This is a genomic window from Dyella kyungheensis (assembly GCF_016905005.1).
Classification (GTDB): Bacteria; Pseudomonadota; Gammaproteobacteria; order Xanthomonadales; family Rhodanobacteraceae; genus Dyella; species Dyella kyungheensis.
Genome location: NZ_JADIKC010000003.1, coordinates 916,262 through 972,579 on the forward strand (window position 1 = coordinate 916,262; position 56,318 = coordinate 972,579).

51 protein-coding genes and 8 tRNA genes (1 of these 59 cut by a window edge) are annotated in these 56,318 nt (G+C 64.7%); 44 read left to right on the forward strand and 15 right to left on the reverse strand.

Annotated features, from left to right (window positions below; genetic code table 11):
- The first annotated feature begins 532 nt into the window (after nt 1-532).
- Nucleotides 533-721, forward strand: a complete 189-nt coding sequence (locus ISP20_RS08830; RefSeq protein WP_204635665.1) for a hypothetical protein — start codon at nt 533-535, stop codon at nt 719-721.
- A 115-nt stretch (nt 722-836) separates the two neighbouring features.
- Here the strand turns inward: ISP20_RS08830 and ISP20_RS08835 are convergent.
- Nucleotides 837-912, reverse strand: a tRNA-Ala gene (locus tag ISP20_RS08835).
- A gap of 161 nt (nt 913-1,073) precedes the next feature.
- Complete coding sequence (rnd, locus tag ISP20_RS08840) at nt 1,074-2,192, reverse strand: ribonuclease D (protein WP_204635666.1); 1,119 nt, start codon at nt 2,190-2,192, stop codon at nt 1,074-1,076.
- A gap of 105 nt (nt 2,193-2,297) precedes the next feature.
- Between rnd and ISP20_RS08845 the strand changes: the two genes are divergently transcribed.
- From ISP20_RS08845 to ISP20_RS08890, 10 genes are all read left to right on the forward strand, one after another.
- Entirely contained in the window at nt 2,298-4,241 is a 1,944-nt protein-coding gene (locus ISP20_RS08845) for a formylglycine-generating enzyme family protein (protein ID WP_204635667.1), read from the forward strand.
- Nucleotides 4,242-4,472: 231 nt separating this feature from the next.
- A tRNA-Leu gene (locus tag ISP20_RS08850) sits at nt 4,473-4,557 on the forward strand.
- Between the two features lie 86 nt (nt 4,558-4,643).
- A complete protein-coding gene (gene tig, locus ISP20_RS08855) occupies nt 4,644-5,936 on the forward strand; it encodes a trigger factor (protein WP_204635668.1) in 1,293 nt (430 codons plus the stop codon).
- 37 nt (nt 5,937-5,973) lie between these two features.
- The gene (clpP, locus tag ISP20_RS08860; protein ID WP_204635669.1) at nt 5,974-6,603 is read left to right on the forward strand and encodes an ATP-dependent Clp endopeptidase proteolytic subunit ClpP; all 630 of its coding nucleotides are present in this window, start codon (nt 5,974-5,976) and stop codon (nt 6,601-6,603) included.
- Nucleotides 6,604-6,709: 106 nt separating this feature from the next.
- Nucleotides 6,710-8,005 (forward strand): ATP-dependent Clp protease ATP-binding subunit ClpX, encoded by a 1,296-nt coding sequence (gene clpX / locus ISP20_RS08865; RefSeq protein WP_204635670.1) that lies wholly within the window; start codon nt 6,710-6,712, stop codon nt 8,003-8,005.
- A 171-nt stretch (nt 8,006-8,176) separates the two neighbouring features.
- Entirely contained in the window at nt 8,177-10,693 is a 2,517-nt protein-coding gene (lon, locus tag ISP20_RS08870; RefSeq protein WP_204635671.1) for an endopeptidase La, read from the forward strand.
- A gap of 326 nt (nt 10,694-11,019) precedes the next feature.
- Entirely contained in the window at nt 11,020-11,292 is a 273-nt protein-coding gene (locus ISP20_RS08875) for an HU family DNA-binding protein (RefSeq protein ID WP_019465590.1), read from the forward strand.
- A gap of 20 nt (nt 11,293-11,312) precedes the next feature.
- Nucleotides 11,313-11,387 (forward strand) — tRNA-Val (locus ISP20_RS08880).
- A 9-nt stretch (nt 11,388-11,396) separates the two neighbouring features.
- A tRNA-Asp gene (locus tag ISP20_RS08885) sits at nt 11,397-11,473 on the forward strand.
- 89 nt (nt 11,474-11,562) lie between these two features.
- Entirely contained in the window at nt 11,563-13,467 is a 1,905-nt protein-coding gene (locus ISP20_RS08890; RefSeq protein ID WP_204635672.1) for a SurA N-terminal domain-containing protein, read from the forward strand.
- 81 nt (nt 13,468-13,548) lie between these two features.
- Here the strand turns inward: ISP20_RS08890 and ISP20_RS08895 are convergent, their stop codons facing one another.
- Nucleotides 13,549-14,802: a LysM peptidoglycan-binding domain-containing protein gene (locus tag ISP20_RS08895; RefSeq protein WP_338030981.1), complete on the reverse strand. Its 1,254-nt coding sequence runs from the start codon at nt 14,800-14,802 to the stop codon at nt 13,549-13,551.
- Entirely contained in the window at nt 14,799-15,563 is a 765-nt protein-coding gene (gloB, locus tag ISP20_RS08900) for a hydroxyacylglutathione hydrolase (protein WP_204635673.1), read from the reverse strand. The genes ISP20_RS08895 and gloB overlap by 4 nt, the downstream gene beginning before the upstream one ends.
- Before the next feature lie 222 nt (nt 15,564-15,785).
- Here gloB and ISP20_RS08905 point away from each other — a divergent pair, with 222 nt between their 5' ends.
- Genes ISP20_RS08905 through dnaQ form a run of 3 tightly spaced genes read left to right on the forward strand, consistent with a single transcriptional unit; the run spans nt 15,786 to nt 17,659 of the window.
- The gene (locus ISP20_RS08905) at nt 15,786-16,469 is read left to right on the forward strand and encodes a methyltransferase domain-containing protein (RefSeq protein WP_204635674.1); all 684 of its coding nucleotides are present in this window, start codon (nt 15,786-15,788) and stop codon (nt 16,467-16,469) included.
- A gap of 27 nt (nt 16,470-16,496) precedes the next feature.
- Nucleotides 16,497-16,940 carry a ribonuclease HI gene (gene rnhA, locus ISP20_RS08910; RefSeq protein ID WP_204635675.1) on the forward strand — a complete coding sequence of 148 codons (444 nt, stop codon included), beginning with the start codon at nt 16,497-16,499 and terminating at the stop codon, nt 16,938-16,940.
- Nucleotides 16,937-17,659 carry a DNA polymerase III subunit epsilon gene (gene dnaQ / locus ISP20_RS08915; RefSeq protein ID WP_204635676.1) on the forward strand — a complete coding sequence of 241 codons (723 nt, stop codon included), beginning with the start codon at nt 16,937-16,939 and terminating at the stop codon, nt 17,657-17,659. Before rnhA ends, dnaQ begins: the two co-directional genes overlap by 4 nt.
- 15 nt (nt 17,660-17,674) lie before the next feature.
- On the opposite strand, the gene ISP20_RS08920 is transcribed toward dnaQ, so the two are convergent.
- The 6 genes from ISP20_RS08920 to ppsA form a co-directional block, all read right to left on the reverse strand.
- A complete protein-coding gene (locus ISP20_RS08920) occupies nt 17,675-18,376 on the reverse strand; it encodes a PP2C family protein-serine/threonine phosphatase (RefSeq protein WP_204635677.1) in 702 nt (233 codons plus the stop codon).
- A 99-nt stretch (nt 18,377-18,475) separates the two neighbouring features.
- Nucleotides 18,476-18,769: an addiction module antidote protein gene (locus ISP20_RS08925; protein WP_204635678.1), complete on the reverse strand. Its 294-nt coding sequence runs from the start codon at nt 18,767-18,769 to the stop codon at nt 18,476-18,478.
- Between the two features lie 16 nt (nt 18,770-18,785).
- On the reverse strand, nt 18,786-19,076 hold the full coding sequence (locus ISP20_RS08930) for a type II toxin-antitoxin system RelE/ParE family toxin (protein WP_204635679.1): 291 nt from the start codon (nt 19,074-19,076) through the stop codon (nt 18,786-18,788).
- A gap of 334 nt (nt 19,077-19,410) precedes the next feature.
- Nucleotides 19,411-19,500, reverse strand: a tRNA-Ser gene (locus ISP20_RS08935).
- Between the two features lie 91 nt (nt 19,501-19,591).
- Nucleotides 19,592-20,266, reverse strand: coding sequence for a signal peptidase I (gene lepB / locus ISP20_RS08940; protein WP_204635680.1), 675 nt, complete (start codon nt 20,264-20,266; stop codon nt 19,592-19,594).
- Between the two features lie 118 nt (nt 20,267-20,384).
- Nucleotides 20,385-22,757: a phosphoenolpyruvate synthase gene (ppsA, locus tag ISP20_RS08945; RefSeq protein ID WP_204635681.1), complete on the reverse strand. Its 2,373-nt coding sequence runs from the start codon at nt 22,755-22,757 to the stop codon at nt 20,385-20,387.
- Nucleotides 22,758-22,991: 234 nt separating this feature from the next.
- Here ppsA and ppsR point away from each other — a divergent pair, with 234 nt between their 5' ends.
- Nucleotides 22,992-23,807 carry a posphoenolpyruvate synthetase regulatory kinase/phosphorylase PpsR gene (gene ppsR / locus ISP20_RS08950; RefSeq protein WP_204635682.1) on the forward strand — a complete coding sequence of 272 codons (816 nt, stop codon included), beginning with the start codon at nt 22,992-22,994 and terminating at the stop codon, nt 23,805-23,807.
- Between the two features lie 17 nt (nt 23,808-23,824).
- Complete coding sequence (locus ISP20_RS08955) at nt 23,825-24,304, forward strand: DUF1249 domain-containing protein (RefSeq protein ID WP_204635683.1); 480 nt, start codon at nt 23,825-23,827, stop codon at nt 24,302-24,304.
- Nucleotides 24,305-24,506: 202 nt separating this feature from the next.
- Here the strand turns inward: ISP20_RS08955 and ISP20_RS08960 are convergent.
- The 3 genes from ISP20_RS08960 to ISP20_RS08970 form a co-directional block, all read right to left on the reverse strand.
- Nucleotides 24,507-24,583 (reverse strand) — tRNA-Asp (locus ISP20_RS08960).
- A gap of 75 nt (nt 24,584-24,658) precedes the next feature.
- Nucleotides 24,659-24,734 (reverse strand) — tRNA-Glu (locus ISP20_RS08965).
- 11 nt (nt 24,735-24,745) lie between these two features.
- A tRNA-Ala gene (locus ISP20_RS08970) sits at nt 24,746-24,821 on the reverse strand.
- Between the two features lie 241 nt (nt 24,822-25,062).
- On the opposite strand from ISP20_RS08970, the gene ISP20_RS08975 reads away from it, so the two are divergent.
- The 5 genes from ISP20_RS08975 (at nt 25,063) to ISP20_RS08995 (ending at nt 30,178) form a co-directional block, all read left to right on the forward strand.
- Nucleotides 25,063-26,832, forward strand: a complete 1,770-nt coding sequence (locus ISP20_RS08975; RefSeq protein ID WP_204635684.1) for a cation:proton antiporter — start codon at nt 25,063-25,065, stop codon at nt 26,830-26,832.
- Nucleotides 26,833-27,031: 199 nt separating this feature from the next.
- Nucleotides 27,032-27,811 (forward strand): FKBP-type peptidyl-prolyl cis-trans isomerase N-terminal domain-containing protein, encoded by a 780-nt coding sequence (locus ISP20_RS08980; protein ID WP_204635685.1) that lies wholly within the window; start codon nt 27,032-27,034, stop codon nt 27,809-27,811.
- A gap of 163 nt (nt 27,812-27,974) precedes the next feature.
- Complete coding sequence (locus ISP20_RS08985) at nt 27,975-29,312, forward strand: UDP-glucose dehydrogenase family protein (protein WP_204635686.1); 1,338 nt, start codon at nt 27,975-27,977, stop codon at nt 29,310-29,312.
- Nucleotides 29,313-29,314: 2 nt separating this feature from the next.
- Nucleotides 29,315-29,533 carry a SlyX family protein gene (locus ISP20_RS08990; protein ID WP_204635687.1) on the forward strand — a complete coding sequence of 73 codons (219 nt, stop codon included), beginning with the start codon at nt 29,315-29,317 and terminating at the stop codon, nt 29,531-29,533.
- 48 nt (nt 29,534-29,581) lie between these two features.
- Nucleotides 29,582-30,178 (forward strand): DUF2058 domain-containing protein, encoded by a 597-nt coding sequence (locus ISP20_RS08995; protein ID WP_204635688.1) that lies wholly within the window; start codon nt 29,582-29,584, stop codon nt 30,176-30,178.
- A gap of 72 nt (nt 30,179-30,250) precedes the next feature.
- Here ISP20_RS08995 and ISP20_RS09000 read toward each other — a convergent pair whose 3' ends face one another.
- On the reverse strand, nt 30,251-32,350 hold the full coding sequence (locus ISP20_RS09000; protein WP_204635928.1) for a 3-hydroxyacyl-CoA dehydrogenase NAD-binding domain-containing protein: 2,100 nt from the start codon (nt 32,348-32,350) through the stop codon (nt 30,251-30,253).
- A gap of 203 nt (nt 32,351-32,553) precedes the next feature.
- On the opposite strand from ISP20_RS09000, the gene ISP20_RS09005 reads away from it, so the two are divergent.
- From ISP20_RS09005 to recO, 11 genes are all read left to right on the forward strand, one after another.
- Nucleotides 32,554-33,054: a hypothetical protein gene (locus tag ISP20_RS09005; protein ID WP_204635689.1), complete on the forward strand. Its 501-nt coding sequence runs from the start codon at nt 32,554-32,556 to the stop codon at nt 33,052-33,054.
- 1 nt (nt 33,055) lies between these two features.
- Nucleotides 33,056-35,614: a putative bifunctional diguanylate cyclase/phosphodiesterase gene (locus ISP20_RS09010; RefSeq protein WP_204635690.1), complete on the forward strand. Its 2,559-nt coding sequence runs from the start codon at nt 33,056-33,058 to the stop codon at nt 35,612-35,614.
- A 272-nt stretch (nt 35,615-35,886) separates the two neighbouring features.
- Nucleotides 35,887-36,483: an RNA polymerase sigma factor RpoE gene (gene rpoE, locus ISP20_RS09015; protein ID WP_204635691.1), complete on the forward strand. Its 597-nt coding sequence runs from the start codon at nt 35,887-35,889 to the stop codon at nt 36,481-36,483.
- Entirely contained in the window at nt 36,480-37,124 is a 645-nt protein-coding gene (locus ISP20_RS09020) for a sigma-E factor negative regulatory protein (protein ID WP_204635692.1), read from the forward strand. The genes rpoE and ISP20_RS09020 overlap by 4 nt, the downstream gene beginning before the upstream one ends.
- A 110-nt stretch (nt 37,125-37,234) precedes the next feature.
- On the forward strand, nt 37,235-38,725 hold the full coding sequence (locus tag ISP20_RS09025; RefSeq protein ID WP_204635693.1) for a DegQ family serine endoprotease: 1,491 nt from the start codon (nt 37,235-37,237) through the stop codon (nt 38,723-38,725).
- Between the two features lie 299 nt (nt 38,726-39,024).
- The gene (gene lepA, locus ISP20_RS09030; RefSeq protein WP_204635694.1) at nt 39,025-40,815 is read left to right on the forward strand and encodes a translation elongation factor 4; all 1,791 of its coding nucleotides are present in this window, start codon (nt 39,025-39,027) and stop codon (nt 40,813-40,815) included.
- Nucleotides 40,816-40,917: 102 nt separating this feature from the next.
- On the forward strand, nt 40,918-41,820 hold the full coding sequence (gene lepB, locus ISP20_RS09035) for a signal peptidase I (RefSeq protein ID WP_204635695.1): 903 nt from the start codon (nt 40,918-40,920) through the stop codon (nt 41,818-41,820).
- 145 nt (nt 41,821-41,965) lie between these two features.
- Nucleotides 41,966-42,343 (forward strand): DUF4845 domain-containing protein, encoded by a 378-nt coding sequence (locus ISP20_RS09040; protein ID WP_204635696.1) that lies wholly within the window; start codon nt 41,966-41,968, stop codon nt 42,341-42,343.
- A gap of 15 nt (nt 42,344-42,358) precedes the next feature.
- Complete coding sequence (rnc, locus tag ISP20_RS09045) at nt 42,359-43,015, forward strand: ribonuclease III (RefSeq protein ID WP_204635697.1); 657 nt, start codon at nt 42,359-42,361, stop codon at nt 43,013-43,015.
- Complete coding sequence (era, locus tag ISP20_RS09050; RefSeq protein WP_204635698.1) at nt 43,012-43,953, forward strand: GTPase Era; 942 nt, start codon at nt 43,012-43,014, stop codon at nt 43,951-43,953. The genes rnc and era overlap by 4 nt, the downstream gene beginning before the upstream one ends.
- A 58-nt stretch (nt 43,954-44,011) precedes the next feature.
- Nucleotides 44,012-44,722: a DNA repair protein RecO gene (gene recO / locus ISP20_RS09055; protein ID WP_204635699.1), complete on the forward strand. Its 711-nt coding sequence runs from the start codon at nt 44,012-44,014 to the stop codon at nt 44,720-44,722.
- Nucleotides 44,723-44,724: 2 nt separating this feature from the next.
- On the opposite strand, the gene ISP20_RS09060 is transcribed toward recO, so the two are convergent.
- Complete coding sequence (locus ISP20_RS09060; protein ID WP_204635700.1) at nt 44,725-45,480, reverse strand: response regulator; 756 nt, start codon at nt 45,478-45,480, stop codon at nt 44,725-44,727.
- 44 nt (nt 45,481-45,524) lie between these two features.
- Between ISP20_RS09060 and ISP20_RS09065 the strand changes: the two genes are divergently transcribed.
- The 12 genes from ISP20_RS09065 to ISP20_RS09120 all read left to right on the forward strand — a co-directional run.
- Nucleotides 45,525-47,546, forward strand: a complete 2,022-nt coding sequence (locus ISP20_RS09065; protein WP_204635701.1) for a hypothetical protein — start codon at nt 45,525-45,527, stop codon at nt 47,544-47,546.
- Between the two features lie 22 nt (nt 47,547-47,568).
- Entirely contained in the window at nt 47,569-48,174 is a 606-nt protein-coding gene (locus ISP20_RS09070; protein WP_204635702.1) for a YdbL family probable chaperone protein, read from the forward strand.
- Between the two features lie 76 nt (nt 48,175-48,250).
- Nucleotides 48,251-49,564, forward strand: a complete 1,314-nt coding sequence (rlmD, locus tag ISP20_RS09075; protein WP_204635703.1) for a 23S rRNA (uracil(1939)-C(5))-methyltransferase RlmD — start codon at nt 48,251-48,253, stop codon at nt 49,562-49,564.
- 46 nt (nt 49,565-49,610) lie between these two features.
- Nucleotides 49,611-50,138, forward strand: coding sequence for a CYTH domain-containing protein (locus ISP20_RS09080; RefSeq protein WP_204635704.1), 528 nt, complete (start codon nt 49,611-49,613; stop codon nt 50,136-50,138).
- Entirely contained in the window at nt 50,132-51,154 is a 1,023-nt protein-coding gene (gene nagZ / locus ISP20_RS09085; RefSeq protein WP_204635705.1) for a beta-N-acetylhexosaminidase, read from the forward strand. The genes ISP20_RS09080 and nagZ overlap by 7 nt, the downstream gene beginning before the upstream one ends.
- Nucleotides 51,151-51,699: a hypoxanthine-guanine phosphoribosyltransferase gene (locus ISP20_RS09090; RefSeq protein ID WP_204635706.1), complete on the forward strand. Its 549-nt coding sequence runs from the start codon at nt 51,151-51,153 to the stop codon at nt 51,697-51,699. Before nagZ ends, ISP20_RS09090 begins: the two co-directional genes overlap by 4 nt.
- 40 nt (nt 51,700-51,739) lie before the next feature.
- Nucleotides 51,740-52,300, forward strand: coding sequence for an NADPH-dependent FMN reductase (locus ISP20_RS09095; protein WP_204635707.1), 561 nt, complete (start codon nt 51,740-51,742; stop codon nt 52,298-52,300).
- Nucleotides 52,301-52,320: 20 nt separating this feature from the next.
- Nucleotides 52,321-53,064, forward strand: coding sequence for an S-methyl-5'-thioinosine phosphorylase (locus ISP20_RS09100; RefSeq protein ID WP_204635708.1), 744 nt, complete (start codon nt 52,321-52,323; stop codon nt 53,062-53,064).
- 160 nt (nt 53,065-53,224) lie between these two features.
- Nucleotides 53,225-53,431 carry a cold-shock protein gene (locus ISP20_RS09105; RefSeq protein WP_026633225.1) on the forward strand — a complete coding sequence of 69 codons (207 nt, stop codon included), beginning with the start codon at nt 53,225-53,227 and terminating at the stop codon, nt 53,429-53,431.
- Between the two features lie 98 nt (nt 53,432-53,529).
- The gene (locus ISP20_RS09110; RefSeq protein WP_204635709.1) at nt 53,530-54,555 is read left to right on the forward strand and encodes a glycosylasparaginase; all 1,026 of its coding nucleotides are present in this window, start codon (nt 53,530-53,532) and stop codon (nt 54,553-54,555) included.
- Entirely contained in the window at nt 54,555-55,289 is a 735-nt protein-coding gene (locus ISP20_RS09115) for a copper homeostasis protein CutC (RefSeq protein WP_204635710.1), read from the forward strand. Before ISP20_RS09110 ends, ISP20_RS09115 begins: the two co-directional genes overlap by 1 nt.
- Nucleotides 55,290-55,425: 136 nt before the next feature.
- Nucleotides 55,426-56,318 carry the 5' portion of an MFS transporter gene (locus tag ISP20_RS09120; protein WP_204635711.1) on the forward strand. It continues 286 nt past the right edge of the window, so the window shows 893 of its 1,179 coding nt (coding positions 1-893); the start codon lies at nt 55,426-55,428; its stop codon lies beyond the right edge, outside the window.

The following is a 56,318-nucleotide window of genomic DNA, read 5'->3' on the forward strand; positions in this document are numbered from 1 at the left end:
AGGCCACAGCCTTAAAAAGCAAATGAATAATGTCCCGGCCGTTCACCTGGGCGCCTGGCGGCAGTGCCTTGGACGGTTTTCACTCGGGCATTCGCGCACCTGTTCGAGACGCTGCGGCGCTGCCGGAAAACATAACAACCATGCCGGCAATAGGGAGTATGGTGGATGAGGTGTGGCATCTCGCAGGCGAGCCTTCGAGTCGATCGCGCCTATGTCGTGGATGCTTTCCGGTTAGGGATCGCGTCATGAGTCCATGCAAGTTTCTGACATCTGGGCAATGGGCAATGCTGCGTCACGTTGCACTTGCCTGTCCGTTGCCTCTGAGGGCGGTGGGTCGTCGTTTCGATCTGCGCTGCCTGCTTCAAGAAGGGTTTGTCTCCGTCAAGGACGCGAAAGTGTGTGCCACACGGACGGGAATTGAGGCTCTTTGGTATCACTGCCTGCACTAAGTCGTGATCGATCGGTTTTTTTGCAGTCACCGTTGTGCCTGGCCACGTTCAGGCGCGCACCTGCCACCTTCCAAGGAATTCCCATGAAGCAACCCACTGAGCCGCTTTCTCTGGCTCGCATCCACGACGTCTACAGTGGAACTTCCGTCAAGCGGGAGTCGAGTGACAAGAAGCTCAGCTATCAGACGACGCAGCGTTTTGCGCGCGAGGCAGGTCATACTGGCCTGGCGCCCGGCAAGCCGCTCGCTCCCAATACGCGCCATCGCCGTTAACGACAACGCGTCGCGACGGGGCGGACGGTCCGCCGCCTGATCGGGTTCGCTGCGGTCCAAAAGAAAACAGCGCTTTACGCCGCGAGGCATAAAGCGCTGTTTTGTTTTCAGGAGTTGGTGGAGCCAGGGAGGATCGAACTCCCGACCTCGTCATTGCGAACGACGCGCTCTCCCAGCTGAGCTATGGCCCCACACGAGCGGCTAATGCTACCAGCCGGCTTCGGGCTTCGCCAAGCCCCCGCACAGACGGCGGCCCGTATCTTCTGCCTTGTGGGAGCGCACTTGTGCGCGACCGCGGCACATCGGCGCGCACCAGTCGCGCGCCAGTGCGCTCCCGCACAGCGTCACCGTTTCAGGGAAGCAGGCGGCTCAACGGCTCGAGCAGGATCTGTCGACGCCAGCCTTCGAGGAACTCCGGCCACTGCGCCGTGACGACGTATTCTTCCAGCACCTTGCGCGGGCACAGCAGGCCGGCGGGAAGATCCAGCTCGCCGGCGAGTTTGTCCACGCAATCCTTCATGGCGGGCAGGGCGCGCTTGGCTTCCCCCTGCGGCGATTCGGGAATGCTCTGGGTGGCGTCGATTTCATCGGCGTCCACCGGGTTGAGCAGCACCGTCAGCAGTTCGGCGCGCTGCGGCGAACGCAGGGCGCGCTGGCCGCGCGTGCGGCTGTCGAGTTCGGCCGCGGTGCGCGGTACTTGTTGCACCAGGCTCATCGCGGCGGCGTCCTCGAGCAGCCAGGGGCGTGGGCGGTCGAGCGTGCGGGCCGACTGGTCGCGCCACAGCAGCACGCGACGGAGCAGGGCGCGCTGCTCGGGACTCCATTCGGAGGCGCTGCGGAACGTGCGTTGCGGCTGCGGGTCGCCCTCGCGGTAGCAGGCGCGTTGCTTGAGGCGTTCGCAGTCTTCCGCGTGCCATGCCACGCGATCGCGCTGCATCAGTCGCTCGGCCAGTTGTTCGTGCACCGGCTTGAGGTAAACGACGTCCAGCGTGGCATAGGCGCGCTGGGAATCGGTGAGCGGCCGTTGCAGCCAGTCCGAGCGCGTTTCGCCCTTGTCCAGTTCGACACCGGTCAGCTCGGCCACCAGCGCGCGATAGCTGATCCCCAGGCCCATGCCGACGAAAGCGGCGGCAATCTGCGTATCGAACAGCTGGCGCGGTCCGTTCGGCAGGAACGGCGACAAGGCTTCCAGGTCTTCGCTGGCGCTGTGCATGACGGTGACGGCCGTGCCTTCGCCGATCGACGGCTGCAGCGCATCGCCGATCTCGAACGCAACCGGGTCGACCAGCGCGTAGCGGCCGTTCCAGCCCAGCTGGATCAGCGCCAGTTGCGGATAGAAGGTATTCCGGCGCATGAATTCGGTGTCGAAGCCCAGCGCCGCATCGCCCGGCAGTTCCGCCAGCCAGGCCTGCAGGTCGTCGCGCCGCTCGATCCATGCGGCGTCGGGCGCCAGGGAGGTTTCTAGATGCATGCGTATTCCTGAGCCGGGACTTATGCACGCGTGCATTGTCCTGACATCGGTTTGTGCCTATGGTTTAGATCGCCCACCATAGCAGGCTGCCCAGGGACGCCCAACATGCCGAGCAAGGAAACCGTACGACGACAACGCGCCTTCGGCGGCACCTTGGGTGTCGTGCTGCTGGGGCTCGCGCTCGTCTACCATTTCTTTCCGCGCGTGTTTCACGTCGAGCCGTCGACGTCCCCTGCGCATCGCGCAATGAACCTCGGCCCGGTGACCTCGGTGGCGCCCGCCCCGATGGGGCAACTGCCCGAACCTTCCGAGGTGGATGCGGGCCCGCCGCTCACCCTGGCGCCCACCGACGTGGTGGTGGCCCGACTCAGCAAGAAGAACACCAACCTGCCCGAACAGCTCAGCGCGGATACGCCTGAGGTGGAGGCCCTGATCACCCGCGCCGACAAGGCCCTCAAGGCAGGCCAGCTTGCCGGCGGCGACGGCAGCGCGGTGGCGCTGTACGAGCAGGCGCTCAAGCTCAAGCCCGATAGTCGCCGTGCGGCGCAGGGTTTGTTCGAAGTACGCGTGCGCCTGGTGGCGGAGATCAACCAGAGCCTGGCCGTGGGCGATGCCGAAGCCGCCGACGATCTGCTCGACACGCTCAAGCTCATTCCCGACGCCGCCGACGACGTAGCGCTGTTGCAGGCCAAGCTGAAAACGCTGTCGCAGGTTCGGCCATTGCTGGCCAAGGCCGCCACCTTGCTGCAGCAGGGCAATGCCGACCAGCCGAAGGGCGACAACGCGCTGGAACTCTACCGGCAGGTGCAGCAGCTCGATCCCGATAACGCCGTTGCGGCGCAGGGCACGCTGCAGGTGCAGCGCGTGATGCTCGACCGCGCCCTGGCCGCCGTGGCCCAGAACGATTTCAAGGCGGCCGACCAGGCGTTGGCGGATGCCGCCCAGGTGGCACCCGATTCCCCGGCGTTGCGTGACGTGCATACGCGCGTCGACGGCATGCGCCAGGCACGCGCCAACGGATTGCTCGGCCAGGCCCGTTCCGCGCTGGATTCGGGCAATCTCACGCTGGCCCAGCAACTGGCCGAGCAGGCCAAGGCGATCAGTCCCGACCTGGCTGGGCTCACCGAATTCGGCGAACGCCTGACCAATGCGCGCCTGTACGCCAGCTACAAGCCCGGCCAGTCCTTTACCGACCGTTTCGTGGATATTCCGGGGCAGACGCCCTCGATGATCGTCATCCCCACCGGCAGCTTCCAGATGGGTGCGCCCGACAACGAAGTAGGCCGGGAAGACGACGAGACGCCGCAACACGAAGTGACCATCGGCAAGGGCTTTGCGCTGTCGCGCACCTCCGTCACGGTGGGGCAGTTCCGCGAATTCGTCCGCGCCAGCGGCTACCAGCCCGACTCGGTCAAGCTGGGCGGCGCCAGCGTGTATGACGAAGGCACCGGCGCCATGCGCGACGACAGCAGCGCGGGCTGGCAGGACGACTATGCCGGGCGCAGCGCCGACAGCCGCATGCCGGTGGTCAACGTCTCCTGGAACGACGCCAAGGCCTACGTGGATTGGCTGAGCCAGCGCACCGGCAAGACCTATCGGCTGCCCAGCGAGGCGGAGTTCGAGTACGCCCTGCGCGGCGGCACCAGCTCGCGCTATTGGTGGGGCGACGGCACGCCAAGCAGCAAGGTCGAGAATCTCACCGGCTCCGGAGACCGGTCGCCCAGTGGTCGACGCTGGAGCAATGCCTTCCAGGGTTATCGCGATGGCTACTGGGGGCCGGCGCCGGCGGGAAGTTTCGCACCCAACGCCTTTGGCCTGTACGACATCGACGGCAACGTCTCCGAATGGGTGCAAGACTGCTGGCACGACAGTTATCTGCGTGCCCCACGTGACGGCAGCGCCTGGGTCAACCCCGGTTGCGGCTCCCGCGTGGTCCGCGGCGGTTCGTGGGGCAGTTCGCCGGAGCAGGTGCGCTCGGCCTATCGCCAGGGTGCCGATGCCAACGTGCGCAGCGGACGTGTGGGTTTCCGGGTGCTGCGCGAGTTGTAAATCGCCCGGCGCCGAGGGAAGTCCTGGTTGTTGCTGCCTGCGCCTGGCGACCTGTCATCCCCGCTTGTGCTGCGCCCCGCGCGAACCGTAAAATGGTCTGCTTTCGTGTAAGGGAATCATCGACTTAGGGGCGGAGCGCCCGGAAGCCGGCGGGCGGGGAGTAAGGGTTTTTCCACCTGTATCTCCTTAGAAATCCGATGCTTGCGGACACTTCCTCTTGTTAGTTCTGATGCGAAAGTGGCGGAATTGGTAGACGCACTGGATTTAGGTTCCAGCGGGTAACCCCGTGAGGGTTCGAGTCCCTCCTTTCGCACCATCCCTTTGGTTTTTCCTTTTTGAAGGCAGCCTTCGAGCTGCCAGGCGCCTGTGACGGGCGCCCTTACCGGTACACCAGGAGACGTCATGCAGGTTTCGGTTGAAAACGTCGGCAAGCTCGAGCGCAAGCTCACGGTGAAGTTCCCCGCGGAGCGTTTCGAGTCGCAGGTGAATGCTCGCATCGCCGAAATGGGTCGCACCGTGCGCCTCAAGGGCTTCCGTCCGGGCAAGGTGCCCACTGCAGTGATCCAGCAGCGCTTCGGTGACCAGGTGCGCGGTGAAGTGCTCTCCGACCTGATCGGCAGCACGCTGCGCGAAGCCGTCGCCCAGGAAAACCTGCGTCCGATCGCCAACCCGGCCATCGATACCACCGGTCGTCCGGTCGAGGGTGAGATCGCCTATACGGCCACCTTCGAAGTGATGCCGGAATTCCCGGAAATCGACGTTGCCACGCTCGCCGTGACCCGTCCGGTCGCCGAAGTGACCGACGCCGACATCGAGAAGATGATCGAAACCCTGCGCCAGCAGCGCCGCAGCTTCGAAGAAGTGGACCGCGTCTCGGCCGAAGGCGACTTCGTGATGTTCGAATACTCGGCGCAGGCCGGCGACTACCGCTTCCCGGCCGAAGGCCTGGAGCGCGCCGGCAGCGTGCTGGGTTCGGGCAACCTGTTCAAGGCGCTGGACGACGTGCTGACCGGCCGCAAGGCGGGCGATGCATTCGACGCCGACGTCGAGTTCCCGGCCGATTTCCGCAACGAGAGCCTGGCCGGCAAGACCACCCAGTGCCACTTCAGCATCATCAAGGTGCAGGAGCCGAAGCTGCCGGAAGTGAACGGCGAATTCGCCGAGCTGTTCGGCATCACCGACGGCGACCTGGAGAAGTTCCGCAAGGAAGTGCGCGCCAACCTCGAGCGCGAGCTGAAGGCCACCCTGATGGCCCGCCTGAAGTCCGAAGTGGCCGAAAAGCTGGCCGATTCGCACCCGGACCTGGACGTGCCCAACGTGATGGTGCAGTCCGAAGCCCAGGCGCTGGCCCAGAACAGCATCCCGCGCGGCCAGCAGGTTCCGCCGCAGCTGATCGACGCCGCCACCCCGGTCGCCCGCAAGCGCGTGATCGCCGGTCTGCTGATGGGTGAGATCGCCCGCAAGCAGGCCCTGGTGATCGACCGCAGCCGCGTGGCCGAGCAGCTGGCCGCGATCGCCTCGACCTACGAGGAGCCGGAAAAGGTCATTGAACTGTACAATCGCGACCCCCAATTGATGTCTGGGCTGCAGAACCGCGTGATGGAAGACCAGGTCGCAGAGTGGGTGGCGGATCACGCCTCCACCACTGTGCAGAATCTTGGCTTCGACGAGGTGATGCGCCCGGTCAACGCCTGAGGCATTCTTCAGGCCAATACACCGGAGAGCGACACGCATGGCTATGGACCCGATCCAAAACCTCAACCTGGTACCGATCGTCGTCGAGCAGACCGCTCGCGGCGAGCGCTCGTACGACATCTATTCGCGCCTCCTGAAGGAGCGCGTGATCTTCCTTGTGGGCGAGGTGAACGATCAGGTGGCCAACCTGCTGGTCGCGCAGATGCTGTTCCTTGAATCGGAAAATCCGGACAAGGACATCCATCTGTACATCAACAGCCCGGGCGGTGCCGTCACCGCCGGTCTGGCGATCTACGACACCATGCAGTTCATCAAGCCCGACGTCAGCACCATGTGCATCGGCCAGGCCTGCAGCGCCGCGTCGCTGTTGCTGATGGCTGGCGCCAAGGGCAAGCGCTATTCCTTGCCCAACTCGCGCGTGATGATCCACCAGCCGTCGGGCGGCGCCCGCGGCCAGGCTACCGATATCGAGATCCAGGCCCAGGAAATCCTGTACCTGCGTCGCCGCCTGAACGATATCTACGTTCAGCATACCGGCCAGCCGCTGGACAAGATCGAGCGGGACATGGAGCGCGATCGCTTCATGAGCGCCGAGGCCGCCAAGGAATACGGCCTTATTGATCAAGTCCTTGACCGTCGCGCCCTCGAAACGGTGAAATCGAGCTGATTTCAGGCACCTGGTACCAGGTTTGCAAGCCGTTCCGCGTCTCGCTGCAGACGCGGAACGCTGTGCTATTCTCAAACCGCAATCGATTTATCAGCAGGATCCAGGCATGAGCGACGATCGGCAGGGCCGTTCCAACGACAGCGGCAAGATTCTCTACTGCTCCTTCTGCGGCAAGAGCCAGCATGAAGTGCGCAAGCTGATCGCGGGCCCGTCCGTGTTCATTTGCGACGAGTGCGTAGAGCTGTGCAACGACATCATCCGCGAAGAGCTTGAGGAAAAGGCCGCCTCCGGGCGCAGCCAGCTGCCCAAGCCGCGCGAGATCATGGAAACGCTCGACCAGTACGTGGTCGGCCAGACCCGCGCCAAGAAGGCGCTCGCGGTCGCCGTGTACAACCACTACAAGCGCATGGAGTCGCGTTCCAAGAGCGACGAAGTGGAGCTGGGCAAGTCCAATATTCTCCTGATCGGCCCCACCGGTTCGGGCAAGACGCTGCTGGCCGAGACGCTGGCGCGCCTGCTCAACGTGCCGTTCACCATCGCCGACGCCACCACGCTGACCGAAGCCGGTTACGTGGGCGAGGACGTGGAAAACATCATCCAGAAACTGTTGCAGAAGTGCGACTACGACGTCGACAAGGCGCAGTCGGGCATCGTCTACATCGACGAAATCGACAAGATTTCGCGCAAGAGCGAGAACCCGTCGATCACCCGCGACGTGTCGGGCGAAGGCGTGCAGCAGGCACTGCTGAAGCTGATAGAAGGCACGCTCGCTTCGGTGCCGCCGCAGGGCGGTCGCAAGCATCCGCAGCAGGAATTCCTGCAGGTGGACACCAAGAACATCCTGTTCATTTGCGGCGGCGCATTCGCCGGCCTCGAGAAGGTGATCCAGCAGCGCTCCGAGACCACGGGCATCGGCTTCTCTGCCGAAGTGCGCAGCAAGGAACGCCGCGAAAATCTCGGCAAGGTGCTTTCGGACGTCGAGCCTTCCGATCTGGTGCGTTACGGCCTGATCCCGGAATTCGTCGGCCGCCTGCCGGTGGTCGCCACGCTCGATGAGCTGGACGAGCCCGCGCTGGTGAAGATCCTCACCGAGCCGAAGAATGCCGTCACCAAGCAGTTCAAGAAGCTGTTCGAGATGGAAGGCGTGGAACTTGAGTTCCGCCCGGAAGCGCTGCAGGCGATTGCCCGCAAGGCACTGAAGCGCAAGACCGGCGCACGCGGCCTGCGCACCATTCTCGAGCAGGTGCTGCTCGACACCATGTACGAGCTGCCGTCGCTGGAGCACGTCAGCAAGGTCGTGGTCGACGATGCCGTGATCGAGGGCCAGGCCGAGCCGTATCTGATCTATCGCGGCAACCTCAAGCAGTCGCGCGCGGCAGGTGAGGGCGGCGACGCCGCCTAAGCAGTCCAAAGGCCGTAGTGCATCGCATGGCCCCGGCAGAAATGCCGGGGCCATTTTGTTTTTGTGGCCCTTCATACACTTGAGTGAGCGCCCAAAAGCCACCACTTGACGTACAGATGCACGCGGCGCAGTGTCGGTGCAAAGACGACTCATCACGAGAGATTCTCTTCGATGGCAAAGACCGCCTCCAATCCCCAAGCCACCGGTGCCACGCTGGACGCTCTGCCAGTGTTGCCGTTGCGTGACGTGGTGGTTTATCCCCATATGGTCATTCCGCTGTTCGTCGGACGTGACAAATCCATGCGTGCGCTGGAGCGCGCGATGGAGGGCGAGCGTCAGATCCTGCTGGTGGCGCAGAAAAGCCCGGACATCGACGATCCCAAGATCAGCGACCTCCATCAGATCGGCACGCTCGCCGGCGTGCTGCAGCTGCTGAAGCTTCCCGATGGCACCGTGAAGGTGCTGGTCGAGGGCCAGTCGCGCGTGGAGATCGAGAACTACAACGAAGACGGCGGCATGCTCACCGCGACGTCGCGCGTGATCGAGCCGGTATACAGCTCCAAGGAGCGCGAGCTCGACGTGGTGTCGCGCACGCTGATCTCGCTGTTCGAGCAACTGGTCAAGCAGAGCCGCAAGCTGCCGCCGGAAGTGCTGGCGACGCTGTCTGGCATCGATGACCCGTCGCGGGTCGCCGATTCGATCGCGGCGCATTTGTCCGTGCGCATGGCGGACAAGCAGCGCGTGCTGGAAACCTCCGACGTGGGCCAGCGCCTCGAGCTGCTGATCGGCCTGGTCGACGGCGAAATGGATTTGCAGCAGGTGGAAAAGCGCATCCGCGGCCGCGTCAAGTCGCAGATGGAGAAGAGCCAGCGCGAGTACTACCTCAACGAACAGATGAAGGCCATCCAGAAGGAGCTCGGCGAGAGCGAGGAAGGCCCGAACGAAATCGAAGAGCTGCAGAAGAAGATTGAAGCCGCCGGCATGCCCAAGCCGGTGCTGGTCAAGGCGCGCCAGGAATTCGGCAAGCTGCGCCAGATGTCGCCGATGTCGGCCGAAGCCACGGTGGTGCGCAACTACCTGGACTGGCTGGTTGGCGTGCCGTGGAAAAAGCGCAGCAAGGTGCGCAAGGACCTGCAGCTCGCGCAGGACGTGCTCGACGCCGATCACTTCGGCCTGGAGAAGGTCAAGGAGCGCATCCTTGAATACCTCGCCGTGCAGCAGCGCGTGAACACCATGAAGGGCCCGATCCTGTGCCTGGTCGGCCCGCCGGGCGTAGGCAAGACCTCGCTGGGTCAGTCGATCGCCAAGGCCACCAATCGCAAATTCGTTCGCATGAGCCTCGGTGGCGTGCGTGACGAGGCCGAGATCCGCGGCCATCGCCGCACCTACATCGGCTCGATGCCGGGTCGCATCGTGCAGAACTTGAACAAGGTGGGTTCGAAGAATCCGCTGTTCGTGCTGGACGAGATCGACAAGATGTCGATGGATTTCCGCGGCGATCCGTCGTCGGCCCTGTTGGAAGTGCTCGATCCCGAGCAGAACCACGCCTTCAACGATCACTACCTTGAAGTCGACCTCGACCTGTCCGAAGTGATGTGGGTGGCCACGGCCAACTCGCTGAACATCCCGGGCCCGCTGCTCGACCGCATGGAAGTCATCCGCATCCCGGGTTACACCGAGGACGAGAAGCTCGGCATCGCGCAGAAATACCTGCTGCCCAAGCAGCTGAAGGCGAACGGCCTCAAGCCCGAAGAGCTCAGCGTCGACGAAGAGGCCGTGCGCGATATCGTGCGTTACTACACGCGCGAGTCGGGCGTGCGCAACCTCGAGCGCGAGATCTCCAAGATCTGCCGCAAGGTGGTCAAGGAACTGACCCTGGGCCAGGTGAAGAAGGCTGCCGCCAAGGGCGAAAGCAAGAAGGCCGTGACGGCCGTAAAGACGGCCAAATCGAAGGCCAAGACGCCGGGTCGCGTCGCCGTCGATTCGGGCAATCTCGAGCAGTACCTGGGCGTGCGTCGTTTCGACTTCGGTCGCAAGGAATTGCAGAACGAAGTGGGTCTGGTCACCGGGCTTGCCTGGACCCAGGTGGGCGGCGACCTGCTCAGCATCGAAGCGTCGGTGGTCCCGGGCAAGGGCCGCTTGATCAACACGGGGCAGCTCGGCGACGTGATGAAGGAGTCCATCCAGGCCGCGCTGTCGGTGGTGCGGGCCCGTGCCGAGCGCCTGGGTGTCGAGGCCGATTTCCACGAGAAATACGACATCCACATCCACGTGCCGGAAGGCGCGACGCCCAAGGACGGTCCCAGCGCAGGCATTGCCATGTGCACCGCGCTGGTCTCGGCGCTGACCAAGGTGCCGGTGCGTTCCGAGGTCGCCATGACCGGCGAGATCACGTTGCGCGGTCGCGTGCTGCCGATCGGCGGTCTCAAGGAGAAGCTGCTGGCGGCGCATCGCGGCGGCATCACCACGGTGATCATTCCGGACGAAAACAAGAAGGATCTGGCCGACATACCGGACAACATCACCGCGTCGCTGGACATCCATCCGGTGCGCTGGATCGACGAAGTGCTGGATATCGCGCTGGAGCGTCCGCTTCACCCCCGCCAGGCCGGCGACGGCGACAAGCCGAAGGTGGAAGCGCCGCACGAGGAGACGCAGGACCAGGAGTCGTACACGCGACCTCACTGATCCGTGATCGGCGTCACCGATGACGGGCGGGCAACCGCCCGTTTTCGTGTCCGGAACGGCTCAGAAAATGCTCAGGGCGCATAACGTTTCAGACCATACTTTGCAAGCGTTTGCGAACCATGCTGAACCGCGCGAACCCTTGGTATTGCTTGTCATTGCGGACCCTTGGGGCCACTGGTATAAAGGCGACACCGCAGCCTGACGCCAAGCATGGTGCGCAGTGATGCGGGATTGCTTGGTGATGTCCCCGATGTCTGCCACGAGGTGACGTCGCCTGGTCCCAGAATGACCATGCGGGCTGCATAACCGTTTAAGGGAGTGTCTCAATGAATAAAACCGATCTGATCAATGCCATTGCCGAGAAGGCCGAACTCACCAAGGCTGACGCCGGCCGTGCTCTCGAAGCGTTCTTCGAGACCGTGCAGAAGGCGCTGAAGAAGGGTGACGACGTCTCGGTGGTCGGCTTTGGCACCTTCACCGTGCGCAAGCGCGCTGCCCGTACCGGCCGTAACCCGCGCACCAATGAGACGATCAAGATCAAGGCCTCGAAGGTCCCGGCGTTCAAGGCTGGCAAGACCCTCAAGGATGCCCTAAACTAAGCGGCTACTTGCTTAGTTTCGGGTGCTTAGCTCAGCGGTAGAGCGTCGCCCTTACAAGGCGAGGGTCGTAGGTTCGATCCCTACAGCACCCACCAGAAAAAAGTGGAGCGGTAGTTCAGTCGGTTAGAATGCTGGCCTGTCACGCCGGAGGTCGCGGGTTCGAGTCCCGTCCGCTCCGCCACTGTTCGCAAGGGCGCCCGTGTGGCGCCCTTGCCATTTGAGTACTCCGCACTTGAAGTGCGCCGAACAACGAGAGCCGGGACTATCTCCATGCTGCAGACATTGCGTACCAAGCTTCAAGGATGGCCATCCATCGTCATTCTGGGTATCTGCGTCTTCGCCATCTCGTTTTTCGGCATCGAATCGTATTTCGCGACGCGCAACGACACCTACGTCGCGATGGTCGGCAAGCATGAAATCAGCCAGCGCGACTTCCAGGACCGCATCAACGAGGCGCGCCGCGACGCCGCTGCCCGCGCAGGCGACCAGTTCGACGGCGCCGAATTCGAGAAGCCGGAAGTCAAGCGCCAGATCCTCGATCAGCTGATCAACGAGCAGCTGTTGCGTCAGACCAACGAGACGCTGGGCCTGAAGGTTTCCAGCGTGGAACTGCGCGATCGCATTGCCACGCAGCAGGCATTCCAGGTCAACGGCCAGTTCGATCCGGCCACCTATCGCGCCATCCTCGCCGCGCAGAACATGACCCCGGCGATGTTCGAGAACAGCCAGCGCGCCTCGCTCGAACCGGGCCTGCTGCCGCGCGCCATCATCGCCAGCACCATCGTCACCGATGCCGACATGGAGCGTTACCTCAACCTGCTGTACCAGCGCCGCGACCTGCGCTGGTTCTCGGTGCCGCGTCCGACACTCACCGATACCGAGGTGACCGACGCGCAGCTCGATGGCTTCTACAAGGAACACCAAGCCGACTTCATGAATCCCGAGCAGGTCTCGGTGAAGTACATCGAAGTCAACGGCGCCGATTTCAAGATCGATGCGCAGCCCAGCGAAGACGAGCTGAAGAAGCGCTACGAAGACCAGAAGCAGCGCTTCGTGCAGCCCGAGCAGCGACTGGTTTCGCACATCCTGGTGAACGTGCCCAAGAACGCCACGCCGGACCAGCAGAAGGCCGCGCTGGCCAAGGCCGAGAAGATCGCCGCGGAAGCCACGCCCGACAATTTCGCCAAGCTCGCCACGCAGGATTCGGACGACCTGGGTTCGAAGCGTTCGGGCGGCGACCTGGGCTGGCTGGAGAAGGGTGTCACCAACGCTTCGTTCGACTCCGCGCTGTTCGCTCTGCAGAAGGGCCAGATTTCCAAGCCGGTGCTGTCCGACGAGGGTTATCACGTGCTGTGGCTGCGCGATGTGCGCAGCGGCGACGCCAAGCCGTTCGCCGAAGTGCGCGATCAGATCGCCAAGGATTACCTGACCACCGAGCGCGACCGCCAGTACAACGAACTGGCTGGCAAGCTCACCGACCAGACCTACCAGAACCCCTCGACGCTGGACACGGCCGCGCAGGCACTGAACCTGCCGGTGAAGACCACCGAGCTGTTCTCGCGCAAGGGCGGCCAGGGCATCGCGGCCGATCCGAAGCTGGTCCAGGCGGCCTTCTCCGATGACGTGCTGCTCCAGGGCAACAATTCGGGCCTGATCGATCTGGGCAACGATCACGCCGTCGTGGTGCGCGTGGACAAGCACGTGCCGGCAGCGGCGCGTCCGCTGGCCGAGGTGCGCGACCAGGTGCGCCAGAAGATCCTCGACGAGCGCGCTGCGGCCGAGGAACAGAAGCGCGCCGACGCACTGCTGGCTCGCCTGCAGAAGGGCGAAGACATGCAGGCCGTCGCCAGCTCGTCGGGTGCGACGGTGCAGGTCGTGGCCGATGCCGTGCGCATGCAGCAGGGCGTGGCTCCGGAAGTGCTGCTGCAGGCCTTCCTGCTGCCGCATCCGGCCGCCGGCAAGGCGGAGTTCGGCCGCGTCTCCCTGCCGGATGGCAACTTCGCGCTGGTCGGCGTGGACAAGGTGCAGGACGGCGACCTGAGCAAGGTATCGGCGGAACAGCGCAGCACGTTGCGCGACCAGATGGCGCAGGCGTACGGCATCCTCGCCACGCAGGCTTACATCGATGCGTTGAAGGCGAAGACCGATATCAAGATCGCGACTGATCGCATGTAAGCAGCGCTTGCGTTGCAAATGAAAAGGGCGGCCCGAGGGTCGCCCTTTTTTTTTGTCGCAAGAAGCCGTCGCCTGTCTGCGTCAGCCCGGCGCGCTGACCTTCAACACCTGGCCCGGCTTGACCACGGCTCCTGCCAGGTGATTCCACTGCTGCAGCTGCTTGATGTCGACCGAGTAGCGCTTTGCGATTGACCACAGGCTCTCGCCGGACTTGACCGTGTGCGTGCGGTTCGAGGTCGATGCGCTGCGCTTGTCCGGGCTTGCGCCGTCGTCACCGTCGGCTGCGCTGAGGGCGGCGCCCAGCGGCGGCAGCGTTGCGGTGCCGGGCACGCTCTGGGCATTGCCGTTGTTCTCGGCGGTCAGGGCATTGCGGAACTGCTCCACCTTGTTGCTGGGGAGCATCACGTAAGGCGATGCCTTCGTATCGATCACGCCGTTGCGGAACGCGGCATTGATGTCCTTCAAATCGTCTGGCGACATGCCGGCGTGGCTGGCGGCGCGCGCAATCGGCATCGAGTTGTCGATCTCCACCTTCACCAGTCGCTGTTCGGAGGGAAGCGAGGGCAGGCTGACGTCGAAGCGATCCGGCTCGCGGATCACGCAAGCGATGGCAAGCAGCTTGACCAGGTGCTCGCGCGTCACCGGCTTCACCGGCATCTTCGGGATGACTGGCTCGTCCGGCGGCGAGCCATGCTGGCTGACGACGCGCTTGATGCCGAATTCGCCCGCGTTGAACGCGTAGTCCACCAGTCGCCAGTCGCCGAGATCGTCGTGGTAGCGGCTGAGCAACGCCATGATGGCGTCCGTGGCCGCCGGCACGTCCAGGCGTCCATCGAAATTCTTGTCGACGCGTATGCCCATGGCATTGGCGGTCGACGGCATGATCTGCCACATGCCCGAGGGCATGCCCTTGGCGCCATAAACCGGCCGATACTGGCTTTCGACCCAGGGCACGAGGGCGAATTCGCCGGCCACGTGATGTCGCTCGGCCACCTGCTGCACGTAGGCCAGTCGCGGTGCGGCGGCGGCGAGCTGATCTTCGAAGCGCTGCGGGTTGCTGGTGTAGCGGCGCGCCCAGGCGAGGATATTCGGGTCGGCGTCGCAATCGGCCATGGCGAAACTGTTGCGCAGGTTCTGCCAGATATTGCCGTCGTCGACCGCGCTGTTCGCCACCGGCGTGGGGCGCGAGGGTGCCACCGTGTGCGACGTCTCGACGTGTGGGGCTGGCGCGGGAGCCGGCGCTTGCGCGGGTTTCTGTGCGGGTCCCGATGCACACGCTGCCAGGAACATCGAAGTGGCGAGCGGCAGTGGGCGAAGGCGTCGGCTGGTCTTCATCCGGTGAATACGTCCTTGTTGGCCCGCAACGCCGCGAAACGCGCCACGCGGTCGCCTTCAACGCCGTGGCGTCGACTCCAGGCGATCACGGCATCGTTGTCCGTGCGAAGGAACGGGTTGGTCGCCTGCTCGGTCGACAACGCGACCGGAAGGCTGGGCTGGTTGCGCGCACGCAGCGCGGCAACTTCCTGTTGGCGCGCGGCGAGCGCGGCATTGTCCGGCTCGATGGTCTGCGCGAAGCGCCCATTGGCCGCGGTGTATTCGTGGGCGGAGCAGACCAGCGTGTTGCCCGGCAGCGTCGCCAGGCGATCGAGCGACGCCAACATTTGCGCGGGCGTGCCTTCGAACAGGCGTCCGCAGCCCATGCTGAAGAGTGTGTCGCCACAAAGCAGCACGCCTTCGCCGGTATAGGCGATATGCGTGGTGGTGTGCCCGGGAACGGCGAGCACGAGGAAGCGCGAGGCAGGCGAGGCGAGTACCACGACGTCGCCGTTACTTACGCGATGCGTCGCCTGAGTGATGCGCTCGTCATGCGGCGCGTAGACGGGCACGTCGTTTCGCGCGAGCAGGGCATCCACGCCGCCGATATGGTCGTGGTGGTGATGCGTGAGCAGGATGGCGCGAAGCTGCAGATCCCTCTGCTTGAGGGCTGCCTCGACCGGCTGGGCTTCGCCGGGATCAACCACGATGGCCTGGCCATCGTCGTCGTGCAGCACCCAGATGTAGTTGTCGGCAAGCGCCGGTAACGGTACGACTTGCAAGGAGTCGTCCTCCGCGGAAGCGAATCAGCTGACGCAGGCCATCCAGGCCTGCGGAAGTGCCCGACTATAAGGCCCCAAGTTGGCTCGCTCGTTAGTGAGACGTTAACCGTCAATCGGGCAGTTCAGACTTGCGTGGGCGGCCCGGTTATCGGTGTCGACCAGGACACGTTGTCGGCGGGCTGCCGCTACACTGTCGACATCGATACGACCGGCCGGCCCTCCATGTCTCAGCGTGATCAAGACATCTACAGCAGTGCTCCGTTGCGCCGTCTGCTGGCCGAAGAGACCGTCGCGCTGGCGCCGGGGCTGCAGCGCTGCAGCGGCACCCACGCGCTGCTGGTGAGCGCCGCCATGGACGACCAGCCGCCGGTGCTGCCCTTGCTGGGCAACTGGACCCGGCTGAGCATGACCGGACAGCACTACGGGGGCGATCTGACCGCGCGCACGGACGAAGCGCTGCCGTTCCTCGACGATGCGTTCGACCTGGTGCTGTTGCGCCACGCACTCGAAGTGTCCAGCACGCCACAGGAGATGCTGGAAGAGGCCTCGCGCGTGCTGGCGCCCGGCGGCGTGCTCGCCGTGACCGGACTGCACCCCTTCAGCGCATGGCTACCGTGGATGATGTGGCGTACGCGCGGTCGCGCTCCCGCGATGCATGCGCCGCTGCTGCTGGAGCGCTGGGTGCGCCGGCGCGAACTGGAAATCGAGCGCATCGAACGCGTCGGGCGGATGTGGCCCGGCAGCCATGCCGGCGTCGACGCGACGCGCGCCTTGGGGGGCGGCTATCTGCTGATCGCGCGCAAGCGCCGTCGCATGGCCACACCGATCCGACTGAAACCCAAGACCATGCCGGCCACCGTCAACGTTGGCCTGGCACCGGGTGCCCGACGCAATGCGGCATCCTGATTTTTCGCAAATCGATCGATGGTGACAATGACTGAAGTGGAAGCTTTTACCGACGGCGCATGCCTCGGCAATCCAGGGCCGGGCGGCTGGGCCGCACTGCTGCGCGCCAAGGGCACCGAGCGCATGCTCTCAGGTGGTGAGCCAGCCACCACCAATAATCGGATGGAACTCATGGCCGCCATCGGCGCGCTCGAGGCGTTGACGCGTCCGTGCAAGGTCGCGCTCACCACCGACTCGCGCTACGTGATGCAGGGCATCGAGGAATGGGTACCCAAGTGGCGCGCCAACGGCTGGAAAACCGCGGACAAGAAACCGGTGAAGAACCAGGACCTGTGGGAACGCTTGTCCAGCGCGACGCAGATGCACCAGGTGCGCTGGCAATGGGTGAAGGGTCATAACGGCCATGCGGAAAACGAGCGCGTCGATGTGGCGGCGCGCGAACAGGCCGAGCAGTTCAGGAGCAAGCCATGAGGCAGATCGTGCTGGATACCGAGACCACCGGTCTCGAAGTCCGTCAGGGCCATCGCCTGATCGAAATCGCCTGCGTGGAGATGATCGAGCGTCGTCCCACCGGCAAGTACTACCAGACCTACCTCAACCCCGATCGCGCCATCGATGAAGGTGCGCGGCAGGTGACCGGCATCGAGGATGAATTCCTGCTCGACAAGCCGCGCTTTGCGGAGGTGGTGGAAGAATTCCTCGCCTTCGTCGATGGCGCCGAGTTGATCATCCACAACGCGACGTTCGACGTGGGCTTCATCAATGGCGAGCTGGCGCGCCTGGGTGAATCGTTCGGACGCCTGGAAGACCGCTGCAGCGTGCTCGATACGCTGATGATGGCGCGCGAGCGCTATCCCGGCCAGCGCAACAGCCTCGACGCATTGTGCAAACGCCTGGGCGTCGACAACTCCGCGCGCGACCTGCACGGCGGCCTGATCGACGCGCAGTTGCTGGCGGACGTCTATATCGCCATGACCTCGGGCCAGGTCGTGCTGGATCTGGGCTTCGAGGGAGGGCACGAGCAGGCTGTATCGGCGACGCTGACGCCGATGGTGCTCGAGCATCGCCCCCGTGTGCTGCGCGCCAATGCGGACGAAGTCGCCACGCACGAGAAACGTCTCGATGGGTTGGACAAGAGCGCGGGCGGTGTATCCGTGTGGCGCCGCGAAGAGGCGGCTACGGTCAACTGAAGGCTGGCGCCCGCGTCAGTTGACGCGGGCGAGAATGATGGTGACGTTGTCGCTGCCGCCGCCATCGAGTGCCGCGAGCAGCAAATGCTCCGCACTCTCCTGCGCCGAGAGATCCTGGCGCGAGACGACGTTCGCGATGATGCCGTCGTCCACTTCCTCGGTAAGCCCGTCGCTGCAGAGCAGGAAACACATGCCGTGTTCGAGCTTGCCCCGCGCCATGCCGATGTGCAGTTGCTCGGCCGCCGTGATCCCCAGGGCCTGGGTGATCACGTTGCGCTGCGGATGCCGCGCCGCCTGCCTGGGATCGAGGGTCCCGGCCGCCACCAGCTCCTGCACCAGCGAGTGATCGTGGCTGACCTGGCGCAGCGTTTTCTGCCAGAGATAGACCCGGCTGTCGCCCACCCACACCACTTCGTAGGTGTCCGCATGCAGGCGGATCGCGGCAATCGTGGTGCCCATGGGCCGCGGATCGCGGAAGCTGCGGCTGTGCTGGATCAGCCGCTCGTCGGCTGCGCGAACCGCTTCCACCAGGGTGTGTCCACGGGTGACGAGATCGGCGACGGCGTCGCGCACGAGCGCGGCCGCCACTTCACCGTGCTGGTGCCCACCCATGCCGTCGGCCACGAGAAACAGGCCGAGCGAGGCGTCGGCATAGTAGGTGTCTTCGTTCCGCGTGCGGCGCAGGCCGACGTGGGTTCCGTGTCCGAATTCGATCATGAGGTGCCTGGTGTGGCGGTGCGAGGCGAGCATGACGGATTGGGGATGAATGCGTAAAGAAGGTTGTGGCTTCGAGTGGGGTGGATCGGCAGGTTTGCGTTAGGCCGCTGCGGCATGCAGCTTTACGCCGACGGCGCGAGTCACCTTCAAGATGGTGGCGAAATCGGGGTTGCGTTCGCCGGAGAGAGCCTTGTAGAGGCTTTCGCGGGAGAGGCCGGTGTCTTTGGCAACTTGGGTCATGCCTTTGGCGCGGGCGATATCGCCAAGCGCTCTAGCGATAAAGGCGGCATCTCCGTTGCTTTCCTCGATGCAGGCATCTAGGTAAGCGGCGCAGTCTTCGGGTGTGGTGAGGTAATCAACTACGTCGTAAGGGAAGGTTTGTGTCTTTTTCATCGTCTGATTGCCAGTTTCACAGGTTGCTTGCGAGCGCCAGCGCGTGTGCGATGTCGGCCTGTTGCGAAGTTTTGTTTCCACCGCAGAGCAAGATGATGAGCGTGCTGCCGCGTTTGGTGTAATACACGCGGTATCCCGGACCGCAGTCGATCTTCAGTTCAACTATGCCGCCCGTCAGGACGCGGTGTTGGCCTGGGTTTCCCAGTGTGAGTCGACGGATGCGCGCGTTGATTCGAGCCTTCACCCGAATGTCGCGCAGCGTGCGCATCCAGTGGTCGTATTCCGCGGTCCGTCGCAGTTCGAGCATAACCAGAATGTAGCCGGTGGGCTACAGGGTGCGCAGCTGGCAGGGACAGATGGGCGGCGTAGGCTTTTGGCGAGGAAGTGGCTAAGCGCTCCGCGCTGAAGTGCCGCGGCTGTCGGGAGTTGCTCTCAGAAGAGCTAAGCGCGGCACGGGTGAGGTGGTGGGATTGTTGGGTCCATCCATGGACCCACCCCCTCCGCGCTTCGCGCTGCGGGGCCAGCCTGCGGCTGTCCAAATTTGTTCCTGACAAATTTGTCGAACCGGCGGGTTCTCATCAAGGCCACCCTCTCCGCCAGGCACAAAAAAACGCCCCACGGAGGGGGCGTTTTTTTGTGCCTGGCGGAGAGGGTGGGATTCGAACCCACGGTACGCTTACACGTACGCCTGATTTCGAGTCAGGTACATTCGACCACTCTGCCACCTCTCCAAAGATGTGCGTGTGGTCCACGCGAGCCGGCGATTTTACGTGGTGTGGGGATGGCTGGCAATGGGGTAGGGCGATTTCCGCATGTGATCAGTTAGCGCAGTGCGGCGCCCCAGCGATCGCCGCGTGGCAGATAGTGGTTGCCGGGGTCCAGCGAGAGGGCGACGCGGGTGGCGCGGCCGGTGATCTCGTTGCGCGGGAAGAAGCCGAAGTAGCGCGAGTCGGCGCTGTTGTCGCGGTTGTCGCCCAGCAGCAGGTAGTGGCCGGTGGGCACGGTGACGGGGCCGAAATCGCGGGTGTGTCCTTGCGCGGCGATCGACCAGCGCACGGTGTGCGGCCGGCTGCCCGAGTCTTCCACGGCGTAGAGGGCAGGGTCCTCGCGGTCGTCGCGGATGCCGCTGACGTGGGTGTAGCGGTAGTCGGCGGCTTTGCCATTCACATAAAGATGGTTCTGTACCAGCGCGACCTGGTCGCCGGGAACGCCGATCACGCGTTTGACCAGACGCTCGCCGGCCGCGGTGGAATCCAGCACGACGATGTCGCCGCGTTGCGGGTCGGCGCGATGGACGAGCGAGACGTGCGTGAAGGGCAGGCGCAGATCGTAGGCGGCCTTGTCGACCACGATGCGGTCGCCGATTTCGATGGTCGGCTGCATCGAGCCGGTGGGCACCACGTTCCAGTCCGCGACGGCGCTGCGGAACATGAACATGCAGAGCAAGAAGGTCAGAAAACCTTTGTTGTTCGACAGCAGCCTGCTGAGTCGTTGCATGGACGTACCCCTCCCGTTGCGATCAGAGAGTGGACCCCGCGGTGGAGTTTAAGTTTCCGGTGCAAAGAAAAAGGGCGGTGTCGCCACCGCCCTTCGGGTCATGCCTGCAAGGCGCGTTTTACCCAGCCTTGCGCTTGGCCAGGCGCAGCCAGGTATCGACCACGGTGTCCGGATTGAGCGACACCGACTCGATGCCCTGATCCATCAGCCACTCGGCCAGATCCGGATGATCGGACGGGCCCTGGCCGCAGATGCCGATGTACTTGCCCTTTTCACGCGCCGTCTTGATGGCGAGCGAAAGCAGCTTCTTCACCGCCGGGTCGCGCTCGTCGAACAGGTTGGCGACGATGCTGGAATCGCGGTCCAGGCCCAGGGTGAGCTGAGTGAGGTCGTTGGAGCCGATCGAAAAGCCGTCGAAGATGTCGAGGAACTCGTCCGCCAGCAGGGCGTTGGAGGGCACTTCGCACATCATGATGACCTTGAGGTCGTTTTCGCGCTGCTTGAGGCCGTTCTTGGCCAGCACCTCGATGACCTTGCGGCCTTCGCCCAGCGTGCGCACGAACGGAATCATCACCCACACGTTGTCCAGGCCCATCACTTCGCGCACGCGCTTGACCGCCTTGCACTCCAGGCCAAACGATTCGGCGAAACCCGGATCGACGTAACGGCTGGCGCCGCGGTAGCCGATCATCGGGTTCTCTTCGTGCGGCTCGTAACGCGAACCGCCGATCAGGCCGGCGTATTCGTTCGACTTGAAGTCGGACAGGCGCACGATCACCGGCTTGGGATACACCGATGCCGCGATGGTGGCGATGCCTTCGGCGAGGCGATCGACGTAGAACGACACCGGGTCGGCATAGCCGGCCATGCGCTCGTCGATCTTCTTCTTGGTTTCGGCGTCCTGCTTGGCGTATTCGAGCAGCGCCTTCGGATGCACGCCGATGTGGCTGGCGATGATCATTTCCAGGCGGGCCAGGCCGATGCCGGCGTTCGGCAGCATGCCGAAGTCGAACGCCCGCTCGGGATTGGCCACGTTCATCATGATCTTGAGCGGGGCTTCAGGCATGTCGCCCAGATCGGCGGTCACGCGGTCGAACTTCAGCAGGCCCTCGTAGATCGTGCCGGTGTCGCCCTCGGCGCAGGACACGGTGACTTCGGCGCCGTCCGGAATCAGCTCCAGCGCATTGCCCGTGCCCACCACGGCCGGCACGCCCAGTTCGCGCGCGATGATGGCGGCGTGGCAGGTGCGTCCGCCACGGTTGGTGACGATGGCGGCGGCACGCTTCATCACCGGCTCCCAATCGGGGTCGGTCATGTCGGCGATCAGCACGTCGCCCGTCTGCACCTTGTTCATGTCGGCCAGCGAGCGGATCACGCGAGCCTTGCCCGAACCGATCTTCTGGCCAATGGCGCGGCCCTCGGCCAGCACCTTGCCCTTCTCGTTGAGATGGAAGCGCTCGAGCTGGGTGGCATGCGCGCGCGACTTCACCGTTTCCGGGCGGGCCTGCACGATGTAGAGCTTGCCGGTGTTGCCGTCCTTCGCCCACTCGATGTCCATCGGGCGGCCGTAGTGCTGCTCGATGACCAGCGCCTGCTTGGACAGTTCCTGCACGTCCTCGTCGGTGATGCAGAACTTGTTGCGCAGCTCGGCGGGCGTCTCTTCGATGCGCACGCGCTCGCCGGGCTTGTCCGAGTACACCATGCGCTGCTGCTTGGCGCCGAGGCTGCGTCGCAGTACGGCCGGCTTGCCGGCCTTCAGGGTGGGCTTGAACACGTAGAACTCATCGGGGTTCACCGCACCCTGCACGACCATTTCGCCCAGGCCGTACGAGCCGGTCACGAACACCACGTCGCGGAAACCGGACTCGGTGTCCAGCGTGAACAGCACGCCGGAGGCGCCCACGTCCGAGCGCACCATCAGCTGCACACCGGCGGAGAGGAACACGTCTTCGTGCTTGAAGCCCTGATGCACGCGATAGGCGATGGCGCGGTCGTTGTAGAGCGAGGCGAAGACTTCCTTCACCTTGTGCAGCACGTCCTCGATGCCGACCACGTTGAGGAAGGTTTCCTGCTGACCGGCGAACGAAGCGTCGGGCAGATCTTCGGCGGTGGCGGAGGAGCGCACGGCGACGGCGATGTTTTCGGCGCCTGCTTCTTTGCAAAGCTTCGCGTAGCCATCGCGAATGGCCTTGTCCAGGTCAGCGGGCAGCGGCGTTTCGGTGACCCATTCGCGGATCTCCTTGCCGGCGGCGGTGAGCGCCATCACATCGTCCACGTCGAGCGGGGCGAGACGCTCCTGGATGCGCTTGGCTACGCCGCTCTTGTCGAGGTACTGCTGGAACGCGTCAGCGGTGGTGGCGAAACCACCGGGCACGGACACGCCGAGTTTGGCGAGATTGCCGATCATCTCGCCGAGCGACGCATTCTTGCCGCCGACCTTGCCCAGGTCGGTCATGCGCAGCGTGTCGAGCCAAAGCACCAAATCGTTCAAGGGAGTCTCCTCGGGAGCTCGTAGGTTTCAGAAGCGGTCTTGACCCGGTTCCTGCATGAAATCGGGTGTTAAAGAACTGGTATTGTCCGCTGCCGATGGTGCGCAGCACAAGAAGACCATTCGGCCGAAAACCAGCGCCAGCTGCATACCAGTCAGCCGTGAGTCAAGCAAAGACAGGCTTTTCACGTTGCGCTAAGGTGAGGGCCAAGAACCACCAGGGACTTTGGATTAGCCATGCAGCGAACGGTTTTTTATATCTCCGATTCCACTGGTATTACAGCGGAGACGATCGGCAACAGTATTCTGGCGCAGTTTGAGGGCGTGCAGTTCGACAAGCACCGCTTGCCCTTCATCGACGACGCCCAGAAAGCCGAGGCGGCGGCGCTGCGCATCAAGACGCGTTACGCGCAAACCGGCGAGCGCCCGATCGTGGTCAACACCATGGCGTCGCGCGAGCTGTGCGAGATCGTGGCCGAAAGCGGCGGGCTGATGCTGGACGTGTTCGCCCCGTTCATCGGTCCGCTGGAAGAAGAGCTGGGCGCCAAGCGTTCGGGCGCGGTGAACCGCTCGCACGGCATGGTGGACTTCGAGAAATACGAGGCGCGCATCAACGCCACGAACTACGCCTTGTCACATGATGACGGTATCGATGTGGACTACGCCCAGGCCGATCTGATCCTGATCGGCGTGTCGCGCTCCGGCAAGACCCCGACCTGCCTCTATATGGCCTTGCATTACGGCGTGAGCGCCGCCAACTATCCATTGACCGACGACGACCTGGACAAATTAGAACTGCCGGCGCGTCTGCGCCCCTATAAGGATCGGCTGTTCGGTCTCACCATCGATCCGATGCGGTTGGCGCAGATTCGTGAACAGCGACGCGCAGGCAGCCGTTATGCGACGCTGGAGCAGTGCCGCTGGGAATTGGCGCAGGCCGAGAAGCTGATGCGCCGGGAGAGCATTCCCAGCCTCAACACCACGCATGTCTCGATCGAGGAGATTGCGAGCAAGATATTCGACCGCTTCGGTATCGAGCGGACCATGTTCTAAAGGAGCGCCCACCGCCCATGAGTGCCGTACTGGACAGCCGACAAGCCTTATTGCCGGGACGCTTCGGCTTCCTGATGGGGCTTTACGCCGAGAACTACCATCGGTTGGTGCGGCTGTTCGCGCCGCAGGAGCTGGCGCCCGGGTTCTACCTGTCCAGCGTGGACGATGGCCTGGATGTGCGGCTGCAGGTGCAGGAGCGCCATCCGTATACGCTGGAACTGGAGCTGACCTATAACTTCGTCGATGCGCATACGGGGCAGCCGTCGCCGTCGGCGCAGTTGCGCATGTATACCGACGCCCATGTGGCCGAGGCCTTGCATTGCCATCCGGGGCGTCACCTGTGGCAGGTGCTTGGCCCGTTTCCGCCCGCCAACACGGTGCTGCAGCATCGGCTGCGCATGAACGGGTTCTTGTCGCGCTGGCTGGAATACCTGGCGGAGCAGGGGCATTCGAGGGGGACGCTGGAGCGGCAGGAAGAGCGTCACCCGGCAGGCTGACCGCCCCTTGTGGGAGCGCACCCTGTGCGCGACTGGGCAGCGCGCGGACGACATGCAAACCGCCCGGGCATGACTGGTACAGCAAGCGCGGGCTCTACGCGCTGGGCTGTCGCGCACAGGGTGCGCTCCCGCAAGAAAGCATCGGCAGGCGGCGAATCGCAGGCAACAAAAAACCCGCCAAAAGGCGGGGTCTTTGTAAAAGTGGCGGAGCGGACGGGACTCGAACCCGCGACCTCCGGCGTGACAGGCCAGCATTCTAACCGACTGAACTACCGCTCCACGTTTTTTACAGCTTCCAGCACTGCACCAATGTCGATTTCATCCTTGACCACTCTTGCCGTGTTATCGGTAGAGTGGCGTCCCCACGGGGATTCGAACCCCGGTCGCCACCGTGAAAGGGTGATGTCCTAGGCCTCTAGACGATGGGGACGTATCTAAATTTGGTGGAGCCAGGCGGGATCGAACCGCCGACCTCCTGCATGCCATGCAGGCGCTCTCCCAGCTGAGCTATGGCCCCGATGTGCCTCTGGAAGCCCGAAAGAATAGACAGGGATCGCGATTTCGTCAAGCGTTCGTTGTGAAAATATTTCAACTTTTCTTCACGAATGAATGACAACAAGCAGTTACGCCAGCGATTGATGCCGAGGGTCGCTGCGCCGTCCTGCATTTGGTCGCGCGAACCGTCCGCATCGCCATGCGGGGCTGTGCATCTCGTGTGCGATTGCTAGTCTTGCAAGAAGCTTCGACGGGATTCATTGATGCACGATTTGCACTTCATCCAGGATCTCGCGACCGTCATGTTGATCGCGGGCCTGACGACGGTGATCTTTCAACGCCTGCGTCAGCCGGTGGTGCTCGGATACATCATCGCCGGTGTGCTGGTCGGCCCCTATACGTTCCCCGTGGTGTTCATCCACGACGAGCAGACCATCCGCACCTTGTCCGAACTGGGCATGATCCTGCTGCTGTTCGCCCTGGGGCTGGAATTCAGCCTGAAGAAGCTGCGCGAAGTCGGTGGCGCCGCGTTGGTCGCGGCGTTATGCGAAATCGTCCTGATGCTTTGGCTCGGCTACGAGATCGGGCGCTTCTTCGGCTGGAGTTCGATGGATGCGCTGTTCCTTGGCGCCATGCTGTCGATGTCGTCCACCACCATCATCATGAAGGCACTGGACGATCTGGATCTCAAGCGCGAGCGCTTCGCGCAGCTGATGTTCGGCATCCTGATCATCGAGGACGTGATCGCCATCGTGCTGATGGCCTTGCTGACCGGTATCGCGAGCACCGGCGGCCTGGAAGCGGGCGAGGCGATGGAGGCCGTCGGCAGGCTCACCTTGTTCATGGCGGTATCGCTGGTGGTGGGGCTGCTGCTGGTACCGCGCGTGGTGGACTACATCGCGCAGGTGAGTCGCGACGACGTGCTGCTGGTGGCCGTATTGGGCCTGTGTTTCGGCTTCTGCCTGCTGGTGACCGAAATGGGCTACAGCGTGGCGCTGGGCGCTTTCATGATCGGGGCGATCGTGGGCGAATCGCAAAGCGTGGAGCGGATCGAGCGGATCATCGGGCCGGTGCGCGACATGTTCAGTGCGATCTTCTTCGTCGCCATCGGCATGCTCATCGATCCGGCCATGCTCAAGGAATACTGGCTGCCCATCATCGTGGTCACCACGGTGGTGGTGCTGGGCAAGGTGATCACCTGCAGCTTCGGTACCTTCGTGGCAGGCAACGACGGGCGCACGTCATTGCGCGTGGGCATGGGGCTGGCGCAGATCGGCGAGTTCTCGTTCGTGATCGCGTCGTTGGGCCTGACGCTCAAGGTGACCAGCGGCTTCCTCTATCCCGTGGCGGTGGCGGTCTCGGCGATCACCACCTTTCTCACGCCCTATCTGATCCGGGCATCGGATCCTTTGGCGAGTTCGCTCTCGAGGCGTCTGCCCAACGGCTTCATCAGCCTGTTGAGTGCGTACACGGACTGGATGGGCAATCTCAGCCTGAGCGGGCAGGGCGTCACCGTGGCGAAGATGATTCGTCGCCTGGTCTGGCACGTCATCATCAACATCATGCTGGTGGTGGCGGCCTTCCTGATCATGTCCTACCTGTATCGCCGCGGCGTTTTCCATTGGGATCTGCTGGCCGACAGCCCGCAGGTAAAACGCAGCCTGGCGTGGTCGATCGCGGCGATCGTCTCATTGCCGATGATTGTCGCGGCGTACCGCAAGGCGTCGGCGCTGGGCATGTTGCTGGCCGAATTGAGCATTCCCGAGCGCATCGGCGGCGCCTACAACATGCATATCCGCAGCGTACTGGCGCGCTTCATCCCGCTGGCCACCATGTGGGTGCTGGGCCTGCTGGTGGCGGCGCTGGCCTCGACCATCCTGCCGCCGCGTGAGGTGGCCCTCGTACTGGTGCTGGTGTTGCTGTTGCTCGCATGGCTGCTGTGGCGCGGCCTGGTGCAGGTGCATGCGCGATTGCAGGCGGCGCTGCGTGACACCCTGGATAAGTCGGGGCGCTCAGACGATGGGCACGGTTGAGGGGCCTAATCCCGCAGATGTGCAGAATTCGTAAAAAACCGCGTTTTTCGCCGAAACGTGAACTTTTAATCACGACTGACGGTCATACGCCCACTATCGTTGCCAAGACTAAGCAAGCACCGCACAATGCGGGGCCTGCCTCCATCGGGGGGGCCTTAAGTCCGGTAGCGCCGGCATATCCAATACGAGGGAGTTCTACATGAAGCATTTTCTGCGTCCCACGCTGACGGCGGCCGCGCTCGCTGTTGCTCTGGGCATGACCGCTGGCGTGCACGCACAGGCCGCGAAGCCCGCCGCCGCCCCCGCTGCAGCCGCTCCGGCCGCAGTTGACAAGACCAAGGCCAGCTACGTGGTCGGTTGGGATCTGGCCAGCTCGCTGCCGCCGCTGGTCCGCGCGGAAGTCGACCCGGCCACCGTGGCTCGCGCTCTGCAGTCCGCCCTGTCGGGCCAGAAGCCGACCATGAGCGAAGCCGAAGCCAAGCAGGTCCGTGACGCGTTCGTGGCCAACCTGCAGGCCAAGGCCAAGGCCGAGTACACCCAGGTCGCCGCCAAGAACCAGAGCGAAGGCGCTGCGTTCCTGGCCAAGAACAAGACCGCGCCGGGCGTGAAGACCACCGCTTCGGGTCTGCAGTACCAGGTGATCAGCCAGGGTACCGGCGCCCGCCCGGGTCCGAGCGACACCGTGCAGGTCAACTACGTCGGCACGTTCGTGAACGGCGAAACGTTCGACGATTCGTCCAAGCATGAAGGCGGCGGTGCTGCTTCGATCCCGCTCGCCGGCGTGATCCCGGGCTTCCGTGAAGGCATGCAGCTGATGCAGGTCGGCGGCCACTACAAGTTCTTCATCCCGGCGAACATCGCCTACGGCGCGCAGCCGCAGAACGGTTTCCCGCCGAACCAGACGATCATCTTCGACGTCACCCTGGTCAAGACCGGCCCGACCACGGCCGCTGCTGATCAGGCTGGCGGCGCGAAGTAATCGCCGCAAAAGCTGCATGAAAGATCCATTGGGCGCGAAGCGATTCGCGCCCAATGTCGTTTGTGGCGGGTGGTTTTTCGTCGCGGCCTAGGGTTTTACCTGCAGCCGAGGCCTTGGTCGGCCTGTTAGAATCCCCGATCTTGTTCCTGGAGTTTTCGCGACAATGAAGGTCACCATCTTCGGCACTGGCTATGTGGGCCTGGTCACCGGCGCCTGCCTGGCAGAAATGGGCAACCATGTGGTCTGCGTCGACATCGATGCGGGCAAGGTCGAGCGCCTGAAAAAGGGCGAGATCCCCATTTACGAGCCGGGCCTGGAGCCCATCGTCAAGCGCAATCACGCGAGCGGACAGCTGGATTTCACCACTGATCCCGCACCGGGCATTGCGCATGGCCAGGTCGTGTTCATCGCCGTGGGTACGCCGCCGGACGAAGACGGCAGCGCCGACCTCAAGTACGTGCTCAGCGTGGCCCGCACCATCGGCGAGCATATCGACCGCTACACGGTGGTGGTGAACAAGTCGACGGTGCCCGTGGGCACGGCGGACCGCGTGCGCGACGCGATCGCCGGTGAGCTGGCCAAGCGTGGCGTCGCGATCGAGTTCGACGTGGTCTCCAACCCGGAATTCCTGAAAGAGGGCGACGCAGTGGAAGACTGCCTTCGCCCCGATCGCATCATCATCGGCAGCTCCAGCGAACGCGCCATTGGCGTGCTGCGCAAGCTGTATGCGCCATTCAACCGCAACCACGATCGCACCGTGGTGATGGACGAGCGCTCCGCCGAGCTGACCAAGTACGCGGCGAATGCGATGCTCGCCACCAAGATCAGCTTCATGAACGAGATCGCCAACATCGCCGAGCGCGTGGGTGCGGACGTGGAGCTGGTACGCCAGGGCATCGGTTCGGATCCGCGCATCGGCTACGCTTTCATCTATCCGGGTGCGGGTTACGGCGGTTCGTGCTTTCCCAAGGACGTACAGGCGCTGGAGCGCACGGCGCGCGGCGTCGGCTATAGCGCCCGCCTGCTCGGCGCGGTCGAATCGGTGAACCACGACCAGAAGACCAAGTTGTTCGAACTGATCCAGCGCCATTTCGGCGGCCAGATCGCCGGCAAGACGATCGCGTTGTGGGGACTAGCATTCAAGCCCAACACCGACGACATGCGCGAGGCGTCGAGCCGTCATCTGATGGAGGCCTTGTGGAAGGCGGGCGCGAAGGTGCGCGCGTTCGACCCCGAGGCCAGCCACGAGACGCATCGCATCTACGGCGATCGCGACGATCTGGTCCTGTGCGAGAGCGCCTACCAGGCCCTGGACGGTGCCGACGTGCTGGCCATCGTGACCGAGTGGAAGGCGTTCCGCAGTCCTGATTTCGCGCGCATCCGCGACATGCTGGCCGAGCCGGCGGTGTTCGACGGGCGCAACCTTTACGATCCGGTCGCGGTGGAAGAAGCGGGGCTGGCGTACTACGGTATCGGTCGCGGTCGCAGCCTGAGGCAGTGAGCATGGCGGACGAGTCCCTGCAGCATCGATTGACGGAGCTCGAAGTGCGGCTCACCTTTGTCGACGACACGGTGAACGCGCTGGCCTCCGCCGATGCGGAGCTGTCGATGCGTCTGGCGGCGCTGGAAGATGTCATTCGCGGATTGCGCAGCGAGTTGTCTTCCTTGCGCGGTTCGCAGGGGCATGATCCGCACAGCGAGCCACCGCCGCCGCACTATTGATCGACGCCCATTTTTCCGTAACAGCAGCACAGCAAGCGAGTTTCAACCATGGCCGATTCCCTGCGCGATCAACTGCTCAAGAGCGGCATCGTCAAACAGGTCCGTGAAGAGAAGCGCCCGCCGGCGCCGCCCAGTGGCAAGCCGTTCCAGCAGCGCCACGGCGGTTCGCCGTCCAAGGGCGGCAAGCCGGGCCAGCACAAACCGCAGGGCAAACCTTCGGGCCCAAGGAGCCAGGAGGAAATCGACCTGGCCAAGGCTTATGCCATCCGCGCGCAGACCGAGGCGAACGAACGCAAGCGCGCCGAGCAGGCGGCCGCCGAAGAGGCGCGCGTTCGGCGCGAGCGCAAGCTGAAGATCCAGCAGTTGCTGGAAGGCAAGACCTTGAACAAGCCCGAGGTCGATCACGTTCGCCATTTCGAGTACGGCGGCAAGATCCGCCGCGTGCACGTCGACGCCGACCAGCTCAAGGCGATCAATGGCGGCGAACTGGCCGTGGTCCAGCAGCAGGGGCGTTACCTGGTGGTCACGCGCGAACTTGCCGAGCAGGTGAAGGCGATCGATGCGAATCAGATCGCCTTGCTGGTCGAGCCGGGTAGCGCGGGCGGTGTCGGCGAAGACGGCGTGCCCGATGACCTGATGTGGTGAGCGAGTTGCTTCAGGCGCGCAAAAAAACGCCCGGTCCAAGCCGGGCGTTTTTTATGGCGTACGCGCAAGCGATCAGGCGTCGGTATCGGCGCCTGCGATGTCGCCGGTGGGCAGATCAAAACCCGTCTTGGTCAGCGTCGGCAGATCCCAGCCCTGCTTGGGCGAAAAGCGTTCGCCGTAACGTTGCGCGAGCCGTTCCAGCTTGCCCTTCACCACGGTGGCGCCTTCGCTGCGCAGGTACTGGATCGGGCCGCCGCGGAACGGCGCGAAACCGGTGCCGAAAATCACGCCGGCATCGAGCAGATCGGCATCGTCGACCACCTGGTCGGCCAGGCAGGCCACGGCTTCGTTGACCATGGGAAGAATCATGCGGTCCTGCAGGTCGGCCGGCACCACGTAGTCGGGATCGACCTCAGGCTTCTGCGGCTTGCCGTCCTGCCAGAGGTAGATGCCCTGGCCATCCTTCTTGCCGCGCTTGCCAGCGGCGAGTTTGTCCTCGAGGCCGGGCGGCAATTCCAGGCCGAGGAAGGGTGCCAGCTCCTTGCCGACCGAAGCGCATACATCCAGTCCCACCGTGTCGGCCAGTTCGATCGGGCCCATCGGCATGCCGAACTTCTTCGCTTCCTTGTCGAGCACCGGACCTGGCACGCCTTCGCTGTACAGGCGCATGGATTCGAGCAGGTAGGGCATCAGGATGCGATTGACCAGGAAGCCGGGCGTGCCCTTCACCGCCACCGGCAGTTTGTCGATCGCCTTGCAGAACGCGAGCGCGCGTTTTTCGGCGTCGGCGTCGAGCTGGTCGTGACGCACCACTTCCACCAGCGGCATCTGCGCCACCGGATTGAAGAAGTGCAGGCCGAGGAAACGCTGCGGCGCCTTCAGTCCCACGCGAAGTTCGTCCAGCGGAATGCTCGAGGTGTTGCTGGCGAGCAAGGCATTCGCGTGCAGTTGCGGTTCGATGATGGCGTACAGCGCCTTCTTCGCCTCGGCGTTCTCGAAGATCGCTTCGATGGCGAGATCGGCCGTGGCCACGCCCTTGCCTTCGACGTCGGCACGCAGGCGGTGCGCGGTGGCTTCCACCTTGTCGGCCGTCTTGAGCTTCTTTTCGTACAGCTGGCGGGCGCGATCCAGCGCAGGCTGGATGAACTTCATCTCGCGGTCCTGCAAGGTGACCTCGAAACCCTTGAAGGCCGCCCATGCCGCGATATCGCCGCCCATCACGCCGGCGCCCACTACGTGCACGCGCTTGATGCCGTGATCGATGCCGCTGCCCTGGCTCTTCATGCGTTCCTGCAGGAAGAAGATGCGGATCAGGTTCTGCGCGGTCGAGGTTTCGGCCAGCTTGGCCACCGAGCGTGCCTCGAGCTTGAGGCGCTGCTGGATGCTGGCGCCGCCGCGCTTCCACACATCGATCAGCGCGAACGGCGCCGGGTAGTGTTCCTTGCGGACCTTGGCGGCCGTCTGTTTGATCACCATCGGCGCGAGCAGCTGACGCGCCAGCCAGGTGTTGCTGGCCCATGCCTTTGCACGCAAGCCGAACGGACGGACATGCGGCCGGCGCAGCAGCGCGCGCGCCTCGGCCAGCAATTCGGCCGGCGGTGCCAGCCGGTCGACCACGCCCAGCGCCAGTGCACGTTTGGCCGACAAGGCTTTACCAGTGAGCATCACCGGCAGCGCGTCGGTGGCGCCGATCAGCCGCGGCAGCCGCGCCGTACCGCCCCAGCCGGGATGGATGCCCAGCATGACTTCGGGCAGGCCGATGCGGGTCTTGTCGTCGTCGGCGGCGATGCGCTGGCGGCAGGCCAGGATCAGTTCGGTGCCGCCGCCCATGCAGGCGCCGTGGATGGCGGCCACGGTGGGACAGGGCAGCCGGGCCAGCGACTCGTACACGCGCTGGCCGTTCTCGATGTTCTCCAGCACCGTGCCCTGCTGGGCATAGGTGACGAATTCCTTGATGTCCGCACCCACCGCAAAACCGAACGGCTTGGCCGAATGGATCAGCACGCCGGCCGGCTTCTCGATCGCCAGGCGTTCCACGATCTGGCCCAGTTCGTCGAGCACGTCGCGGGAGATGGCGTTGACGTTGCTGCCGGCGCGGTCCAGCGACAGGGTCACGATGCCGCTGTCGTCCAGGCTCGTCTTCCAATGATTGAAGCGCAATCCTTCGAACATGGGGATAAACAGGGTGGCCACGAAGCGCTCCACCATACCCTCCCGTAGCGAGGATTGCGAGACGAGCGCCGGGTGCCCGGGGAAGGGATGAACACCTCTTAAAAACCGGAGCTGTGCGCTGCCGCATGAAACCGGCATCGGTTTCCGGCGAGGCTGGCCATCTCCCTAGGCGAATCGCTGCAGACCACGTAATTTAGGACCGAATGACTACGTCCCTCGCCACCCCCGCCAGCCCGACCCAGGACGGCGCTGAGATCCTCGAACGCATCCTCGCGGCTCGGGGCAATTTGATTGCGCTCGACGGCGGCGAGGAGGTCGGCCTGGTCTCGCAGCTGCGCCCTCTGGTGCGGCGGAGCGGGCAGGCCGTGTATCTGTGGAATCCGCAACTGGGTCTGGGCAATTTGCGCGAAGAACACGTGAGCTTGCCGGGATCGCAACGCCTCAATATCGCCCTGCGCTACATGCTGCAGAGCAATCACTTCGGCATCTATCTGTTGCAGCACCTGCCGCTGCCGTTGCCGATGGCCGATGCCACGCTGCTGCGCCAGCTGGCCCGCGCCACCGCCAGCCATGTCCGGCGCGTGGTGATCCTCGATCCGGCGGAGTCGCTGGTGGCCAGTTTCAACGATGTGCTGGTGCGCCTGAGCTGCCAGCCCAAGCCGGCGCAACGTCCGCGCCTGCGCGACGGCCGCTGGATCCTCTGAGATGGCGAGTCCGGCTGGCATCCTCGTCGTTGCGGCGCAGCGTGAGCTGCGTCGATCCCTGTTCGACACGTTCGATCGCGACGGTCATTTCGTCGTTCATTCGGCCCGCGATGCCACGCATGCGGGGATCCTGCTGGAGGGTCGCCCTCCGCTGGCCCTGATCGTCATCGTGTTCGAGGGCGACGGCCGCGAAGGCATGGCCAGCATCGATGTGCTGCGCGGCGTGCCGGCTTGCATCGGCGCGCCCATTCTTGCCGTGCTGGACGACGGCGCCGTGCTCAAGCCGAACGTGTTGCCCGGGGGCATCGCCGATTGGCTGTATGCCTCGCAGATCGAACACGAACTGCTGGCGCGCTGGCAGCGCGTGCATCGCATGGCGGTGCGCTCGGACGGGCTGGAGGGCCAGGCGTCCACGAGCGGCGGCGACTACCGCTTCGCCTTCGACGAAGTGGAGAGCGAGTGGTTGATCGTCGACCCGGCACGCAGCCAGCTGGTCGATTACAGCCCCGCCGTGGCGCGCAACAGCGGGCTGGGCGACCACGAACTGCGTGGCCGTCCGATCAGGGACATCCTGGCGGTCACCGAGTCGACCATCGAACAGGTCATTGCCGAGGGCTCGCGCCAATGGCATCCCGGCCGTCGACGCGCGTCGCGCGGTGGCGATCCCGGCGAGGTGAGTGCGCGCGCCGTCAACCATGCCGGCCGCGATGCCGTGGCGCTGATGTTCCGCAGCGACCGGGCCAGTGCACGCGCCGAAGTGGCGTTGGCCTTGCTGGCGCGCATGTTCGCCGCGGGCAGCGGCGACGAGGGCATCGCCGAAGCGGCGCGCCTGTTGTTCGAGGAAATGGCGCTGGATTACGTGGCCGTGTGGTCGGCCCGTCCCGACGAGGGCGGCGCGCCGGTGCAACTCGTGCAGTACTGGCGTGGCGACGAACAACTGTGGCCCGGCCCGCATCTGCAGAGTTCCTTGCGGCTGGTGCTGTCGGGCCAGGCCATGTTGCATCAGGCCGATGCCGCGCGACTGGCGCCGATGGATCCCTTGCTGGCGCAGCTCGGTTTGGCCGGTTTCGCGGGTTGGCCCTTGCAGGACGAGCGGCGCACCGTGCTGGGCGCGTTGCTGGTCGGTACGCGGCAACCGTTGCCGTCGCTCGCCATCGTGCAGCCGGTGCTGCGTTGCGCGGCGTCGCGTTTCGCGCATGCGATCGAGTTGCGCCACACGCGCGAGCAAGGCCGCGCCGAGGGCCTGCTGGACGCGCTGACGGGCTTGCCCAATCGCCTGCTGTTCAACGATCGACTCGATACGGTCATTCGCGAAGCCAATCGCACGGGCGAATGCTTTGCGCTGCTGTTCGTCGACCTGGATCGCTTCAAGACCATCAACGACACGCTCGGCCACGCCGTGGGTGACCAGGTGTTGCTCACCACCACGCAGCGTCTGCGCGGCAGCGTGCGTGCGTCCGATACCGTGGCTCGCTATGCGGGCGACGAGTTCGTGGTGATCCTGCGTCACATCGTGAAGAACGAGGACGTGCTGCGCATTGCCGAGAAGATCGTGCAGGTGATGAGCGCGCCGCTGCGCATCGACGACGGGACCGAGCTGCAGGTCACCGCATCCATCGGCGTGAGCTTCTTCCCCGATGACGCGCCCGACGCCGACACCCTGCTCAAGCATGCGGACGAGGCGATGTACGCGGCCAAGAGCCTGGGCCGCAACAACTACCAGATCTTCGAAGGCAGCGCCGAGCAGTCGCAGCAGCAGAACCTCGCCTTGAAGTCCGGCTTGCGCCATGCCGAACACAAGGGCGAGCTGCGCGTGTTCTACCAGCCCCAGGTCGATGCAGTCACCGAAGACATCGTGGGCATGGAGGCGCTGGTGCGCTGGGAGCATCCGGAGCTGGGCTTCATCGGCCCGGGCTTCTTCATTCCGCTGGCCGAGGAAACCGGCCTGATCGTCTCCATCGGCGAATGGGTGCTGCGCGCCGCCTGCCGGCATGCGCAGGAATGGGAGCGGCGCTTCGGGCTGGGTCTGCGCCTGGGCGTGAATCTCTCGGCGGTGCAACTGATGCAGCCCAATCTGCTGGAGATGGTCTCCGCCGCACTCGACGAGAGCGGGCTGGAAGCCAACCTGCTGGAAATGGAGATCACCGAGAGCATCAGCATCAAGGCGGCGCCCAACCTGGTGGAAAACCTGCAGGGCCTGCATCGGCTGGGCGTGCGGATCGCCATCGACGACTTCGGTACCGGCGCCGCCTCGCTCGACTATCTGCGCAAGCTGCCGGCGGACCGCATCAAGATCGACCAGAGCTTCGTCAAGAACATCGGCGTGGATCCGGACGACGAGGCCATCGTGCGCGCCACCATCGAGATGGCCCATCGCCTCAAGCGCGGGGTGGTGGCCGAGGGCGTGGAAACGGAGCAGCACATGGAGTTCCTGCGCGCCAACCACTGCGACGAGCTGCAGGGCTTCCTGTTCTGCCGACCGTTGCCCCAGCCGGTCTTCGAGAAACTGCTGCTGGAACGCCAGCGACTGCTGGCCGGCATCAGCGGCACGGCCGCCTGACTTGCATGGGCCGCGAAGGCCCCCATACTTCCCCTTGGGCGCATGATGCGTCCGTGGGCCGCTTTCCTGGGGCAATGGTGGTCCTGTCGTCATGACCGGTGCTCCGCGGGAGCGCCCATGCGTTTCCACCAGCGGTGTTGCCGAGTTGGCGCACTTGCCGCTCTGGAATGAGAACATGCTGAACTAGAACGCGCCGTTCTTGTCTGAGCAGATCGCATCCATTCCCAGGCATCCCAGGGCGCGTGGCAGCATCGACGAAGGAGATGGCCCGGATGGGCGAAAATGAACTGGACAGTGCGCTGGTCGAGCGCGTCCAACAGGGGGACAAACGAGCCTTCGATCTGCTGGTGCGCAAGTACCAGCACAAGGTCATCGGCCTGGTCACCCGCTATGTGAAGAACCATGCCGAATGCGAGGACGTGGCCCAGGAGGCGTTTATCCGCGCCTGGCGGGCCATTGGCTCGTTCCGCGGCGAGAGTGCTTTCTATACTTGGCTGTACAAGATTGCGGTGAACACGGCCAAGAACCACCTGGTGGCCATGGGCCGCCGTCCGCCCGCCGACGATATCGCCATCGACGATGCCACTTTCGTGCCCGGCGCGGACCGTATGCACGAGAGCGCCACGCCCGAGCGTGAACTCATGCGGCAGGAAATTGAACAAACCGTATTTTCCACTGTCCAAGCCCTGCCTGAGGAATTGCGGACCGCGATCACCCTGCGTGAAGTGGACGGCCTCAGCTATGAAGAAATCGCCGAGGCGATGGGCTGTCCGATCGGTACGGTACGTTCACGTATCTTCCGGGCGCGCGAAGCTATCGATGAAAAATTGCGGCCCCTGCTCTCAGACCGCGAGGTCAAAAAAACATGACTGATCATCAACGCGAAAACCTTTCTGCCGGCATGGACGGCGAACTGTCGAAGGAAGAGCTGCGCTTTCTGTTGCGCAGGCTCGACCACGACGCGTCGCTCCAGCAGGACTGGTCGCGCTACCACGTGGCCCGTGACGGCCTGCGCCGCGAACTCTCCCCGCTCGCGTCGGAAGGCTTTGCTGTCCGTGTCATGCAGGCCATCGAGCGCGAAGGCTCGGCGAGCCAGCAAGGCAAGCGCCGGCATTGGCTGCATTGGTCCGCGGGCGGCGCAATTGCCGCTGGCGTGGCAGTGGCTGCCCTGATGGTGGCCCAGCCCGCAGGCCCGGGCGCCGATCGGCTCTCGGCCCAGGTGTCCGCGCCATCGGCACCGGCTGCGCAGAATGTGCAGCTGGCGCAGTCCGAAGCGCCTGCCGTGGCACCGCCGGGGCTCAACGTGTATTCCGAAGTCCCGTACAAGATGAGCCAGCAGGCCTCGGCCACGCTGGAAGGCGACAACGGTACGCCGCTGTATTCGCGCAATAACCTCAACCCTTATCGCGCCGCACGCTACCCCGTGGTCAGCAATGGCGATGGCCGGTACCTGCTGTTGATCCATCCGGACCAGCAGCCCGCCGCCCAGGCCGCCGCCGGCCCGCAGTGATCGAAGGCCGTGTGTCGGTTGCCGCGGCCTGATCGTTCCCTTTGAACCTCTCCATGCCCGTCCGAACGGCGGGCGGGCATGGTGTGCCTGAAACGCAGATGGAGAAGTGCATGAATCGACTTGTCTTGCGTACGCTGTCGTGCGCGGTCGTGATGAGCCTGGCGCTGGCCGGCGGGGTGCAGGCCCAGAGTGCGGCGCCGACGTTGTCGGGCCTGCCCGACTTCACCGGCATCGTGCAGAAGAACGCCCCGGCCGTGGTCCATGTCGAGGCGAAATACAGCGGCAAGAAGCAAGCGAAAGCCCGCTCGGGCGCGCGCGGCATGCCCGATGCGCCGGACGGCGACGACGATCCGCAGATGGAAATGTTCCGCCGCTTCTTCGGCATGCCGATGATGCCGTCGCCCGAAGAACAGCAGCGCACGTCGCTGGGTTCCGGCTTCATCATTTCGGCGGACGGCTACGTGCTGACCAACAATCACGTGGTGGATGGCGCCGATACGGTGACCGTGCGCCTGCAGGATCGTCGCGTGCTGACCGCCAAGGTGGTGGGCAGCGATCCGCAGTACGACATCGCCCTGCTCAAGGTCGACGCCAAGGGCAATCTGCCCGCCGTGGCCGTGGGCGATTCGCGCACGCTCAAGCCCGGCCAGTGGGTGTTGGCGATCGGTTCGCCGTTTGGTTTCGACTACACCGTGACGCAAGGTATCGTGAGTGCGGTGGGGCGCAACCTGGGCAGCCAGGATCAGCCGTACACCTCGTTCATCCAGACCGACGTGCCGATCAACCGCGGCAATTCCGGCGGTCCGTTGTTCGATTTGCAGGGACGCGTGGTCGGCGTCAATTCGCAGATCTATTCCAACACCGGCGGCTACCAGGGCGTGGCGTTCTCCATTCCGATCGACGTGGCCATGAACGTGGTCAAGCAGATCAAGGAAAAGGGCTATGTCTCGCGCGGCCAGCTCGGCGTGATGGTGCAGCAGGTCAGCGACGACATGGTTAAGGCGCTGAAGCTCGACAACGCCAATGGCGCAGCCGTGACCCAGGTGAACAAGGGCAGTGCCGCCGACAAGGCGGGCATTCGTCCGGGTGACGTGATCCTTTCGTACAACGGCCAGAGCATCAACCAAAGCGCGGACCTGCCGCCGCTGGTCGGCCAGACGCCGCCGGGCAGCAAGGCCACCATCGAGATCCTGCGCGACGGCAAGAAGGAAAGCGTGCCGGTGACCGTGGCTGAAATGCCGCGCGACAAGAACGCCATGGTGGCCTCGGCCGATGCCGGGCAGCCCGCCGCCAAGGCCAGCGCCAGCAGCGCCTTGGGCCTGTCCGTTCAGGACCTGGATGGCGATACGCGCCAGCAGCTGGGCCTCAAGGCAGGCGAGGGCGTCGGCATCAGCGCCATTTCCGGCTCGGTGGCAGCGCGAGCCGGCCTGCAGCCGGGTGACGTGATCCTGATGGTGAACCAGAAGAAGGTCGGCAGTGCGGCCGCTTTCCGCGATGCCACCAAGGATTCGAAACCGGGCGACACCGTGCTTTTGCTGGTCCGCCATGGCGACCAGAGCGGCTTTATCGGGTTGACCGTACCCGGTGGCAAGGACGAATGAGGTTGCGGTTCGCGGTGGATGGCAGCGCCGCGGACCGTGATTTCGTCGTATTCCGGTGTGGTCTGGCCGGAATGACCGCCACGATGGGCGCTTGGGCCACCATCGTGGCGGAGGTAGGGAGGGATCGCGCGACGCCTCGCAACGAGGCGTTCCGATCTCGCTTATCCCGTTGAGATGGCCCGCTTTCCCTGGTGCCCGAAGTGGCCCGGTTCCATGCGATAATGCTGGGTTCGTGTGACCATCCCGGTCATGCGCTGCCTGCGCGTACCGCAGATCAGTGAACGCCGCTAGCGTGCTCCATGGAACTGATTCGAAATTTCTCCATCATTGCCCATATCGATCACGGCAAGTCCACCTTGGCGGACCGCATCATCCAGATCTGCGGCGGTTTGACCGAGCGCGAGATGGAAGCACAGGTGCTTGACAACAATCCGATCGAGCGCGAGCGCGGCATCACCATCAAGGCGCAGTCGGTGTCGCTGCCGTACACGGCGCGCGACGGCAAGACCTATCAGTTGAATTTCATCGACACCCCGGGCCACGTCGACTTCTCCTATGAAGTGAGTCGCTCGCTGGCCGCGTGCGAAGGCGCGTTGCTGGTGGTGGATGCTGCGCAGGGCGTCGAAGCCCAGTCCGTCGCCAACTGCTACACGGCGGTGGAGATGGGGCTGGAAGTCGTGCCGGTGCTCAACAAGATCGACCTGCCGACGGCCGATCCGGAAAAGGTGAAGGGCGAGATCGAGGCGGTGATCGGCATCGATGCCGACGACGCCGTCGCGGTGAGCGCCAAGACCGGCCAGAACGTGGTGGAAGTGCTCGAGGCCATCGTGGCGCGCATTCCGCCGCCGAAGGTGGGCGATACCGATCGCCTGCAGGCGCTGATCATCGACTCGTGGTTCGACAACTACCTCGGCGTGGTCTCGCTGGTGCGCGTGGTGCAGGGCGAGATCAAGCCAGGCGACAAGCTGCTGGTGATGTCCACCGGCCGTGCGCACGAAGTGAGCGAAGTGGGCGTGTTCACGCCCAAGCGCAAGAAGCTGGCCAAGCTGTCGCCGGGTGAAGTGGGCTGGATCACCGCGTCGATCAAGGACGTGCACGGCGCACCGGTGGGCGACACGCTCACGCTGGCGGCCAAGCCGGCGGAGAAGCCGCTGGCGGGCTTCCAGACCATGCAGCCGCGCGTGTTCGCCGGCCTGTTCCCGGTCTCGGCCGACGACTATCCGGCACTGCGCGAAGCGCTCGACAAGCTGCGCCTCAACGACGCGGCGCTGTTCTTCGAGCCGGAAAGTTCCGAGGCGATGGGTTTCGGTTTCCGCTGCGGCTTCCTCGGCATGCTGCACATGGAAATCGTGCAGGAACGCCTGGAACGCGAATACGATCTCGACCTGATCACCACCGCGCCCACCGTGGTGTACGAAGTGCTCAAGAGCGACGGCTCGATCCTGATGCTGGACAACCCGGCCAAGTTGCCGGCACCGCACCTGATGCAGGAAATCCGCGAGCCGATCATCGTCGCCAGCATCCTCACGCCGCCCGACTACATCGGCAACATCATCACGCTGTGCGAGGAAAAGCGCGGCGTGCAGCGTTCCATCCAGTACCTGGCCACCCAGGTGCAGATCACCTATGAAATGCCGCTGGCCGAGGTGGTGCTCGACTTCTTCGATCGCCTGAAGTCGGTGTCGCGCGGTTATGCGTCGATGGACTACCACTTCGAACGCTTCGAGCCGGGTCCGTTCGTGCGCGTGGACGTGCTGATCAACGGCGACCGCGTGGATGCGCTGAGCCTGATCGTGCATCGCGTGCATGCCGAGCGTCGCGGTCGCGACCTGGTCGAGCGCATGAAGGACCTGATCCCGCGCCAGCAGTTCGACGTGGCCATCCAGGCCGCGATCGGCGCGCAGATCGTCGCCCGTTCCACCGTGAAGGCCCTGCGAAAGAACGTGCTGGCCAAATGCTACGGCGGCGACGTGAGCCGAAAGAAGAAGCTGCTGGAGAAGCAGAAGGAAGGCAAGAAGCGCATGAAGCAGGTGGGTCGCGTGGAGATCCCGCAGGAAGCGTTCCTTGCCGTATTGAAGGTGGATAAGTAAAGCTGGGCCCGGAGCATCGGTGGGCCAAGGCCGCTGTTGGGCGCCTTGCCGGTCGACCGCTCCACGCAACACCCTCGTTTCCCTGCTCCTGAGGAGCTTTCAATGGATTTTGATTTTTCGGCGATTCTGCTTGGCCTGACCGTGCTTTTCGGCGTGGTGTGGGGGCTGGACCGCCTGTTGTTCTACAAGTCGCGCAAGGCCAAGGCCGAGGCGGCGGGCAAAGAGCCGCACGAGCCGATGGCGGTGGACTGGGCGCGGTCCCTGTTCCCGGTGGTGCTGGTGGTGCTGGTGCTGCGCTCGTTCGTGGCCGAGCCGTTCCGCATTCCGTCCGGATCGATGATGCCGACGCTGGACGTGGGCGACTTCATCCTGGTCAACAAGTTCTCCTACGGCCTGCGCCTGCCGGCGTTCAACAACAAGTTCGTCAGCCTGGGCGAGCCCAAGCGCGGCGACGTGGTGGTGTTCCGCTTCCCGGGCTACCTGTGCGAAGACGGCGGCAAGCTGGTGCGCAGCGGCGACCAGAGCTGCGCCGATCCGCATGCCCCGGTGCCCAGCCAGAACTGGATCAAGCGCGTCATCGGTTTGCCCGGCGACCGCGTCGAAATGCACGGTGACCAGCTGATCGTGAACGGCGAACCCGTCGCTGCCGATCTGGTCGGTCCGTATGAGGGCGACCCCAAGCGCGCCGAATCGCGCCTGATGCTGGAAATGGGCGCCACGTTGTGGAACGAGCACCTGCCGAACGGCGAGGGTGGCGTGGTCAATCACCTGACCGCACGCATGCCCAACTATGCCGTGCCGCCGCCGCTGCCCAACCCGCACGTGCCGCTGGTGGTGCCGCAGGGCTGCTACCTGGCGATGGGCGACAACCGCTACAACAGCACCGACAGCCGCTGGTGGGGCTGCCTGCCGGAACAGAATCTGGCCGGCAAGGCTTTCCTGATCTGGCTGAGCTGGACCGGCTCGGGCGTGGCCTTCCATCGCATGGGCACGGTCATTCACTAAAAGCGTGACGGGCATAGAGATGTGCCCGGTGACGTTCACCGCGGCTTGGCGCGACAATGCACGCGCCAGGCCGCTACCGGAGCGTCTCGGTGGCGCGTCGCCCATACACCGGTTTTTCGCCGTCAGGCGGCATAGCGAGGGGACTATGAAATCGAAGCAAACAGGCATCACCCTGATCGGGTTTCTCGTGGTGCTGATGGTGGTGAGCTTTTTTGGCTATATGGCGATGAAGCTGGTGCCGGCCTATACCGAGTTCATGGGCGTCAGCAAGGCGATGACCCAGCTGGCCTCCGAAGGCGGAGCCCGCTCGCCGGACCAGGTTCGCGGTGCCCTGATGAAGAAGCTCGACTTCCAGTACGTGAGTGATGACACCATCACGCCACAGGACATCACCATCAAACGCAGCGGCAATGCGGCCGAGCTCAATGTGAGCTACGACAAGCGCATTCCGTTCATGTACAACATCGACTTCCTGCTGCACTTCGAAAAGAGCGTTGCGCTGCAGGGGAATGTCGACGGCTAATCCAAGGCCTTTGATTTGACCAAGCTCGCTTATCGTTTTCGTGATCCTGCCCTGGCGCAGCTGGCGCTGACTCACCGCAGCGCCGGGCGGCCAAACAATGAGCGGCTGGAATTCCTCGGCGATGCGCTGTTGGGCGTGATGGTGGCCGAGGTGCTGTACGAGGCCCACCCGAACGCCAGCGAAGGCGAGATGTCCCGCTTGCGCGCGCAACTGGTGAACGGCCAGGCGTTGGCCGTCATCGCGCGGGAGCTGGAGCTAGGCGACGAGCTCAAGCTGGGTTCGGGCGAGCTGAAAAGCGGCGGTTTCCGCCGCGATTCCATCCTCGCCGACGCCTTCGAGGCGCTGGTGGCGGCGGTCTATCTCGATGCCGGCTTCGAGGCGTGTCGCACGGTGGTGCGAGGCTTGTTCGAACCGCTGGTGGCCGCCATTCCACGTTCTTCCAAGGATGCCAAGACCCGCCTGCAGGAGCATTTGCAGGCCCACGGCTGGCCCTTGCCGCAGTACGATCTGATCGACAGCCACGGCGAAGACCACGCCAAGACCTTCGACGTTTCCTGCGACATTACCGAACCGGCCCCGATCCGGGCCGATGGCCGCGGCTCCAGCCGCCGCGCCGCCGAACAAGACGCTGCAGAAACCGTGCTGCGCCGACTGCAGGAACTGAACCTATGAACGACGACAACGAACTCGATCTCGGCAAACCGGCCGAACTTCCCCACGACGATTTTCGCTGCGGCACCGTAGCGCTGGCGGGGCGTCCCAACGTGGGCAAGTCGACCTTGCTCAATGCACTGATCGGGTTCCGGCTGTCCATCGTCAGCCCGCGTCCGCAGACCACGCGCCATCGCATCCTGGGCATCGCTACCAGCGCGGCCGGGCAGATCATGTACGTGGACACGCCGGGCCTGCATCGCGGCGCCAAGCGCGCCATGAACCGCAGCCTCAACCGTGCGGCGCGTTCGGCGATCAGCGAAGTGGATGTGGTCGTGCAGGTGATCGAAGCGGGCCGCTGGACCGACGAGGACGAGGCGCTCTACGACGCCCTGGTCGAGCAGAAAGTGCCGCGCCTGCTGGTGATCAACAAGGTCGACCTGGCCAAGGACAAGTCGACCATGCTGCCGTTCGTGTCCGAGCTGATGGCGCGACACAGTTTCGACGACGTGTATTACGTCAGCGCCCTCAAGGAAAAGGGCCTGAAAGAGCTGGAAAACGGCATCCTCAAGCGATTGCCGGTACAGCCGCCGGTGTTTGGCGAAGACGAAGTCACCGACCGCAGCGAGCGTTTCCTCGCCGCCGAAATGGTGCGCGAGCAGCTGATGCTGCGCCTGGATCAGGAGCTGCCGTACGCCACCACGGTGGAGATCGAGCAGTTCAGCGACCGCCCGGACGGCATCGCGGAAATCCATGCGGTGATCTGGGTGGAACGCGACGGCCAGAAGGCCATCGTGATCGGCAATGGCGGCGCGCAGCTCAAGGCCATCGGTACCTCCGCACGCCGGCACATGGAGCGTACGTTCGAGCGCAAGGTATTCCTGCGCCTGTGGGTGAAGGTGCGCGAAGGCTGGGTCGACGACGAGACCATGCTGAAGAAGTTCGGCTACACCGATTGAGCGTGCGTTGCGAATGCCGGTGACGTCGCGCGAGTCTTCGAACCGGTAAGCTTCGCCCATGCGCATCGAACAGCAGCCGGCCTATGTGCTTCATTCGCGGCCCTACCGCGAGACCTCGCTGCTGCTCGAATGCCTGACCCGCGACCATGGCCGCCTCGGCGTGGTCGCGCGCGGCGTGCGGCGCGAGCGGGCACGCGTGCAGCGCGCGCAGCTGGAACCGTTCCAACCGCTGTCGCTCGATCTCCTTTTGCGCGGCGAGCTGGCCACTCTGCAGTCCGCCGAGCACGTGGCGCCACCTTTGCGCCTGACCGGCGATGCGGGCCTGGCCGGACTCTATTTGAACGAGCTGTCGGTGCGGCTTACCGGCCGCCAGGATCCGCTGCCCGAACTGTTCGATGCCTATGCACGCACGCTGCCGCGTCTGGCCGGCGGCGAGCCGCTGGCATGGAGTCTGCGGCGGTTCGAGCGCGATCTGCTGGAAGCCGTGGGCTATGGCCTCCAGCTCGAGTTCGAGGCGGAATCGGGCGAACCGGTGGAACCGACCCAGCTCTATCGCTATGCGGTTGAGCAGGGCCCTGCGCCATGCCGAGCGGGAACGGCACATGCCCTGCGCGGAGCCGATCTACTGGCCTTGTCGGAAGACGTCATGCCCGATGCGGCTGGCCTGTCGGCGCTGCGCGTGATGATGCGCGAGGTGATCCGCTTTCATCTCGGTGGCGGCGAGCTGCGTGCCTGGCACGTGCTGGGCGCGGCGATGTCGCGCCGCTGAACTCAGCTCTCGGCTTCGCGGTCGAGCGCTTCCAGGGTGGCGAGCAGGGAGCGGCGGAAGCGCGACAGCGGCGCCAGCGAGCCGGAATGTCGCAGCTTCAGATGACGCTGCAGCACGGTGGCTTGCACGCCCAGCGCGGCGGCGCCGCAGAAGCCGCAGGACGAACGCAGGCGATGCAGGCGCTCCGCCAGCACGGTGGTGTCCTCCAGCAATTCATCGAGATCCTGGTACAGCGCGGCCAGTTCCGCCCGCAGCAGCGTGCGCATGGCTTTCACCACGTCCGCATCGCCCATGGTGGCCAATGCCTGGGCATCGTCCAGCAAGGGTGCTGCGTTCGCACCGGCTTGAACGAGCGCCAGAATGCGGCGCAGGTCGGCCAGGTTGCAGGGCTTCTGCAACACCTCGCTGAATTCGGCGGAGAGCAGCCGCTGCCGCTCGGTGAGGCCCATCTCCGCGCTGGTAGCCACGGCGGTGCAATCGGTCGAGCGGGCCTGCGGGTCCCTGCGCAGGGTCGAAAGCACTTCCTCGGCACCCGCACCGGGCATGCGGCAGTCCAGCAGCAGCAGGTCGAATGCCTGCTGGCGCGCCATCGCAATCGCGGAGGGGCCGTCATGGCAGGCTTGGGCATCCAGTCCCAGGCTGCGCAAGGCTTCCACCAGGAAAAGACGGCTGCTCGGGTCATCGTCCGCGACCAGGGCGCGGACGGCATCGGAGCCACCCCGGTGGCCTGAAGGGTCGCTGGAAGGCTGGTTTTGCATGACTAGTCCGTGTCGTTCAGCTGGTTTTGGCAGAATGGCGCGTCATGCGTGCCACATCAAGCCAGCTCGTCCTCAGCCTTTGCCTTCTTTTATGGGCAGTTATGCCGTTGTCCGCGCGGGCCGACGTGGCGCTGGGCGCCAAAAAGGTCAGCGTGCCGGGCCTGACCATGCAGGCGGTGCAGTCGCAGATCGGCGAAGACGGGCAGGGCGGCCTCAAGCTGAGCCTGCGCGCGGCCAAGGCCGACGTGCCTGCGATGGGCTGGAAGCGGGTGGGCGTGGATCTGCAGGGCGTCCTGCAGCGCGACACCCACATGCGCTGGCTGTTCGACGGCACCGCCCAGCTCGCCGGTGCGCCCGGCGGTGCCTTGGGCAACGCCAAGGTCTCGATGGTGATCGACGAGGCGGCCAATACGCTGGAGATCAACCTGACCCAGGGAGCCATCCAGGCCAGCACCGCCTTGCCGCTGGATCAGCCCACTCATGCCCAGATCAGCCTCAAGGGCGTGCCGCTCGCCTGGTTGCAGGGCTTGCTGAGCACGGTGTGGTCCGGCCGCGCCACCGGCGGCAAGCTGGATGCGGACATGGCGCTCGATCTGCAGGACAAGGGCCTGCAGGCGTCCGGCCAGTTCGCCTTGAACGGTGGCGGCTTCGACACGCCCGGCGGCGCGTTGGCGGGGCAGGCGGTCAATGGCAATGGCCGGCTCAATATCGATACCACCACCGGGCCTTCGCGCATCGATCTGGATGCCAGCGTGCGTGGCGGCGAATTGCTGCTCGGTCCGATCTTTGCGCGTCTGCCCGATCATCCGGTGCAGTTGAGCCTGTCCGCCGCCAGTCGCAATGGCGCGGTGGAATTCAACCGACTGCGGGTAGCCGATGCCGACGCCCTGCAGTTGGAAGGCGTGATGTCGTTCAACGCCAAGGGCGATCTGCAGCAACTGAAGCTCGATCGCCTGCAGACGCGTTTCCCGGCGGCCTACCAGCGCTACGGCCAGGCCTGGCTGGCCACGCTGGGACTGCGCGACATGCGTATCGACGGACAGCTCAGCGGCAACCTGGATCTCGGCACCGATGGCTTGCGCAGTTTCGCCTTCGATACCGACGGCCTCGATGCCGCCGATGCCGAGGGACGTCTGGCGGTGAAAGGATTGCGCGGCGGTCTCGATTGGAACGCGAGCGGCGATCGTCCTGCCACCACCTTGGGATGGCAGGCCTTGCAGGTCTACCGCATGCCCAATGGCGCGGCGCAGATGCGCTGGCAGAGCCGCGGCGGCGCCCTGAGCCTGCAGCGTGCCGTGGATGTGCCGCTGCTCAACGGTCGCGTGCACGTGGGCGAACTCGAATGGCGTCCCGCCGCTTCCAAGGGACGTCGACTGGAAACCTCGCTGGCCTTTGCCGGGATCGACATGGCGGCGTTCTCGCGCACCATGGGATGGCCGGAATTTCCGGGCACGTTGGGCGGCGCTATCCCCGCTTTGCGCTGGGTGGATGACCGGTTCGAGCTGGAAGGCGGCCTTTCGGTGAATGTGTTCGACGGTTTCGTCGACATCACCCAGCTGAGCCTGCAGGGACCGTTCGGACCGAGCCCGGTACTGACCGGCGACGTGCAGCTGCGCCAGCTCGATCTCGCTGCGATGACCAGCGTGTTCGACTTCGGCAGCATCACCGGCCGCATGGACGGTTCCGTCGACGACTTGCGCCTGGTGAACTGGAATCCCGTGGCGTTCAAGGCCCGTCTGCTGGCCGGCAGCGGCGGACGCATCAGCCAGCGTGCGGTGAACAATCTCACCACGGTCGGTGGCGGCGGCATGGCGGCCGGTCTGCAGGGCGCCGTGCTCAAGCTGTTCAAGACCTTCGGTTACAAGCGCATCGGCCTCAACTGCACGCTGCAGGCGTCGGTGTGCCACATGGGGGGCCTCGACAACGACGCCGATGGCTACACTATCGTCGAAGGCAGCGGTTTGCCGCGCCTGCAGGTGATCGGCCATCAAACGCAGGTCGACTGGCCGACCGTGGTGCGCCGATTGAAGGCTGCCATCGAAGGCAACGGACCGGACGTCCGCTAACCCCACCCCGAAGGAGTCTTATATGCGCAAGCTCGTCTATGGATTGCTGACCCTGTTGCTGGTCGCGCTGGTGGGGTGCGTCACCATCAACGTGTATTTTCCCGAAGCGGCGGCGCAGAAGGCGGCCGACCAGTTCATCGGCACCGTGCTCGACAGCGCGGCTCCGGCGCAGCCGGCCAAGGACGATCAGCCCGCGGCGCCGCCGAAGAAAGGCAGCCAGCCCTCGGCGATGCTGCTGGACCTGCTGATTCCCGCGGCCTATGCGGCCGAGACGCCGAATCTGCGCATCCAGACCGCCACTACCGAGGCGATCCACGGCCGCATGCAGGCGCGCTTTCGTGACACGCTGACGCCGCTGTTCAACAGCGGTGCGGTGGGTTTCACCCAGGACGGCCTGGTCGCCGTGCGCGACGCCGGCAAGCTGCCGCTGGATCAGCGCGCCGGCGTAAATGCCGCCGTGGCGGACGAGAACAGGGATCGCAACGCCCTGTATCGCGAAGTGGCCAATGCCAACAATCACCCGGAATGGGAAGCGCAGATCCGTGCCACCTTCGCCAAGGGCTGGATCGAGCGGGCGCGGCCGGGCTGGTATTATCAGGACCCCTCGGGCGCCTGGAAGCAGAAGTAATCCATTCGCTCACCCGATCACCGCGCCCGGGTCCCGCCGATCCGGGCGCGCGCGTTTTTGGAAGACAGTTCCCGCGATGAAAGAATTCGAAGCCACCATCACCGACCTCAGCCACGACGGCAAGGGTGTCACCCGCATCGACGGCAAGGCCGTGTTCGTCAGCGGCGCGCTGCTGGGCGAAGAGGTCAAGCTGCGCATCCGCAAGCGCCATCGTCATTACGACGAGGCGGAGGTGGTGGAGCTGGTCACCCGTTCGCCGCATCGCGTGGAACCGCGCTGCCGTCATTTCGGCCAGTGCGGCGGTTGCTCGTTGCAGCATCTGGATGCCGCTTCGCAGATCGAAGTGAAGCAGCGCGTGTTGAAGGACAACTTCGAGCGCATCGGCAAAGTGGAGCCGCAGCTGTGGCTGCCGCCGCTGACCGACGAACCCTGGGCCTATCGCCGCAAGGGTCGCCTGTCCGTGCGTTCGGTGGCGAAGAAGGGGCGCGTGCTGGTGGGTTTCCGCGAGGAAAGCAATCCGCGCTTCGTGGCCGACATCACCCAGTGCGAAGTCGTGCATCCGTCGCTCGGTCCGAAGATCGGCCTGCTGGCCGAACTGATCAGCGGCATGGATGCGGCAGCCGATATTCCGCAGATCGAATTCGCCGCTGGCGATGACGTAGTGGCGCTGGTGTTCCGCCACATGCAGCCGCTGAGTGAGCGCGACCAGGCGGCCCTGATCGAATTTGGCAAGCAGCATGGCTTTGCCATCTATCTGCAGCCGGGCGGTGTCACCAGTGTGCATCCGCTGTGGCCGGAAGCGCCGCGTCTTGCGTTCAATATTCCCAGTGGCGATGCCGCCATCGCCGATGTCGAGCTGGAATTTCGTCCGCTGGATTTCGTGCAGGTCAACGCCGGCATGAATCGCCGCATGATGGCGCGTGCGATGGAATTGCTCGATCCGCAACCGACCGACCGCGTGCTCGACCTGTTCTGCGGCCTGGGCAACTTCACCCTGCCCATTGGCCGGCGCGTGGCCGAGGTGGTGGGTGTGGAGGGCGAGCATGGCCTGGTGGAGCGCGCCGCTGAAAACGCAGCCCGCAACGGCATCGCCAACGCGCGCTTCGAAGTAGCCAACCTGTTCGAGGACCAGCGTCATGCGCACTGGGCCAAGCAGTCGTGGGACAAGCTGCTGCTCGATCCGCCGCGCGCGGGTGCCGATAAGGTGCTGGACTATCTCCCGCACAAGGAGACCCAGCGCATCGTCTACGTCTCCTGCCATCCGGGATCGTTGGCGCGCGATGCCGGCATCCTGGTGCAGAAGCACGGTTTTCGCTTGAGCGCGGCCGGCGTGATGGATATGTTCCCCCATACCGCACACGTGGAGTCCATCGCCTTGTTCGAGCGCTGAGGCCTTCACCGCTCCGTCACCTATTTCCCCCATCATCGGGTGCAGCATGGGCATCGAGATCGAACGCAAATTCCTCCTGGGCGACGACAGCTGGCGTGACGCCGTCATCGAAAGCGAGCGCATTGCCCAGGGTTATCTGGTCAGCGCGCAGGCGCTGCACGACGGCACGGCGCGGGCGTCGGTGCGCGTGCGTCGCACGGGTGAGCGGGCCTGGCTCAACATCAAGTCCGCCCAACTGGGCATCGAGCGTGCCGAGTTCGAATATCCGGTGCCGATCGCCGATGCCGAGCAGATGCTCGCCGAGTTGTGCGATGGCGTGCTGCAAAAGATCCGTCACCACGTCACCGTGGATGGCGTGCTGTTCGAGATCGACGAGTTCTTCGGCGAGAACGCGGGGTTGGTGGTGGCCGAGGTGGAATTGCCCAGCACGGATGCGTCGTTTCCGCGTCCGGTTTGGCTGGGCCGCGAAGTGAGTCATCTCGCGCGCTACTACAACGTCAACCTGATCGCTCACCCGTACGCGCGCTGGACGCCCGATGAGCGCCAGGCGGCCGGAGAGCCGACCTCATGTTGATGATCGGCCTGGCCGGCACGGCGTTGGCGGCATCGGAACATGCATGGCTCACGGCGCCGGGTGTATCCGGTGTGGTGTTGTTCTCGCGCAATTTCAGTTCACGAGACCAGTTGATCGCGTTGATCGAGGATATCCGCAGCGTCGGCGGCGACGATCTGCTGATCGCCGTGGATCAGGAAGGCGGCCCCGTACAGCGTTTTCGTGACGGCTTCACGCGGCTGCCGCCGTTGTCGGCGATCGGCGCCGTCTACGATCACGATGCGGAAGAAGCCATCCGCCTGGCCGAAGAACATGCTTGGGTGATGTCGAGCGAGTTGCGCGCCAGCGGCGTGGATTTCAGCTTTGCGCCGGTCGTGGATCTGGCGCGCGGCAATGCGGCCATCGGCTTGCGCGCCTTCCATGCCGATCCCGCGGTGGCGGCCGAACTTGGCCAGGCCTATGTGCGCGGCATGCATCTGGGCGGTATGGCCGCGGTGCTCAAACATTTTCCGGGTCACGGCTCGGTGGCGGTGGATACGCACAAAGCGACGGCGGTGGATACGCGCACGCTCGAGGTGATCCGTCGCGACGACCTGCTGCCCTTCGTGGAAGGCATGGCGGCGCACGCCGAAGCGGTGATGGTGGCGCATGTGATCTATCCCGAAGTCGACGCGCAGCCGGCAGGATTCTCCTCGCGCTGGATCAAGCAGATCCTGCGCAGCGAGCTGGGTTTCAACGGCGCGGTGATCAGCGACGACATCAGCATGGCGGCCGCGGGCGCTGCAGGCGGCGTCACCGGCCGCGTGCATGCGCACCTCGATGCCGGTTGCGATCTGGTGCTCGCCTGTTTTCCCGACGTGGTGGACGAAGCGATTGCCGCCGTGCGCGGCCGACCCGCTGCTGCGCCCGAACGCATCGCCGCCTTGCGCGGCGACGTGGCCTCCACCTGGGACGGCCTCAACGACAACCCACAGCGCGAACGTTTCATCGCGCGCATCGCGGCGTTACACGCCGTGGAAGGACAAGCTCAGGCATGACCACCTCCAACCCTTCGCTGGCCGCGGCACTCGCCGGGGCCGACCTGTTGTTCGATCGCGCGGCGCTGGAGTCGGTGATCGTCGACATGGGGCGCGACATCGATGCGGCACTCGATGGCGAACGCGCCGTGTTTCTCACGGTGATGAACGGCGCGCTGATCTTTGCGGGCCATCTCGCGCTGGCGATCCGCACGGATGTCGAGTTCGATTACGTGCACGCGACGCGTTATCGCGGCGCCACCTCGGGCAGCGAGCTGCATTGGCTGCGCGAGCCGGCCGTAGACCTCACCGATCGCGTGGTCCTGCTGGTCGACGACATCCTCGACGAAGGCCACACGTTGAAGGCGGTTCGCGACGACTGCCTGCGCCGCGGCGCACGACGCGTGCTGGTGGTGAGCCTGTGCACCAAGCAGCACGATCGCCTGGTTGATGGCATCAAGGCCGACTTCAACGGTGTCGAGCTGCCGGATCGCTATGTGTTCGGTTTCGGCATGGATTACCACGAGCAGGGTCGCAACCTGCCGGGCATCTACGCGCTCAAGTGAGATCCATGCAGGTTGGCCGTAACAACCTTGGAGCAGAGGCATGAACGTACTGGGGATTTCCGGCAGCCTGCGGCAGGCATCGTTCAATACCGCGTTGCTGCACGCGGCGCAGGAGCTTGCGCCGGCCGGGATGAACATCGTCATTCATCGCCTGCACGCGCTGCCGTTGTTCGACCAGGACGTGGAAGAGCAGGGCGATCCCGCTCCCGTGGCCGAGTTCAAGGATGCCATCGAGCGTGCCGACGGCCTGCTGTTCGCCTGTCCGGAATACAACGGCGGCATCACCGGCGTGCTGAAGAATGCGGTCGACTGGGCCTCGCGCCTGGGCAAGACCCGCAAGGTCGCGGCGCTCACCGGCAAGACCATCTGCATCATCGGAGCGAGCCCGGGCATCACCGGTACGGTACGGGCGCAAGACCAGCTTCGCCTGATCCTCCGCCGCGCGGGTGCGCGCAGCGAACCTCAGGGCGACGTGCTGGTGTTCCAGGCGCACACCAAGATCATCGAGGGGCGGCTGGCCGACGAGCGCACGCGGGAGGCGCTGGGTCGCCATCTCGCCGGCTTCGCCGAGCGGCTGGCGGCGACCGCGAAAGACTTCTGAACTTTAAATAGGAACGCATCGTGAGCATCGATCTGGCTGTCATCGGCGGCAGCGGCTTGTACAACTTCCCCGGGCTGGAAAATTCCTCGCGCCATCGCATCGATACGCCGTTCGGCGCCGCCTCGGGCGACGTGGTGACCGGCGATTTCGCCGGCCGCAAGCTGGCCTTCCTGGCGCGCCATGGCGAGAGCCACACGGTGCCGCCGCATCGGGTGAACTACCGCGCCAACCTGTGGGCGTTGCATTCGCTGGGCGCTCGCAAGGTGATCGGCGTCAACGCGGTGGGTGGGATTCGCGCCGACATGGGCCCCCGCGTGATCGTGGTGCCCGATCAGATCATCGACTACACCCATGGCCGCTACACGAGTTTTTGCGACGTGGAAGGTGCCGAGGTGCGCCATATCGATTTCAGCGAACCGTATACCGAGTCGCTGCGGCGCGAGCTGATCGATGCGGCTGCCAAGGCTGACATCGCTGTCATTGACGGCGGTTGCTACGGTGCCACGCAAGGGCCTCGCCTCGAAACCCGGGCGGAGATCGCCCGCATGAAGCGCGACGGGTGCGATCTGGTCGGCATGACGGGCATGCCCGAGGCCGTGCTTGCCCGCGAACTGGAGCTGCCCTATGCCTGTCTGGCGCTGGTGGCGAACTTCGCCGCCGGTTGCGGCGACGAGGCCGAAATCAGCATCGAGGAAATCTTCGCCCACCTGGCGGCAGCCACGGCCGAGGTGCCTCGGATTCTGGGTCATTTGCTTAAAAGCTGAGCAGCCGGTGGGGTTTTGATCGTGTCAAAGCTCCCCCTGTATTGCGCTTTGGCATAAAACATGTTGATACTTCCGTTGTGCCAGGGGCGGCGGACCAAGGGGTCAAGGTGGTTCAGCGCTTACCGTGGTGCATCCAGTCCATGATTCAGAGGTTCACGCAATGCGTTTCGGTACGGTCAAGTGGTTCAACGACGCCAAGGGTTTCGGCTTCATCGCGCCTGAGGACGGTGGGGAGGACGTGTTCGTCCACTTTTCGGCAATCAACTCCAAGGGCTTCCGTAGCCTGCAGGAAGGTCAGCGCGTGAAGTTCGAAGTCACCACGGGCCCGAAGGGCGCCCAGGCTTCGGGCGTCGAAATCGCCGGCTAATGTCGGCGAACCGGCGCCTGCGCCGGTCATCGATGTGAGGAAGCCCCGCGTCGCAAGGCGCGGGGCTTTCTTTTTTTTGTCTTTGGGGTGGAGATGCGATGACGGATCGTAGAGGGTTTCTCAAGGCTTCCGTGCTGGGGGCTTCGGCAGTGGCACTGGCCGGCGGCGCACATGCGTTGACCGGTGCGAGCGGGACGAACAAGGGCAACACCGGTGCGCGCGTGATCTCGACCTGGGATTTCGGCGTGGCCGCCAACCAGGCCGCGTGGGGCGTGCTGTCCAAGGGCGGCAACGCGCTGGATGCGGTCGAGGCGGGCGTGATGATTCCCGAGGCCGACCTCAAGAATCACAGCGTGGGTCGTGCCGGCTATCCGGACCGCGACGGCCATGTGTCGCTGGACGCCAGCATCATGGACGCCGATGGCAGCTGCGGCGCGGTGGCCGCGCTGGAGCACATCGCGCATCCGATCCAGGTGGCGCGCCGCGTGATGGAGCGCACGCCGCACGTCTTGCTGGTGGGCGATGGCGCCCTGCAGTTCGCGCTGGAGCAGGGCTTTCCCCGGGAAGAACTGCTGACGCCCGAATCCGAGGCGGCCTGGAAGGAGTGGCTGAAGACGGCGCACTACCAGCCGTCGGCCAACAGCGAGGTGCGCGACTACGGCAAGACCGGCATGCCGGGCGGCAAGGACAACCACGACACCATCGGCATGCTGGCCATCGATGCCAACGGCCGCCTGGCCGGTGCCTGCACCACCAGCGGCATGGCGTGGAAGATGCGCGGACGCGTGGGCGACAGCCCCATCATCGGTGCCGGCCTGTACGTCGACGGCGATGTCGGTGGGGCGACCTCGACCGGCGTGGGCGAGGAAGTGATCCGCAACGTCGGCAGCTTCCTGGTGGTGGAGTTGATGCGCCATGGCCGCTCGCCGCAGGACGCCTGCCGCGAGGCGGTGATGCGTATCGTCAAGCGTCGGCCTGCGGCGTCTAAGGATCTGCAGGTGGGCTTCCTCGCCATGAACAAGCATGGCGAAGTGGGCGCGTTCGCGATCCAGTCGGGCTTCTCCTATGCGGTCTGCGATGCGACCAAGCAGGACGGCCTGATCCCCTCCAAGAGCGTGTACTGATGGCAAGACGGCTGCTCGAGGTCGCTGCCAATTCGCTGGCATCCGCGCTGGCCGCGCAGGCGGGCGGCGCGGACCGGGTGGAGTTGTGCACCGGCCTGGAGCTGGGCGGGCTCACGCCGTCCATGGCGCAGATCGCCCAGGTGCGCGAGCGCCTGAGCATCCCGCTGTACGTGCTGATCCGCCCGCGTGCCGGCGACTTCCTCTACAACGACGACGAGCTGGACGTGATGCAGCACGACATCGAGACCTGCCTTTCGCTGGGTTGCGATGGCGTGGTGTTCGGCGTGCTCGATGCGGATGCGCGCGTCGATCTGGCGCGCTGCAAACCGCTGCTTTCGGCGGCGGGCGGCATGGGCGTGACCTTCCATCGCGCGTTCGACATGGCGCGCGATCTGCCTCGGGCGTTGGAAGATGTCGTGGCCCTGGGGGCGGAGCGCGTGCTTACCTCCGGTGGTGCGGTATCTGCGATCACCGGTGCCGATACGATCCACCAGCTGATCGAGCAGGCCGCTGGCCGCATCGTGGTGATGCCGGGTGCGGGCGTGCGGGCTACGAATATCGCTGGGCTCGCGCAGGCGACCGGCGCCTCGGAGATCCACGCCTCGGCCAAGGGCGTGCTGCCCTCGGGCATGCATTGGAGCAATCCGGCCTTGACCGACATGGCCTCGGGCGAGGTCCGCAGCGACGTGGACGAAGTGCATGCCCTGGTAGCCGCGCTCCACTCGCCAGCCTGATTCGCTGTCATTCAGGCCGATGGCGCCGTAAGCTCGACCCCGCATCCCCCATCTTCGAGAGAGTCCATGGCATGGACGAGCGGAGCGGCAGGCGAGGTGTTCGAGCGGCGCTGACCCTGGCGCTGGGCGTGCGGCCATGAGTGCGCCGCAGGAGGCCGCCGCCTCGGCGACGCTCGTCCTGCGCCGCTGGCCTCGTTTGCTGTCCACCGCCGCGGTCATCGTGGCCGCCACCATCTTTGGGCTGAGCTACAGCCTCTCCGCGCCGCTGATCGCCATGAGCCTGGCGGCAAGCGGGCATTCCGGCAGCTACATCGGCCTCAACGCGGCCATGCATGCATTGGGCGTGTTGTTGATCGCACCTGCCATGCCGACCCTCGCCGCACGCTTCGGCGCACGGACGCTGGCCGTGGCGGCCCTGGTGGTCACGGCCGTCGTGCTGGCGGCGTTCGCGCGGGTCACCGAGGTGACATGGTGGTTTCCGATGCGCGTGGTGCTGGGCATGGCGGCCGAAGTCTTGTTCGTGATGTCGGAAACCTGGACCAACGTGCTCAGCACGGAACAGGCGCGCGGTCGCACCATGGCCGTCTATACCGCCGCGTTGTCGCTGGGCATGGTGCTGGGGCCGGCCTTGCTTTCGGTGCTCGGCGTGGATGCGGGTGCCTATCTCGCTGGCGCGGCCATCGCGCTGGCCGCGGTGGCATTCATCCTGCCGCCCTGGGTGGTGGCTCCGCAGCGAAGTGTGCCCGAGCGGGCGCAGCCCCTGCGTTATATACGCCTGGCGCCGATTGCCCTGGCCACCACCGTATTGAACGCGGGCGTGGAGACCGCGGGACTTTCCTTCATCTCGTTGTATGCCACGCAACTGGGCTGGACCGAAGCGCGCGCCATGCAGCTGATCTCCGTGCTGATGCTTGGCGCCATCGTGTTGCAGTTGCCCATTGGCTGGCTGGCGGACAAGGTCGACAAGCGGCGCCTGGTGCTGGCGCTGGCCGCGATTTCGGCGGTAGCGGCGTTGTTCTGGCCGTTCGC

Bases quoted from the DNA above. Each gene is read 5' to 3' on its own strand.
- ISP20_RS08830 (WP_204635665.1), top strand. From the start codon at position 533: ATGAAGCAACCCACTGAGCCGCTTTCTCTGGCTCGCATCCACGACGTC.
- rnd (WP_204635666.1), bottom strand. From the start codon at position 2,192: ATGCATCTAGAAACCTCCCTGGCGCCCGACGCCGCATGGATCGAGCGG.
- ISP20_RS08845 (WP_204635667.1), top strand. From the start codon at position 2,298: ATGCCGAGCAAGGAAACCGTACGACGACAACGCGCCTTCGGCGGCACC.
- tig (WP_204635668.1), top strand. From the start codon at position 4,644: ATGCAGGTTTCGGTTGAAAACGTCGGCAAGCTCGAGCGCAAGCTCACG.
- clpP (WP_204635669.1), top strand. From the start codon at position 5,974: ATGGCTATGGACCCGATCCAAAACCTCAACCTGGTACCGATCGTCGTC.
- clpX (WP_204635670.1), top strand. From the start codon at position 6,710: ATGAGCGACGATCGGCAGGGCCGTTCCAACGACAGCGGCAAGATTCTC.
- lon (WP_204635671.1), top strand. From the start codon at position 8,177: ATGGCAAAGACCGCCTCCAATCCCCAAGCCACCGGTGCCACGCTGGAC.
- ISP20_RS08875 (WP_019465590.1), top strand. From the start codon at position 11,020: ATGAATAAAACCGATCTGATCAATGCCATTGCCGAGAAGGCCGAACTC.
- ISP20_RS08890 (WP_204635672.1), top strand. From the start codon at position 11,563: ATGCTGCAGACATTGCGTACCAAGCTTCAAGGATGGCCATCCATCGTC.
- ISP20_RS08895 (WP_338030981.1), bottom strand. From the start codon at position 14,802: ATGAAGACCAGCCGACGCCTTCGCCCACTGCCGCTCGCCACTTCGATG.
- ISP20_RS08905 (WP_204635674.1), top strand. From the start codon at position 15,786: ATGTCTCAGCGTGATCAAGACATCTACAGCAGTGCTCCGTTGCGCCGT.
- rnhA (WP_204635675.1), top strand. From the start codon at position 16,497: ATGACTGAAGTGGAAGCTTTTACCGACGGCGCATGCCTCGGCAATCCA.
- dnaQ (WP_204635676.1), top strand. From the start codon at position 16,937: ATGAGGCAGATCGTGCTGGATACCGAGACCACCGGTCTCGAAGTCCGT.
- ISP20_RS08920 (WP_204635677.1), bottom strand. From the start codon at position 18,376: ATGATCGAATTCGGACACGGAACCCACGTCGGCCTGCGCCGCACGCGG.
- ISP20_RS08925 (WP_204635678.1), bottom strand. From the start codon at position 18,769: ATGAAAAAGACACAAACCTTCCCTTACGACGTAGTTGATTACCTCACC.
- ISP20_RS08930 (WP_204635679.1), bottom strand. From the start codon at position 19,076: ATGCTCGAACTGCGACGGACCGCGGAATACGACCACTGGATGCGCACG.
- lepB (WP_204635680.1), bottom strand. From the start codon at position 20,266: ATGCAACGACTCAGCAGGCTGCTGTCGAACAACAAAGGTTTTCTGACC.
- ppsR (WP_204635682.1), top strand. From the start codon at position 22,992: ATGCAGCGAACGGTTTTTTATATCTCCGATTCCACTGGTATTACAGCG.
- ISP20_RS08955 (WP_204635683.1), top strand. From the start codon at position 23,825: ATGAGTGCCGTACTGGACAGCCGACAAGCCTTATTGCCGGGACGCTTC.
- ISP20_RS08975 (WP_204635684.1), top strand. From the start codon at position 25,063: ATGCACGATTTGCACTTCATCCAGGATCTCGCGACCGTCATGTTGATC.
- ISP20_RS08980 (WP_204635685.1), top strand. From the start codon at position 27,032: ATGAAGCATTTTCTGCGTCCCACGCTGACGGCGGCCGCGCTCGCTGTT.
- ISP20_RS08985 (WP_204635686.1), top strand. From the start codon at position 27,975: ATGAAGGTCACCATCTTCGGCACTGGCTATGTGGGCCTGGTCACCGGC.
- ISP20_RS08990 (WP_204635687.1), top strand. From the start codon at position 29,315: ATGGCGGACGAGTCCCTGCAGCATCGATTGACGGAGCTCGAAGTGCGG.
- ISP20_RS08995 (WP_204635688.1), top strand. From the start codon at position 29,582: ATGGCCGATTCCCTGCGCGATCAACTGCTCAAGAGCGGCATCGTCAAA.
- ISP20_RS09000 (WP_204635928.1), bottom strand. From the start codon at position 32,350: ATGTTCGAAGGATTGCGCTTCAATCATTGGAAGACGAGCCTGGACGAC.
- ISP20_RS09005 (WP_204635689.1), top strand. From the start codon at position 32,554: ATGACTACGTCCCTCGCCACCCCCGCCAGCCCGACCCAGGACGGCGCT.
- ISP20_RS09010 (WP_204635690.1), top strand. From the start codon at position 33,056: ATGGCGAGTCCGGCTGGCATCCTCGTCGTTGCGGCGCAGCGTGAGCTG.
- rpoE (WP_204635691.1), top strand. From the start codon at position 35,887: ATGGGCGAAAATGAACTGGACAGTGCGCTGGTCGAGCGCGTCCAACAG.
- ISP20_RS09020 (WP_204635692.1), top strand. From the start codon at position 36,480: ATGACTGATCATCAACGCGAAAACCTTTCTGCCGGCATGGACGGCGAA.
- ISP20_RS09025 (WP_204635693.1), top strand. From the start codon at position 37,235: ATGAATCGACTTGTCTTGCGTACGCTGTCGTGCGCGGTCGTGATGAGC.
- lepA (WP_204635694.1), top strand. From the start codon at position 39,025: ATGGAACTGATTCGAAATTTCTCCATCATTGCCCATATCGATCACGGC.
- lepB (WP_204635695.1), top strand. From the start codon at position 40,918: ATGGATTTTGATTTTTCGGCGATTCTGCTTGGCCTGACCGTGCTTTTC.
- ISP20_RS09040 (WP_204635696.1), top strand. From the start codon at position 41,966: ATGAAATCGAAGCAAACAGGCATCACCCTGATCGGGTTTCTCGTGGTG.
- era (WP_204635698.1), top strand. From the start codon at position 43,012: ATGAACGACGACAACGAACTCGATCTCGGCAAACCGGCCGAACTTCCC.
- recO (WP_204635699.1), top strand. From the start codon at position 44,012: ATGCGCATCGAACAGCAGCCGGCCTATGTGCTTCATTCGCGGCCCTAC.
- ISP20_RS09060 (WP_204635700.1), bottom strand. From the start codon at position 45,480: ATGCAAAACCAGCCTTCCAGCGACCCTTCAGGCCACCGGGGTGGCTCC.
- ISP20_RS09065 (WP_204635701.1), top strand. From the start codon at position 45,525: ATGCGTGCCACATCAAGCCAGCTCGTCCTCAGCCTTTGCCTTCTTTTA.
- ISP20_RS09070 (WP_204635702.1), top strand. From the start codon at position 47,569: ATGCGCAAGCTCGTCTATGGATTGCTGACCCTGTTGCTGGTCGCGCTG.
- rlmD (WP_204635703.1), top strand. From the start codon at position 48,251: ATGAAAGAATTCGAAGCCACCATCACCGACCTCAGCCACGACGGCAAG.
- ISP20_RS09080 (WP_204635704.1), top strand. From the start codon at position 49,611: ATGGGCATCGAGATCGAACGCAAATTCCTCCTGGGCGACGACAGCTGG.
- nagZ (WP_204635705.1), top strand. From the start codon at position 50,132: ATGTTGATGATCGGCCTGGCCGGCACGGCGTTGGCGGCATCGGAACAT.
- ISP20_RS09090 (WP_204635706.1), top strand. From the start codon at position 51,151: ATGACCACCTCCAACCCTTCGCTGGCCGCGGCACTCGCCGGGGCCGAC.
- ISP20_RS09095 (WP_204635707.1), top strand. From the start codon at position 51,740: ATGAACGTACTGGGGATTTCCGGCAGCCTGCGGCAGGCATCGTTCAAT.
- ISP20_RS09105 (WP_026633225.1), top strand. From the start codon at position 53,225: ATGCGTTTCGGTACGGTCAAGTGGTTCAACGACGCCAAGGGTTTCGGC.
- ISP20_RS09110 (WP_204635709.1), top strand. From the start codon at position 53,530: ATGACGGATCGTAGAGGGTTTCTCAAGGCTTCCGTGCTGGGGGCTTCG.
- ISP20_RS09115 (WP_204635710.1), top strand. From the start codon at position 54,555: ATGGCAAGACGGCTGCTCGAGGTCGCTGCCAATTCGCTGGCATCCGCG.